Here is a 57,671-nt window from a genome sequence, read left to right on the forward strand (position 1 = left end):
GCTTCAGCATACTTTAAGTATGTTTCAACTGAAGCGACAACTACCCTTGCTTCGATGGACAACAACTCAATTCCAACCAGAGATACTTTGACCCAGGCGTCAATCACAATACCTTTGTCAAGAATCCGATCAACAACTTCTGCCAAACTTGAAGAATCAGTCGACTTTTGTACTTTTGCCATAACAATCTCCTTAAGTTAAAATAAACTTTTATGGTAGCCCATTATCTAATAATAAAATTCGATCACTACCTATACACTGCCAAGCAAAGTGTGTGCCAAACGACAAAAATACTAATTATCTGAGTCATATCAGTACTTTTGGCAATTCAGGTGTCCTGGATTGATTAAACAAACAAGAAACTATGGAAAATTTTCTATGGAAAATTTTCCATAGTTAGGTGAAACAGGTCATATTTCAGCAGCAGGAGAGGAGCTTTATAATTTCGTTATTATTGAAGGGCTTGGCGATAAAGGCTGAGATCGTACCATCTTTCAAGGCCTCTTTTACCTCATCTCCATCCTTATAAAAAAAACCGGAGATCATCACAATAGCTATATATGGATTATTTTTTCGGATCAACCTTGCCAGCTCAAGGCCTTCAATGTCAGGCAATTTGGCATCAACAAAAGCCATCTGGAATCGGAAACGATTTGTTTCCAGCAGGGCAAGCGCTTCACCAGCGTTGGATGCTGTCGAAGAAACAATGTCATTATGTTTCAGTATTTGTTCCAAGGCCCAACACATATCAGGCTCATCATCGATAATGAGAAATCGTTTTTCATCGTCTTTCATGTATTCTCCTGGTATATGCTTCTCCCATCCTTAGTGGGTAACCTTACAATAAAGGTACTACCGTTGCCTTTCTCACTTCTCACTTCAATGACACCGAAGTGCTGTTTTACAATGGAATACGAGAGGGCAAGGCCCAATCCTGTACTCATTCTGGTGGACATAGTCGTGTAAAATGGATCAAATATTTTACCGATTTCATCTTCAGCAATACCTACCCCTGTATCGGTTATATAAACGGAGACGGTTGTTGGTGTTTGTTTCATGGAAATAGTTAACGTTCCTCCCTTCGGCATTGCTTCTATAGCATTCAGAAAAAGATTCATGAATACCTGTTGGATAAGATTTCTTATCCCTTTAAACCTAATGGACGAATCCTGAATTTCTGAAATAATGTTAATTTTTTGGATTTTGGCCTGATTGCGAATCAATAACAATGTATCTTGCAGGAGAATTGAGAGAACCATCGGTTCCATATCAACATTCATTGATGGGCGGGCATATTTCAAGAGGTTCTCAATAATGCCCGAGGCCCTTTGAATACCTGAATATATCTTTTCAGCGCATTCCTTACGGAATTCTTCCGTGATATCACTTTCCATCAGGAACTGGGCCGATGACGAGCTGATAGCCAGGGGATTTCTGATCTCATGGGCAATGCCTCCTGCCATTACACCCAGGGCTGCAAATTTCTGAGAACGGACAAGATCCATCTGCAATTTTTGGTATTCACTGAGATCTCTGCCTATCGCTACGATTCCAATGACATTTTTTTGGTTATCAAACATCGGCGAGCAAACCCAGGAGGCCCTGATAGTTACACCCTGTTTTGTTATAATATCCCATTCACCAATTCTTTGTGAACTTCTACCAGCCAACTGGTCAGCAAGAACTTTCTGAATATCCAGGATAGACTCCTGGGAAAAAAAGTCGAGAAAATTCTTATTGATTGCCTCAGAGTATGAATAACCGATAATTCGTGTGGCAGATCGATTCCAGGTTAAAATATGACTCTGGATATCTAGAGATAACACCATGTCGCTGGCATAATTAACTACACTTGCCAGATGTCGTTCAACACGATTGAACTCCTCATTCAGTCGTACCTGTTCCGTAATATCGTCCATGAGAAAAATTACACCGTCAACAATCCCGTTGTGAGAATACGGTGAGATTCGATAATAATAATTTGTCAGGGGAACCCCGGGCGCCCGATACGTCATGCGGTGTCCCTTCGTGGGTTTATTACTCCTGAAAACCTGGCGTATTTGTTCGATAATATCCAGGTGTTCCAAGATGATTTGAGGGAACACATCAGGCAGGCTTCGACCGACAGTGTCTGATCTTTTGAGTCGATTTTTTTTCAGATAATTTCGATTGGCAGAAAGGATACGTAAATTCTTATCGAGAAATAAAACAGAGGAGGGAATGACATCCAGCAACATGAAATCAAGATCGTTATAGTTCTGCATGATGTTACTCCTGGAATTCGACAATACAATTATTTTAAAAAATACGAAAAGACAGCTGTTATCTCTTTTCTACAGCTTAATCACAGCTATAGTCCCTGGCTGGTGAAGCGATACTCTTTTGAATTTATAATTATCGATACATTGGTAAGTTAGCAGTATCTGATGGCTCAACTCAGCTGCTATGGTAACACAAAATTATAAGGCGGCCATGGACCGCTTAAGAGAAATTTATGTACCTGCCCGGAGCAAAGACCTTTAAAAGCTATGCGAAAGGACGCAACAGCGTCTCGAGGGACGAGAAAATAGAGAGAATAAATATCCTGAAATTCTGATTGTTGCCTGGCAGGACGATGAGGATATTCCTCTTTAAATTTCACAAAAAGACCTGAAAAGGTAACCTGACATTGCTTGACCAGCTGTGCCAATTCTTGAGTTACTCGTTCTCCCGAAGCATGCTTTACCTTGAGTGCAGCCAGGAAATCACGTCCGCTGGAAGGGCCTTTGGGCTTACAGTTTGCGGCTTGCAAATCTGGTGTTCTGGAATTCTCATTACGTGCACTACCGGAAATCAACACTCTGATCCCCATCTCCACATTATCCCCTATCTCTTCTAGAAGTAACCGGTATTCATTGCCACGTTCTTCCAACAGTCTGGCAATTTGCTGCTCGTTATCAAACAGACAACCATAGCGCATTGGTATAATTGAGTGGTCATGATGAAATGTCTCATTAACCTTCTCGTACGCCAGGATTTGTGAGATGGCAGGAATGCGCTCAGCAACATATTCAATCGTGGAAACTGCGGCACCAATTTTGTTTCTCACGATCAAAGAGACAGGCCGACCATCAACTCCCACAAAGTTTTCAACTGATTGCTGGTCAGAACAAGATACAATACAATACAATAAAAATTTCATTCAAGAGTTCCGTTGTGAACCTAAGTATCTACAAAATGGCAAAACTGCTTTCTATCGCATCTCTTGTAAAAGAGCATTCGCCTGTATTTTTAAGAGTACAATAAGCCGTTACTATCTGATAGGCTTCGTTTATCTCCTTGAATTTTTCTTCCCCACCAGAATTCACATCAGGGTGATACTCTCGAGAAAGTTTCTTGTAATTTATTTTCACATCATTAAGAGTGCATGTTTCCTTGAGCATCAGCAAAAGCCTCGCATTATTAATGAGCTCAAAACCACCCTTACTGAATTCTAAAGGTACAAAGTTGTAAGGAGGTAAAGGGCCTATGTAATGAAAGGCAAGAACATCATCACTTTTTTCGGCAATTGTATTGATAGCCTCGTCAAAGGCGTCTTCCTTCTCTCTTTCAATAAGATAACTATTGTTTATTATCTGTGTTTCATTGATTTTATTCGTTTCTACATAATCTACAACAAGAGGAGACAACCCGCTTTTTAGAGCCCCACTAACTTCAACTTTGTGTGTCTCCGCCAACTCAAAGAACGCCTTACCTACAGCCATAACATCAGTTATATCTACAAGTTGAGCAACTTTCTCTCTTGCCGCATTGAGATCGATTTTTATCTGGACTAAAAATTCAACTTTTCCTTTAACCTTTTCGATTAAGGCTTTGAGTTGGATATAGGTATTGGTTAAGAAAATTTTTATTTCATCTTCAGTTTCGACGATATTTCCAAACCTTAATGGAACCATAGTGTAATCAGAAAAATAACTTGAATTGATATGTTTATACCTTTCAATTGTTTTGTTTAACTCATCAGGGCTTTCCAGGCTTACACGATTTTCTATGTAATAACCGATCGCAGTAATGTCCTTTACTGCTATAGCTACGGTGCCCTCTTTCACTTCGCCTACACTGCCATCCACTATACTGCAAAGTAGTATCGCCAATTGTCACATCCCCATTATCAATAATTTAATCATCTTTTCGTAAGACTTTACACGCGTTTAAAGATACCTGTATTTATTACGTCTCAAGGGTTGGGCAGAAGCTATATGCGGGCCATGGCCCGGACAAAACAAATTTCAACCCGTGGCAATCATGTTTTTCATTGGCTTTCTCGACGAGGTTACGAAATGCTGCCACATCCTCACAAGGAACCAGTAAAGCCCAGTTCAGAATCATATCCATATCCATTCCCGTTGCCTCGCTGGAAAGTATCTGTCGCTCTGAAAAATTGGCCGCATAACTGTTCAAGTCACCGGCTATAGTATTACATAGTCCTTCCAGCCAAAGGGTAAACTCCTTGTCCACATTACTCCTGATTCGCTGTTCCTGAAAATAGCGTTTGCCTGGAGACAACAGGGAAAGAGTCTCATTTTGTCTGGAAAGTTCCAATGTAATACGTTCCTCCTTTGCTTTTTTTCGATCGAGAAAACCTTTAACAGACCATTCCTCTCGCTCCACCACTTGATCGAGAAACTGCGAAACTTTGTCATGATTATTCTTCAGGAACTGTTTCAGGCTGGCAAGCGACAAGAAAATAGTGCCGAATCTCGTTGGTAACACCGGCGAATGAGACATAACCTGCTCCACGACAGCTTCGTGCTGGTGTATTCGAGGACCCACCCAGGAAATATCTTTTAATCTTATCTCAGCACCTTCACCACAAAATTCTGCAAGAGAAACCTTGCTCCAGACAGCCACGATATCTCCCAGTCTCTGCAGCTTAAGACAATAATTTCCATCCACCCCGGTTCCTTCCAGCGTCGGTAGAGAATCAGTGTACCCCAAACAATAAAGATATACAGCCTCATCGGAATTGTTCATCTTCTCATCTTTCCCTTGCTCTTCAACCACAGTATTCTCCACGTCAGACATGTGCCCCATGTATCTTCATCCCAATCTTTGCCGCACTTCTTCCAGGGCGTTATTCATATCTTCGACCGTTATGCGGACCTCTACCCTGGCAGAGGAGAGTTCTTCTTGCCAGCTTCCGCTATTCACTACGCGCCGAACAGCTATAATAGCCGCAGTGTTACAAACAGAAGCTATCTCTGCACCACTCAATCCTTCAGTTTGGGCAGCAAGGTCATTGTTGTCAATTCCAGGGGCAAGCGGTTTGTCGCGCAGGTGCACACCAAATATTTCCCGACGATCTTTTTCATCTGCCATTGGAATTTTGATAATTTCATCAAACCGGCCTGGCCGAAGAATAGCCGGATCAAGCATATCTATTCTGTTGGTCGTACCAAGCACCAGGACACCTTTCAATTCTTCTATGCCGTCGAGCTCTGTCAAAAACTGACTGAGAACCCGTTCAGCAACTCCTGAATCCATGGAACCACCGCCCCGTATAGGAACTAAGGCATCAATTTCATCAAAGAAGACAATGCAGGGAGCAGCCTGCTTGGCCTTATGAAAAATTTCTCGCACCCCCTGCTCTGATTCTCCAACAAATTTTGAGAGAAGGGCGGGTCCTTTGACTGAAATAAAATTAACTTTGCTTTCATTGGCTATTGCTTTTGCCAACATTGTTTTGCCACATCCGGGCTCTCCTGCTATGAGAAGACCCTTTGGCGGTCGGCAACCGGCCTCTTCAAAAAGGTGCGGGTATTTCAGTGGCCATTCCACCGCTTCCCTTAAACGTTCCTTAATGATATTGTGACCGCCGACATCATCCCATTTGACATCTGGTACCTCAACAAACACCTCCCGGATAGCCGATGGTTCAACCTCGCGCAAGGCAACCGCAAAGTCGTCACGATGTACTTCCAACTTTGCGAGCTGATCATACGGAATACTGGTCTGGGCAAAATCTATATCTGGCATAATTCGCCGCAAACAACTCATGGCCGCTTCCCGGCAAAACGCCTCAAGATCAGCTCCGACATAGCCATGGGTAATCTCGGCGTTATAGTTCATATCAACATCTTTTCCGAGGGGCATGCCGCGACTGTAAATATCAAGAATTTCCAGTCTCCCGTTACGATCGGGAATAGGAATAGCTATCTCCCTGTCAAAGCGGCCGGGCCGACGCAGGGCCGGGTCGAGTGCGTTCGGAATATTGGTGGCGGCAATAACAATGATATTCTGCCGTTTATTCAGACCGTCCATAAGGGCTAAAAGCTGTGCCACCACCCGTTTTTCAACATCTCCAACCACTTTTTCACGTTTTGGCGCGATGGCATCAATTTCGTCTAAGAAAACGATACTTGGCCCCTTCTTTCCTGCCTCGTCAAATATCTTGCGTAAATGGGCCTCGCTTTCCCCATAAAATTTATGGATAATCTCGGGACCGCTGACCGAAAAGAAGTTTGCTTCCGTCTCCTGGGCAATTGCCCGAGCGATGAGTGTTTTGCCGCAGCCCGGAGGCCCGTGGAGAAGAACACCTTTAGGGGGATCAATCCCGAGGCGTTCAAAAACCTCGGGGTAACGGAGAGGCATTTCTATCATCTCCCTGATTCGCTGCATCTGGTGTTTGAGTCCGCCAATGTCTTCGTATGATATGGCGCCTCGTGTTACCGTCTCTTGTGCCCTGACCTTACTGATTATCAGTTCGGTGGTCGGATTGATAAATACAGGCCCTTTCGGTGTCGTATTGTTCACCATGAAGTCAGCGGAACGGCTGCCGAACAAGGTAGCCCGGATGCGGTCGCCTATTTGTACGGGCAGTCCGTCAAGCAGGCTGCCAATGTATTTCATGTCACGTTCTGCCGGGGCGATGTTTACCGGAGTGAGGGTTACCTGGTCTGCTGGCTGGCAGGAGATCTTGCGTGCCAGAACAAATTCGTCAATACCAGCCCCGGCATTCTCGCGGGTTATTCCATCCAATTGAATCCGAGATTGTCCCCGAAGTTCCCTGTATGCGGGCATAGCTTTGCAGACACTCTTTTTCTTGCCTGTTATCTCAATAAAATCGCCGACCAGAATATTCAACCTTTCAAGATCTTCTGGGCCCATTCGGGCCAACGAACGCCCCATATCTTTACTCAAAGCTTCAGTTACTTTAAGTTTCAACTGCTCACTATTTTTCACCATTTCCCCCAACTTTACCTTTAAAATTTGGTAACTATTCAGCAAATAAGCGAATATTTCGATACTTTTGTATGCTGGGCGGGCAGAATAATTACTCCAACGCAGTAAATCTGCCTTTTTACGAAATCAGCAATTATGGAATACACTTAATCTCCAAGATACCGTTGTTGCAACTGACCTGCATTTTTTCCTTTTGATACATCCTGGGCAATAATATTTCCTTGCTATATTTTTTTTCTCCCTTTTCAGCATAAATGGTCAACAAATCATCCTTGATATCGATTTGGACATCCTTTACGCCTATTCCGGGCATCTCAGCGACAACTAATGTATGATCCTTCTCTTCAAATATATCGACCAGCGGTTCTTGAATCTCATGGACCACCGAATCTCCGGTTTTTTCATCTCTCCGGATATTTCCAAAGGGTTCCACCTTAATCTCATTGTCTTTGTCTTTCCCTCCGAGACCGGTTTTAATGGAGAAGCCATACACCCCCTTCAAATCCTTATCTTTGCCTTGAAATGTACCGGATCTGGAGAGTTGTTCACCTTTCTCGGCCAAGTCTCCGAGTTTTTCCAGGATATCGGTAATTCCCCCAAGTACTCCTTCAAAGCCACCACTGCGACCTTTTTTTTCTTTGTCATCTTTTACCATTTTTCCTCTCCGACGTTTGAGATGCCTAATAATTTCAGTTTAGAATGAATCGTCTTATAATCTATCTTCAACATACGGGCAGCTTTAGCCTTGTTACCCTTTGCAAGGATTAATACCTGGGAAATGATTTTTCGTTCTATTACCTGGGTGTGTTGTCGCATAATTGTTTTAAATGAATAATTATCGTCCCATATAAATTCTTCATCAGGTATCAAATTAATGCTCTTTTTGGTGGACTGTGTATCTAACTGGGGCAACTCCTTCTCTGTAATCCTTTTGTCGGCAAGGAGCACTGCCCGGCGTATAGTTGAACGCAGCTGACGAACATTCCCGGGCCAATCATAAGCGAGGAGAACCTCCATGGCTGAAGAGGTAATTCCAGTTATTTCTTTGTTTAATTCAACGAAGGCACTCTTCATAAATCTATCAACGAGGCAGGGAATGTCTTCCTTTCGTTCGCGAAGTGGCGGAATTCGAATGACAAATTCGTTTAATCTGTAATAAAGATCACTACGGAACGTCCCATCGGCGATAGCGACCGTCAGATCCTGGTTGCTGGCGGCAAGAATACGGACATCTAATTTAATGGGTTCAGTACCGCCGACCCTGTACATTTCCTTTTCCTGGAGCACTCTCAGGAGTTTCGCCTGCGCATCTAATGGCATATTGGTAATCTCATCGAGCAAAATGGTTCCACCTTTTGCCTCCTCGAGCTTCCCAGGTTTCTCGTCCACGGCGCCAGTAAAAGCCCCTTTTTCGTGGCCAAAAAGTTCGCTCTCCAAAAGCGTCGGAACTATGGCCCCACAATCGATTGCATAAAAGGGGCCCGCTGACAGATGACTGGCATGGTGAATTGCATGAGAAACAAGTTCCTTGCCACTACCAGTTTCCCCAATAATTATTGTAGAAAAATTTGAATTAGCGACCTTGTTCACTTTGACAACAAGCTCTTGTACAGCCTCGCTTGATCCCATCATTTCTCTCAAGCAAAAAGACTCACCGAACTGGCAGGAGAGATTCCTGAATTTTTTCTTGAGATTACGTTCAGAAACTGCGCGTTGCACGATTCGGATTACATCATTATTATCAAAAGGCTTGGCCAGATAATCGTAAACTCCAGCCTTCACCATCTCCACCGCAGTTGAAATATCTGCATAGCCGGTTATCATGATGATTGGTAAATCCGGGTCAATATACTTCACTGCCTGCAGAACCTCCTTGCCATCCATCCCCGACATCCGAAAATCCAGCAGCATGACATCAGGCAATTCAGACAGAATTAACTGTAAGGCTGTCTCCCCACCTGAGGCTGTTACCACTTCAAAATTTATCTTAGTCATCAAACGAGTAAGGACGCCACGCATTCCTTCCTCGTCATCAACGATCAGCGCCTTGAATATTTTAGGTTTCATTTTAACACCGTAATATCGCCACGAGGTTGAATAAATGGATACTTCACTCGAATATCTTTGTTAAGTAGATTCTCTATTGAGTGTAGCATACCCAAAAATAAAATTCCTGTTTCTCCGCCTGCGAGGGTAGTATTAATTTGCCCGGCGATATATTGATCACGTTTCTTCAACAGGGTCTTAATTACTTTCTCTCGAGAAACCTCTGGAGTAGCAGCTTCCTCAACATTACCAGGAACCAGGGTATTTTTAACCAGGTTGTATTCTTCCAGCAATAAGTCTGCTGATTCCGTTCCCATGAGAGTTGCGCCACTTTTTATTAAACGAAGGAGAAGTTGGTGATTCAAACTTCCTGTCCTGGCCACGTCCGTTACAATTTCAAGCTCTCGACCACAAACCGGCAAACCATCCTGGTAAAGACGAACCTTTTTGTCCTTTAGATCCAAACTCGTGACTATCCGGTCAATCTCCCCCCAAATTTCATTTATTAACCACACTTTCTGATTCCAGGATTTTTCTCCATGCTCTTTAAGACTCGCCTCCCGAATCAGTTCACTGAAAGATCCCATATCTTCCTGGGTATGGATGATCGGAATATGTATCAGTGTTCTTTCTTGAGCTTGCGATCCAGAGTCCTTGTTTTTAGTTTTCATTAAATCCTACCTCATTACCCCACTTGGCCCCATGCAATCTTTGTGGAAAGATCCCTTGGAACATAAAGAAACGGTTAACCTCTTGATTCTAATCGGTGGAGTGGTCAAGAGTCTGCCGGAATTAGATATCCTATGGGATTAAAAAAAAACAGACAGTTTTTTTAAATTACAACAAGTAGAAATTGTATCCGTATTGGGTATGTTTTGGACCGACAAGAACTAAAACCGCTTATTTGTGCCGATCTTTTAAAAGAGTTACCTTTTTAAGACAAACATTCGCTTTAAGTTCCAAGCCATGGAAACAAGCGTCTATTCGCCGATAACGGATTCGACACCACGAAGAAAAAATTGCCGGAAGCCCATTACATGTTTGATAATACCGAATACTGGTTCCATTGCCCTCTTTCTTTTTGTATAAAGATTGCTCCCTTCATCAGTTCTCATTTTATATCACATTTTACAGACTGAATCTGCATCTTCTGACAAAGCGTTAACACCGCCCTGGGCATTGCACGCCTGCTCAAACCCTTTACCAGACGTGAGCATGATTCGAGAATCCTCGTCAGTTAAATTGACCTGGTCTTTCTTTCGGGGACCAGATTCAGGTGACCTGGGTTCAGGTCCGCGTGTTTTTTTACCAGTCTTCTTTGCTTTTTCTTTACGTGTGGCTACTTTTCCTTCATATTCCTGTTGGAGACATATCGTTCACCCGCACGTTGCTCAATCTTTTCTTTGGCTTTGGCAATAGCAATAGCAATAAGACGATCTTGACGCCGAGATAATTCTTCAGGGATATCCATTTCATCAGGAGTCTTTTCTGAATCAGATTTTTCGGCAAGCCGCATAAGATCCTGAACTTCAGCTTGCAATTTTTTTCAAGCTTACAGGCATGCCCCCCAGCTCAAAGCATGATTTTTGGAGGCGTTGGCTTTAACTTTGGTTCCATCAAGACTAACCTTACCACGTTTTATGATTTCCATTTCACGGGCAAGTGCCAAAATCTGAACAAAAAGAGGTTGAAGTTGGTTGAGAAAGCGTTTGCGGAATGTGGCTATGGTATCATGATCACTCACCATTTGCGTAAACTGAAAAACTATTCGGAATTACTCTCCAGACCGAAATAAATTTCTGGTCCCAGACCAGGGAATTCCAACATCCTTACTTGTAACGATGAAAGTGGCGTGACATGGTGAAAAACTTGCCCGGCTAACTCGATGATCGTCAGAGTGATATGGGAACAGGCCTTCAGGATTCTTTCCGCTGTTGGAGAAGCCGTTTCCTTCCTGGGATTTTCTGCGTGGAGGCCAGTCAGCAGGACAAAATCATCAATTCTTTCGGTTAAAACTTTTGGTTTAGTAGTCATCCCGGCAGTTAATCAAAAAAAAGAATAAATTGAAATAATTTTAGGAGAATGGTGAAAAATAATACTATTATTACAAGAAAAAATCAACTATTTTAACGTTAAAACAGTGAGTTAATCCTATTTTTTTGTAAATTAAGTTTTCGAAACCTGGTTTTAAGTCCGCCAGGCTCCTGGTGCGCTGTATAACTTAATTCCTCGCATTTGCAACGAAGTCTGCTATATCTTTCCCCCAACAAAGGAGAAAACATGGCACCTCGCTACAGAGTGACACTCACCGATGAAGAACGAAGCAAACTTGAGACTATTTCATCAAAGGGAAAAAGAGCAGCCCGCACAGTACTCTATGCCAGGGCATTGCTGTTACTCGATGTCGGGGAGCCGGGCCCCAGGTGGACCGTCGTCAAGGTGGCAGAATCCCTGGGAGTAACTACTCGAAGCCTTGAGCACCTGAAAAAACGTTTTGTTGAGGAAGGCTTCACAGCAGCCATTACTCGCAAAAAACGTGTCAAGCCACCGCGGAAGATTCAATTTGGTCGAGAGTTTGAAGTTCACTTGTTAGCATTGGCGTGTTCTCCAGCCCCTGAAGGTCACGAAAGATGGACGGTACGGCTTTTGGCTGAGAAAATGGTGGAACTCAAAATGGTTTCCAGTGTTTCTCTTATGACAGTTTGTAATACTTTAAAAAAAACGAACGTAAGCCTCACCTGAGTAAATACGAAAGATTCCACCAGATAAAAATGCAAGCTTTGTGGCGACAATGGAAGATGTGCTTGAGGTGTACGCACGTTTATATGACACTGAGTATCCAGTGATTTGCATGGACGAATCAAGCATCCAGCTCATCGGTGAGGTTCACGAACCAAGCCCTGCAGAGCATGGAGCAATTCGAGATAACCGCCAAATTCCAGTGAAATGGCGTTTTATGGCCAAAGACGCACGAATTAAACTGAAACGTCTACATCCGAATATTTAAGTTTTACTGTATATTAGATTATAAACAGGGTTAAAGATATACAGAATACCCTGTAGATAAAAAGAAAACTCGCCTTCCCGGAGAGTTACTCCAGAAAGGCGTGTTGTCTTTTTTAAATGGTGGAGGCGGGGGGAGTCGAACCCCCGTCCGAAAATGCTCCCCTCCCGTATCTACATGCTTAGTTCCAAATTTTAATCTCACTCCAGGAACTCAGTCGGAACATAGATTTCCTGGAGCCAGCCTGTAAAATCTCGCCGTTTGAAAGACAGACAACCGTCAAACAGCCAGCCCGTTGAGTCGACGCCCCGGTTCCAGACTTACGGACAAAGTCTGGTGGAGCGGCTATATGACTGCTTCTTAAGCAGCTACAGCGTAGTTATAATCGTCTGCGATTATATTAAAGTTCTACCATTTAACGAGAAGATAGAATCTCGGCATGCAACGATGAGCTTACACATCCCCGTCGAATCCGTTTCGCCCCCTTGATTATTTTGTTTGACTCAAGTGAAGATCACATATCGATTCCCGATACCCGATCTTTAATATTTCTGACGCATTTCGCGCTGCATATCACGAGTGCTTTGTTTTTCCTTCAGCGAAGCTCGTTTGTCGTAAAGCTTCTTCCCTCGGGCAAGGCCCAGTTCAACTTTGGCTTTACCACTCTCAATAAAATATATCTTCAATGGAATAAGCGCAAGGCCCTTCTCCCGTAATTTTCCGATTAATTTATTAATTTCGCGACGTTTCAACAGCAATTTGCGCACTCTCAGCGGTTCATTGGGGTTGTGGGTGGCGAAATCATATTGAGAAATGTGGACGTTATACATCATCATCTCACCGCGGGCATCGATGTTACAATAGCCATCCTTCAGGTTGGCTCTGCCAGCACGCAGAGATTTTACCTCTGGCCCGGAGAGCACCATTCCCGCCTCAATCTTTGTGTCAATCTGGTACTCATGCCAGGCTTTCTTGTTCTGTGCAACTACTTTAATTCCCATAACATCTCCTCCCCCGTGGACTCTTTCCACACGGGCTCTGCCGGCACAGGCCGGGTTTTGGGTTTTACTCTAAGGTTACCCGCAGGGCCTCCTGCCAGGTGGTGACACCGTGTTTGACCTTGTCCCAGGCGTCCTCTCGCAGGGTAGTCATCCCTTCACGGATGGCAACCTGTTTCATCTCCCTGGAATCGGCCCCGCCAGAGATCATCTTCTTCAAATGACTGGAGAATGGCAATACCTCAAAGACACCGCAGCGTCCACGATATCCGGTATTGCGACACTCACTGCATCCTTTACCCCGGGTCAGCTCCAGCTGTTGCCCCGGTTCTACAGGAAAACCAGCCCGCGCCAGTTCATCGCTCTGCATGGTGTATTTTTCGGTGCAGTGCGGGCAGACAGTTTTCACCAGTCGCTGCGCCATACAGCCTGTCAGTGAAGTAGATATCATAAACGGTGGAAGCCCGAGGTCAAGGAGGCGTACCACAGAAGAGACAGCATCGTTGGTATGCAGAGTGGAAAAAACAAGGTGACCGGTCATCGCTGCCTGTATCGCATGGACCGCAGTCTCCTTATCACGAATTTCACCAACCATGATAATATCCGGATCCTGTCTCAGGATATTCCGCAGGATGGTGGAAAACGTCACATCAATGGCCGGCTGCACGGCAATCTGATTAAACTCCTCGTACACCATCTCCACCGGATCTTCAATGGTGATGATATTCTTCTCCGGCGTGGCAACTTCTTTAAGGGTGGAATAGAGGGTGGTTGATTTTCCGCTGCCCGTAGGTCCCGTCACCAGCACGATGCCGTGGGATGCGTTCATGAAGCCTTTATAGACGCTGAAATCCCGCTCGCTGAAACCGAGGCCATCGAGATTCTGAAAAACTGTCGTCGAATCGAGCACCCGCAAGACTGCCTTCTCCCCGAAGGAGACCGGTACGGTAGAGACACGAATCTCCACATCCCTGCCGTCCATACCAACCTTGATGCGACCGTCCTGCGGGCGACGCTTCTCGGCGAGATCGAGACTGGCAAGGAATTTAATACGCGCCACTACCGCCGCATGCACCGCCTTGGGCAGAGTGTAAATGGTGTGCAGCAGGCCGTCAATGCGAAAGCGTACAAGGCAGACGTCCCGCTTTGGCTCAATATGGATATCACTCGCCCGCTGTTCCAGCGCATAATGAAAGAGGTGATTCACCGCCTTCTTAATGTGCTGATCGGAGGAGGTGAGCTCGTCCGCGTTTGAGATCTTGACGTAGCGTTCAAGGTTGCCAATATCCAGCGACGCACTTGAGCCAACGGAGGAGAACTGATCCTCAGCGGCAGAGATCGACTTCTGGAAACCAAAAAATTCCTTAATGATGCGCAGAATATCACTGCGGGTGGCGATCACCGGAGTGGTCTTCAGCTGACTGGTCTGCTCAATATCCGCCAGCACCGACTGTGAATCAGGGTTGTAAATCGCCATCTCCAGCAAACCATTTTCAATGCGGAGGGGCAGGATAGTGTGGTTGATGGCGAAGTTGCGCGGGATGGTACTGGTCGCGACACTCATGTCGAGTTCCAGCGGATCAAGTTTGCAGAAGGGAAGTTTCCGGGATTTGGCGACAGCCCGCATGATCAGCTCTTCGTCAATCTTCCGCCTGCCACCGGACACCGTGAGATTAAGCGAGGCAATAATATCGACCATATCGGGGTAGTTCTTGTCACGCTGCCCATTCTTTACCGCCTGCCGTGTAAGTTTCTGACGCTGTTTCGGTGCCTCAACTTCGATAAATTCCCTCTGACTCGCCGTCAGCACCTGCATTTGCTCCAACAGCTGCACAATTTTTCCACTCTGCAGAAATCTCATTTTCTTCCACCGATATTCTTCTCTTTTTACACGTTTCTCTTTACCGTTTTGTCTTCTTTCCCTTTAATTCTCTGGATAATTCGCCCGTATGTTGTACCGCTTCCTCATAAGTTTGTACACTGAATTTTTCACTCTGTTTTTGATAGTACGGGGTGCGCCCGGGGTCAATCCGCATCGCCTTCCGCTCCGCCTCAAGAGCCAGATCAGTCTTGCCGTTGGCCCAGTAGACCGAAGCAAGAGTATCGTAAAAAAAACCTGTCGGCTGCATCTCCACCGCCTGTAAAGCAAGAAGGAGCGCCCTTTGAGGATCGCGCAGGGCGAGGTCGTGGCTGGCGACCAGCATCCAGGCGAGGTTATTGACGGTCACGGGATTGGTGGGATCAAGCAACAGTGACTGTTCATAGGAGACAATACCCTCAGCCTCCCGCTGCCGTTCCACCAGCACATCACCGAGCTGCCGATACCAGGCGGCCGCTCTGACAAGAGAACGCTTCTGGTGTTCGACAAGAGCCTGATCTTCCAGAGTAAATCTGGGCATATTACCCCCTCCCGCGACGGAGAGATCCTGCTGCGGAGAGAAGATATTGCCGCCCACACTCACGGCCACGATGAGAAACCAGAAAGCAATAGTGCTATAAATCAGGCGGCTGTGTGCCTGTTGCAGCTGCGGATCAGCATCTACCCGATGGAGGAAATCAATGCGTTCGGCAAGACCGTAGTGGTGCCAGTTCTTCTCCTCGCGGGTGCCGGTGATCCGGGCAATCTTCTCAAAGGTGGAGATGAGCGGTGCGGCTGTACCCATTGCTTTGCAGCTGTAGAGGTCAGCCTGGCGCTCGAAGTTGCGGATAAACCAGCCGAAGATGAAGCGGAAGAAGAGTACCAGGGCGAGAAGTGCCGGAATTGAGGTAACAATGGTGGCAGAACTGGCCGGGGAAAAACCCAGGGCGAGAAAAATTGACCGGGGAAAACTCCACGACAGAAGCATGCTCGAGAGCGGATCAAGCAACACATCAATTATCCCGGAAAATCCGACGATAATCAGCAGGTAAAGGATGAGATGCCCTTTCTTTACGTGACCGATCTCATGGGCGAGTACCGCTTCCCGCTCTTCTACGGTGAGCAGATTGAGGAGGGCGGGGGTAAGGAGCACCGCGCGGAATCCAGGCAGGATTCCTACTACCGCCGCAGTGATCGCCCTGCCCTCATGCAGCGGCCAGAGAAAAAGATTGGCGGTGAAGTGCTGACTGCGACAGAAGGCCTCCAGCTGGTCACGGATCTCCCCCGGAGGCATTGGCGTACAGCCCCAGATGCGGCGGAGAAGTGTCGGCAGCAGTAACAGCACCATGAAGGCGAGGAGGATAAAACCGCCGATGCCGTCGAGAAAGGTTCGCAGGGGAGACTGCGGGAACAGCCCAACCAGATCATAGAGCAGCGAGATCAGCAGCCAGGGGAGCAATATCGGCAGGGTGTTCCTCAGGTTGGAGACCATCGTCTGTCTCACGGTGAAGTGTATCCCGGTAACCTGTGACATCGCCAGTCGGCCAGCGACCCAGACCACCGACAGCAAACCGAGAAAGAGCGCCAGCCCGCCAGCACCCTGCACTGCGGTAAACGTTTGAGCCAGCGGCAGCCGGGCGAGATACCAGCCGGGTTCACACAGGAAGAGAATCAACTCGAAAACACCCAGTGCCACCCAGGAGAGTACCGTTTCTGTGCGGCAGGGGTTGTCGCCACACCGCATCCGCCAGGCAAAGATTGCCCTGGCAGCGCGTTTCCAGCAGTAAAAAATCGCCACGAGCAAGGGCAGAGCGAGGAAAAACGGCAGCAGGGGCTGGTCGCTGGCTCCCCTCGCATTGAAAAGAAAAATAGCGACGATGAAAAGAATTATATTGTTGTACATAAGAGCAGTCCCCAGGGCTGCAGGTACCCGGTATTCAGAATGGAAGATCCTCATTGGAGGTGAGAAAATGTAACTCCCTTCTCCATCCTTCCCTGTTTAATTTAAAAAATCTTTATTCTCAAATGCTTTTACCTTCCTTCGTGTTCCTTTGCGTTCTTCAATATTTTTTTGTTGTCCACGGGTTTTTGAGAAGACAGTCTCTGTGGCAGCTGATGTCAAAGGGAAAGCCGCCTGCCACTGTCGTTTGATTTTTCGTCAGATATTTAGATTTCGGTTGACTTTTTTTCCCCACTGCATTTTATTGGTAAGTTTATCATTTTATGATACGGGCGCATAGCTCAGTTGGTAGAGCCATCGGCTCATAACCGATCGGTCGCAGGTTCGACCCCTGCTGCGCCCACCACTTTTTTCAGCAGGCATGAGTGCATGAAGCCTCTTCGTTTGACCATACCGCCGTCAGTTAAGGCGGGACAAACAGCATTGTCCTCCGCCTCCCAGGCAAACAAAACCCACGGGATCAAGGCGGAAACAGCAGGGACGCAGAGGCCAACAAGGTGAAAGGTACATTCCAACTGGAGTGTACCTTTTTTCATTTTATTTGCAGTCTGTCCACGGACACTACAGCAGAACATCAGCCATGAGCCTTACCGCCGGAAAACTTCTTGAAATAATTGATAAAATTACCCCGTTCCGCCTCGCAGAAAGCTGGGACAACGTCGGCATGATGACGGGCAGCTCCACCTGCGAAGTTCGCGGGGTGCTGACCGCACTTGATGTCTCGCCTCCGGTGCTTAAAGAAGCTGTGGAACGCGGCTGTAACGTTATTCTCTCCCACCATCCGCTGATATTCCATCCGCTGAAGCAGCTTCTTACTGACAGCGCCGAGGGCCGGATGCTGCAGGAGATTCTACGCGGCGACATCGTCGTCATCTCCAGCCACACCAGTTTTGATAACGCTGCCGACGGTGTCAGTGACTGGCTCGGTGAATGTCTCGGCCTTGTTCACCGGCAACCATTGCTGCCAGGAGAATCCGCTGACACGGGCACCGGCACCGTCGGAAATTTTGCCTCCCCGATTACCGGCCATGCCTTCCTCAGCCGTCTGCTTGAGGTTATCAACCTTCCCGGCGTACTGGTGGCAGGCGAACTTCCGGAACAGGTGCAGCGCGTGGCGATCTGCGGGGGCAGCGGATCCGGCTTTGCCCGCGAGGCAAAAGACACGGGCGCAGATCTCTACCTCAGCGCCGAGATAAAACACGACACCGCCCTGTGGGCGGCAGCAAACCGGTTCTGCATCATTGACGGCGGGCACTATCCCACCGAGAAACCGGCCATGAAACTCCTCGCGAAGCATGTTTCCGAGGCGCTCGCCAGCCTCGGTGAAAATCTTCAGGTGGTGGAGTCGGCAGCGGAGCAAAATCCTCTGCAATACATGGAAAAACTATAAAGAAAAAACAGGCACAGACGTGCCCTAACCAGACCCGCTACAGGAGAGAAACTTTGATTCGAGAAAAACTGCATAACCTGACCACCCTGCAAAAGATGGACCTTGAGCTGGACGAAATTGACAAAGCCGTGAAAGAACAGCAGGTGGTCCTCGAAAAGCGCGTCGCGGCCCTTGCCACCCGCGAAGAGCATATCACCACTACGGAAGAGAGAATCGAAGCACAGAAACGTGAGAGCCGTATCCTTGAAGGTGAAATGAGCGATAAAATGGCGCATATTCGCGAGCGCCAGGCGAAAATGATGCAGGTGCAGACCGGCCGTGAACAGACCGCTCTGCTCAAAGAAATTGAAGACGCGAAGAAAGTGGCCAAAGAGAGTGAGGAGAAAATTATCTCTCTTATGGAGTCAGTGGAAAAAATAACCAACGATATCGCAGAAGAAAAAAATCTGCTCAAGGGTGAGAAAAAACTGGTCACCGAAGAGACTGCGACCGTACGGACAAAGATTGAAAGCATCAACAGAAAGCGCAGGACCAGGGACAAGGCGCGTGCAGCGCAGGCCGCACTGCTTGATGCCGAGACACTGAAAAAATATACCACCCTCCGCGCACGGCGCAATGGCCTTGCCATCACCAACGTTGTCGGTGGTGTCTGTCAGGGCTGCTACATGATGATGCCGCCTCAGCGCTTCAACATGTTGATGAAGGGCGACCAGCTCTTCGACTGCCCCACCTGCCAGCGGATGATTTATTATAAGCCGGTTGTTGAAGATTGATTTGTCCTGGTTGAAAAAAGGGACGGTTCGCATTAGTGTGGCTGAGTTGTATGACTGAATTACTGTTCAGCAGCATGACAGTTTGATTTTTGGAGCGGGTGCATGATCGCTCCGACCCTTGCGGTCGGGGAGGAAAGTCCGAACTCCACAGGGCAGGATGGTTCGTAACACGAACGCCGGGCGATCGGCGGACAGTGCCACAGAGAACAGACCGCCTCCAGTTTTTTCGGAGGTAAGGGTGAAACGGCGAGGTAAGAGCTCACCGCGCTGCGTGGTAACACGCACGGCATGGTAAACCCCATCCGGAGCAAGACCAAATAGGGAGATGTTTGAGGGCTGCCCGTCCGAAATCTCCGGGTAGGTCGCTGGAGGCGTCGAGTAATCGACGTCCAAGTTAAATGATCATGGCCCCGCAAGGGGTACAGAATTCGGCTTATAACCCGCTCCATTTTTTTTTCAGGATCCCCCATGACTCAAACTTCTTCCACCAGCGACGATTCAGCTGGCAGGATCGCCGTCGTTATTGCCGCAGCAGGCATGGGAAGACGCATGGGGGGGGCTGTCCCCAAGCAGTTCCACACGATTGCCGGTGGTCCGCTTTTTCTCCACACCATACGTGCCTTTCTTGCAAGTCGGCATATTTTCGAAGTAATTATTGTTACGGCGGCTGATCACCTGGAGACAACACGAACCCTCTGCGAGAAGTATTTCGGGGAAGATTCGCGGTTAAAATTTGTCGTCGGAGGCACACGCCGACAGGATTCCGTTTTTAACGGACTGAAGGCGACTTCCGCCCCTTTCACCCTTGTTCACGATGCGGCACGGCCGCTGGTCAGTGAAAGAATCATTGCCGACTGCTGTCACGCCCTGCGCCTCGGCAAGGCCGTACTCACGGCAATTCCGGTAGTTGATACAATCAAGCGCGTGGCTGATGGCATGGTCACCGCCACCATTGACCGCACCGGCCTCTATCGCGCCCAGACTCCACAGGGCGCAGCCACCATGGTCTTGATCGGTGCCTTTCAGCGCTTTGGCCAGAAGAATATCACCGACGAATCCTCACTCCTTGAGCTGGCCGGGATACCGGTGGAGATCATCCCCGGAGACGAGAAAAATTTCAAGGTAACCCTTCCGGAAGACCTCGCAAGAGCAGAAGAGCGGCTGCGGGACAATCCTCTCGAAATAAAGCTCCGCCCGTCCACATCTTTCAACACCACCCTGCCCCGTATCGGCCACGGCTTTGATGCCCACCGATTCGCCAGGGGCCGTGACCTCATTCTTGGCGGAGTAAAAATCCCCTGGCCTCTCGGCCTCGACGGCCACAGCGATGCCGATGTGATCACCCACGCCGTCTGCGACGCCCTGCTCGGCGCCAGCGCACAGGGTGATATCGGCAGGGCCTTCCCCGACAGCGACAACCAGTATAGAGGAATCAACTCCCTGATTCTGCTTGAGAGGGTGATGCAGAGCCTTGCTCCCCTGCTGATCGGCAATATTGATATCACCGTCATCTGTCAGGCGCCGAAACTCTCGCCCTTTCTTGTCGAGATGCGGCAGAACCTGCTGATTGACACACGCTTCTTCGCCGACCAGATCCACACCGCTGAATGCATCAACATTAAAGCGACAACCGAAGAAAAGATGGGCTACACCGGCAGAGGCGAGGGCATAAGCTGCCACGCGGTTGCTTTGCTTGTCCCTGCCCCCCAACAACCACGAGATTGAGATCCATGAATATTCCTGTAAACAGCGAGCGTCTCGCCCGTAATTTCATTGAACTCTGTGAGATTGAAAGCCCTTCTCGCGAGGAAGGCCGCATCGCCGCCCGCTTGAAGGAAATCTTCACCAGACTCGGTGCCGAATCCATCTATGAGGATAACTCTGCCGCAGCAACCGGCTCAGAGAGCGGCAACCTCATCATCCACTTTCCAGGCCGCGGATCCAAAGCAGAAGAGAAGGGTTTTTTCCTTTCCTCGCACATGGATACTGTCCGTCCCTGCGCCGGAGTAAAGGTGGTGCGTAAAGACGACCGCTTCACCTCCCTCGGCAACACCATCCTCGGTGGTGATGATAAATCAGGTCTGGCAGCGATAATCGAACTGCTGGAGATTCTCCGGGAAAATGAACTGGAGCATCCGCCGCTGGAACTGCTCATTACCACCTGTGAAGAGCTGGGACTCCTTGGAGCAACCGCCCTTGAATATGACAAGATACGCTCCCCGTACGGCTACGTCCTCGACGCCAACGGTATCAATACCGTTATTGTCCAGGCCCCTGCTGCCTGTAAATTTGAAATAACCGTTCATGGCCGGGCTGCTCACGCCGGCATGGCTCCGGAGAAAGGAGTCAACGCTCTGATGCTGGCGGCAAAGGCCCTCGCCCCCTTGTCCACCGGACGTATTGGCAACAATTCAACCCGTAACTTCGGGCATATTGAGGGCGGCGTCGCTTTCAACATCATTCCCGACGAGGTGAAGATTCTCGGTGAGGTCCGCAGCCTCAATAATGACATGCTTCCCGTCTATCTTGATGAAATAACAACCTCCTTCCAATCCGTCATAAATGCCTGGCTGCCGACGAAAGAAACAGTAGGATTTCATCCCTCCTTCACCTTCAAACAGCCTGGCCACTACCCCGCCCTCAAGCTCTCCGGCGAAAGTGAGGTGCTTGAAAGGGTGCGCACTGCGGAGCGGATGCTCGACCGAACTATCACCGAAACAATCGGCGGTGGAGGAAGCGATGCCAACATCCTTTCCCACAACGGCCTGCCCACGGCGGTACTCTCCACCGGCATGGCGGCGGTACATACTGTAGAAGAAAACATCACGCTGAAAGACATGGTTGCCGTCACTGAGATTCTGGTGGCGCTGGCAACAGCTGAACAACATTGTCCCCGGACTACTTGAATTTCCCTGATTGATAGTATAGTTTTGCTAATTTACCGTTCCTTTCTCCCTCAAATCCAGCCTGTGGGAAGTAAGAGCAGAGCACAATATTTGGCCCTGTTGCACATTCCCTGAAGAGAGCGTACATGCAGACTCAGATTCCCTCCATTGATGAGCCCGAGTTTTACAAACCACGCCACGAATGTGGCGTCTGCGGCATTTTCAACCATCCGGATGCAGCCAAACTTGCCTACTTTGCTCTTTACGCCCTGCAGCACCGAGGCCAGGAAAGTGCCGGCATCGCGGCTTCCGACGGCAGTCACGTCAACATCTACAAGGCAATGGGACTGGTCCCCGATGTTTTTTCCGAAGAGCATCTGCAGGAGCTGAAAGGTCATATCTCCATTGGCCACGTCCGCTACTCCACCACCGGAGCCAGCAGCGTCGTTAACACCCAGCCGCTGCTGGTCCGCCACCGCGGCCACACCCTTGCCGTCGCACACAACGGCAACCTCGTCAACGCCAGAGAGCTCCGCCATAAACTTGAGGAGCAGGGCTCCATCTTCCAGACCACCATGGACAGTGAAGTCGTGCTGCACCTCATGGCCCGCTCCGCCTGGCAGGGACTGGACACCGCTCTGCAGTATGCTTTCTCCTCAATCAAGGGTGCTTTTTCCATGATCCTGATGACAGAGGACTGTCTCGTTGCCGTGCGTGACCCGGACGGCTTCCGTCCACTCTGCCTCGGCCGTATTCTCAACGATGATGGCAGTGAGGGCTGGGTGGTTGCCTCTGAGACCTGCGCCCTCGACCTGATCAACGCCGAATATGTGCGCGATGTGGAGCCCGGCGAGATGCTGATCGTTTGCAATGAAGGATTGCGCTCCATTTTTCCCTGGCCGAAGCAGACGCCCCATCACTGTATCTTCGAGCATGTCTATTTCGCCCGCCCTGACTCGGAAGTTTTTGGCATTAACGTCTATCGGGCACGCAAGGAGATGGGTAAACTTCTCGCCCGCGAGGCAAATATTGACGCCGATCTGGTGATGCCTTTCCCTGATTCCGGCAACTACGCCGCCCTTGGCTACGCCCAGGAGTCAGGTATTCCACTGGAGTTCGGTGTCATCCGCAACCACTACGTGGGGCGGACCTTCATTCAGCCGACACAGTCCATGCGCGATTTCAGCGTACGGGTAAAGCTCAACCCGGTACGTTCCCTGCTCAAAGGCAAACGCATTATAATTGTGGAAGATTCCATCATCCGCGGAACCACCGGGAAATCACGGGTGGCCGCACTGCGCCGGGCGGGGGCAAAAGAGGTACACATGGTGGTAAGCTGCCCTCCCACCCGCCACGCCTGCTATTACGGTATCGACTTTCCTTCCACCAGTCAGCTTGTGGCCTGCGGAAGAAATGAGGAAGAGATTGCCGAATATCTCGGACTGGACTCCCTGCACTACCTCAGCCTTGAGAAACTTGTCGAGGCCACAGGACTCTCCCGCGATAAGTTTTGCCTCGCCTGCTTCGACGGCATCTATCCGGTGAAACCGGATACCAGTTTCTGCAAGGAGGCTCTCGAGAAGTAATACTCTTTATCTTTTGTATTGGCGAATTCAACGACAGCTCGGGGGCAGTCAATGTATAGAACAGGTTCCAGCCATGTTCTTATTACAGACAGCAGGGTACCCGGCAGAGATGCCCAAATTGGCAGGACAGACGACCACTTTGGGTGTCTCTGCAATGAGATCAATTTTATCATCCTGTACATGTTTACGTTTTTTTGTGCAAATGGTAAAAACAGGCAATGTTCCGAATGTAATTCCATTTCCACTTTGTATTGGCAACCCGGGGAGCAGTCAATGTAAAAGCAGATTCCAGCGGCGTTTTTTGGTCAGTAAAAAATATAAATGGCAGTATATTTCCAGGCACAGGAATCATGGCCTTTATCAAAAATGCCAGAGACTACCCGTCACATTTTTTTGACGCAGGCAACGGAACTGACCCCATTGGGGAAATTCTTCACCTTGCAAGAGAAATGACAGGTTCAGACGTTCTTGCTTCGATCAAGCGTCTGCATTACGATATTGTTGCCATGTTCTCCGGAAAAAATCCGGAGTTCAAGCGCAACACCATGCCCTACCACACCCTCCGTCACACCCTGATGGTGGCACTCGCGGTAATACGTTTTTTCTACGGTCTGCATTTCAGCGGTCACCGCATCTCCGGGCATACCCTCTTTCAAGGGATGCTCTGCGCCTATTTTCACGACAGCGGCATGCTGCTCAAGAGTGATGACCCCGCTACCTCCGGTGTGGGTTATATCTCCATCCACGAAAAGCGCTCGGCGCAGTTCCTCACCGAATATGTGAAGAAAAAAGAACTCCTCCCCTCTCTCTCCGACGGTGTCGATATCATTATTGCCTACACCTGGCTGGGCCATAATCCAGCCACCTTCCCGCTGCATTCAAAACGGCAACAGATGCTGGGGCATGTGGTGGGTGCCGCCGACCTTCTCGCGCAGATGGCCGATTGCTACTATCTTGAGAATCTGCCGCTGCTCTTTGATGAATTGGAAAGGGGAAAGCTGAATACCAGCAGGAATGTGAGAGAATTCATGGAGCAGACAGAAACCTTTTATCGGGACGTGGTTCTACCACGTTTCACCTCCAAATATTCCGAGGTGTTCGACGCCATGGTGAAGCACTTTGTGTTGCGTTACGGCATCAACCGCAACCTTTATATGGAATCAATCAACAAAAATCTCAAATATCTGCAGATCATTCTTGATCAGTGCAAAGATCTCGACTGTATATACGCTCGTCTGCGCCGCAGGCCACCGAGAATAGAGTAAAAAGGGAGACGGGAGAAGCAAAAAGCGGTAAGACAATTTTTTTACCGCGAAGAACACTAAGAAACGCGAAGAAAAGCGGAAAAGACAGGGAAAGGCAAAAGCCGGGACAACAGATTTTTTTGCCAACGAATAAAAGCTCGAATAATGCGAATAGGGCAAAAGACAATTTTTTACCGCGAAGAACACTAAGAAACGCGAAGAAAAGCGGAAAAGACAGGGAAAGGCAAAAGCCGGGACAACAGATTTTTTTGCCAACGAATAAAAGCTCGAATAATGTGAATAGGGCAAAAGACAATTTTTTACCGCGAAGAACACTAAGGAACGCGAAGAAAAGCGGAAAAGAATTTAAGAATAAAGATTTTGTAATTTACAAGCGGGAAGGACGGGAAAAGTAAAAGGTCTTTGTAGAGACGACCAGTCTGGGTGTCTCCGGCACAACAGGCGTTTCAGACTTTTCAGCGACTGCGCGGATCTTTGCCGGTCTCAAACATCTCAAAAAGATCGTAGAAAAGTTTGGTGATAGTACTGAAGTTGGTGGCCGAACCCGAAGCCGCGTATGCTTTCGTCAACTCTATTGCCCGCGCAAAACTCTCCTGCGACTCCACAGCATCCCGGTTATTGACCGCCGCCACCAGGCGGGCGCCGATATCATCTTCCGCTTTCATTTTCCTTCCTCCTGCTTCTTACCGCGAACACTAACCACAGCACCGGTAACTTTCTCCAGAAGGGCATTCAAGCGGTGTTCCGCCTTGCGCACCACGCTGGCCACTTTCACATCATCCAGTACACCCACAACCGTGCCACAGGCGACACACTGCACGAGGCAGAATTTCTGCCCGGACTTCGTTACAACAGGAACCGCCTCAAATTCATGACACTCACAGCAGGGACATTTTGATCTTGCCATATCAACCTCTACAATTGATCTCAGTTACCACTCCGGGGAAGGAATATTCGCTTTCCTGACATGGATATTGTAACGTGTAACTCTTTGAAAAGATAGATGCAACAGGAAACCCATGAAAATCCTTCACCTCATCAGTCAGTATTCCGAAAGCACCGGTTCAGGATACCGCCTTCAGAATATTCTCCGTCAGGCACACACCGCCGGACATGAAAATTTTCTTGTTACCGGAATTTCCGCAGGTATTATCCCGTCACTGAAGGGAATCGACGCCGGACAGTGCCGCTTTGTTCACTTTGGCGAACCGCCGCTCATGTTCCCCCTCCCCGGGATGAGCGATGTAATGCCCGGTAAAAGCAACCGCTTCGAGGACCTCTCCGACGATCAGCTCAACCTTTATGAAGAGGCATGGAGTACCGCTATTGCCGACGCCCTGCAAACCTTTCAACCGGACATCATCCACAGTCACCATCTGTGGATCGTCAGCGCCATCGCCCGTCGACTCAGTACCGGGACAAACATCCCGCAGGTCATCTCCTGCCACTCCAGCGACCTGCATCAATACCGCAGCCACCCGCAATTGAGGAAACGGGTTGAGACATGCCGCGAGGCGGATCAGATCTTTGCCCTCAGTGAAGAACAGAAGAGAGAAATCATCAAGTATTTCGCCATCGCCGAAGAAAAAATTACCATCGCCGGTGAAGGAATCAACACTGAGATATTTTATTCACATAAGGAAAAGCCCGCTCCGCCGCCGGTACAGATCGTCTACGCTGGTAAACTGAGCCGGGCCAAAGGAGTCAACCGGCTGCTTGAGACCATGACCGGCTTCACCCCGGAAGAGGCTCATCTGCACCTTGTCGGTTCCGGCACCGGCGAAGAGGCCGTCCAGTGTCTGCAGCGGGGGAAACAGCTTGAGGAATGCAATCTGGTAACGGTTCACGGCACTCTGCCCCAGCCGGAACTGGCCCGGCTGATGCGGCAAAGTCACATTTTTGTGCTGCCATCCTTTCATGAAGACCTGCCACTGGTACTGCTGGAGGCACTGGCCTGCGGCTGCCGTCTCGCCTGCACCGATCTCCCCGGCTGCGTGGAGTTGCCCGGCAGGGCCGAAAGCAACCCTGCAGAGATTGTCGCCCTGCCCGATCCAGCCAGCCCTGGCATGCCGAAAAAGAGTGACCAGAAAGTGCTGCAGAGCAGGTTGTACAAAACTCTCCGCACCCTGGTGGACAAGATCACACAATCGCCGCAGCTGAGCATGAAGGAAAAACTGGAGAGTCAGTCCATCATCGCGCACAGCAGCTGGCACCACGTATTCACCCGTATAAGTAAAGTCTATACTGAAATGACAAATCAAACCTTTGACCAGATAAACAGCCCCATGCACTATACATCTATCTCCTTTCAGGGCATCGCCGGAGCCTATTCCGACCTCGCCTGCCGTACCGCCCGCCCCGATCTGGAAACTGTTCCCTGCAAATCCTTTGATGACGCCTTCCACGCCGTCCGGGAAAAGCAGGCCGACCTCGCCATGATTCCAGTGGACAACACCATTGCCGGACGGGTAGCCGACGTTCATCACCTGCTGCCGGAGAGTCGGCTGCATATCGTTGGTGAACACTTTCAACCCATCAGCCACTGCCTTGTCGGACTGCCGGGAGCAAAGCTTGAAGAGATCACCGATATCCACAGCCACATTCACGCCCTGCCCCAGTGTCGCAACTATATCCACGACCACAATTTCACCACCCATGTCGCTGCCGACACCGCCAGCGGTGCCGCCAATCTGAAAAAGGACAACGACCCCACCCAGGGGGCCATTGCCTCGGAACTGGCCGCGAAACTCTACGGGCTGGACATCCTGGATCGAGATATTCAGGACAACAACCTCAACACCACCCGTTTTCTCATCCTCTCCCGCGATAACTTCGTGCCAATGTATGAGGAAAATATCCGCTTCCTTACCACCTTTCTCTTCGAGGTACGCAATATCCCCGCTGCGCTCTACAAGGCACTCGGTGGTTTTGCCACCAACAACATCCAGATGGTCAAGCTGGAAAGTTATGTGGACGACCACTTCAACGTTGCCCGTTTCTATGTGGACGTTGAGGGCCATATTGAAAGCCGCTCGCTGCAGATGGCCCTTGAGGAACTGCATTTCTTCGCGAAAAACCTCACCGTAATGGGTACCTACCCTGCCCATCCCTTCCGCATCTCCCTGTAGGGAACGAAGAATATGGGCGAAAAAAACAAAGACAAAAAGGGAAAAAGGAGACAGGAGACAGGAGAAAGGAGGCAGGAAAAAGCAGGGCGACAAAACTTGATGACGTTCTTTGTGGGATGAGGCTGTTTCAAGGTACTCTTGTGAAAGACGGAACAGCAAAAAGATTTTTTTGCCAACGCAAAAATACTCTAAACATGCAAAAAAAGGATTTTATACCATTTTCATTTTTTACTGACCCCAACAAACGACAGGACAAACAGTGTGATACATTAATTCATTGCAGAAACGTCTGTTGTGAGATGAGCCACCTGTTGTGCTGAAGACGCCCAAATTGGGCGTCTCTACAAAAACCTTTTGCTTTTGCTTGTTCCTGTCTCCTGTCTCCTGTCTCCCTTTTCCCTTCCCCCTGCCTTTGAATCCGCCAATACAAAATGTAATTGTTATTACACAAGAGACCCATAAGAAAGGCCCCGTTTCCAGATGGAAACGGGGCCTTTCTTTTTCACAGACAGAAAAACGGATTCTCAGTCTTTTCCACCGCTGAGGAGACGAAGCATGAGCAAAAAGAGGTTGATAAAATCAAGGTAAAGGGTCAACGCGCCCATGATGGCACCCTTGCGGATCGCCTCATCACCGGCTTCCATAATTCCGGTTTCACCAATTCTTTTGATCTTCTGAGCATCCCAGGCGGTGAGGCCGAGGAAAATGATCACTCCGAGATAGTTCAATGCCCAGGCCAGAGCAGAGCTGGCAAGAAAGATATTAACCACACTGGCGATAATGAAACCGATCAGCCCCATCACCATGAAAGAGCCCATGCCTGTGAGGTCACGCTTTGTCACAAGACCATAGACAGCCATGGCCGCGAACATGCCGGAAGCGGTAAAAAAGGCACTGGCAATAGTTCCAGTACTGTAGAGCATCAGGATGATTGACAGGGTGATACCATTCAATGCCGAGTAGCCAAGAAAAGCCCCCGTCGCGACGGCAGCACTCATCTTTTCAACCCTGAACGAAAGCCACATGACGAGGCCAAGCTCAGCAAACATCAGGCCGAAAAAAATCGGCTGGGATATATAAGAGACCAGCCCGCTCGCTGCGGTCATCATGGCAACAACACCGGTGAGAGCAAGACCGGCTGTCATCCACACAAAGCATTTTGACATGAATACCGATGCAGCCCGTCTGGTGACTTCAGCGGGAACAGCAACATACGATAATTCTTTTGTCCTTCCAAACATGGGATACTCCTTTCAAGGTGATTAAGTCCGCCGTGTACGAAGCGGGATTGAAATTTCGGCACATTTTCGCCGACTCAGAAGTACTATAATATTCATTGAATCAAATTATCGCAACTGTCGCAACACCATCTCACAACGCTGGCAGTCAAACTCCAGCTCCTTCTCCCCGGTCTGATCCGCGAGGATGAGTCGGCTGTCCTCAATTGCCCTGCCGCCTTTTTCATGGGGACAGAGACCGAGCTGATACTTCACACAATATTTTGTCTGCATCAGCGGCATGCCCTCAACCTGTTTCGCGTCAAGCTCTCCGCTCACCTCCGCACAATGCCGCCGATAAAAGGCGACCGCACGGCTGTTGCGGATATTGTCCAGCACCGAAACAACAGGTGAGAGCCACGGCGTCTCACTGCGTACCACTGTTGCCTCTTCCCGGGGATGCGCCCTCCGGCGCAGCTCTTCATGAGCGGCAACCGCCTTCCGGCGCAGGTTGTTGAGCAGGGCAGCGGAAAGAAAGGGATTACCCTCAAGTTCAACAGAGAGATTTTTCAGACGGAAAAAACTGTCACCGAGTCGCGCGAGCTGTTTCTTCGCCGACCGCTCTCCCTGCCCCTGCTGCCTGGCCAGCTCAAAATCCATTGTCAGCACACTCTCACTGCACAAACCATCTTCATCGACCAGTTCCAGCAGCACCCCGTCCACACCCTGGCGCAGGGTCATGGAGAGGCCGATGGTCCGTGGTGTCTCACTCCCTTCCAGTTCCCGGTTGAACTGCACATCCCTGTTACGGAAAAGCTCTGTGCCGGGAGTAAACTTCACCTGCTCCTTGAGAGATATCCACTCACTGTCCACCCGGTTGATGCGCATCCCCTGCAGATCGCCATAGCGGTCAAAACAACAGAGTCCGTCACCGTTGGCCAGCACCACAGGATTCTTCAGGCGAAAAGCGTTTCCACGCACCTCCGCAACCACCCCGATAGCTTCACCGGTAGCCTTTGGGGTATGAATCTCTGCTGCACGATTACGCCTTTTTTCAATGTAGTAGTCTGTTCCGCCACGGTGAAAGGACTTATCGAGATTCGGTTCAAAAGTAAAGAGGCAACGGCCGGATGAGGCCGCACCTCCCCCACCCTGTTCGAGCAGAGCATCCAGCTCCCGCCGATAACTGGCGGTCACATTCTTCACATAGTTTTCGTCCTTGAGCCGCCCCTCAATCTTAAAGGAGGAGATACCCGCACCGGCCAGCGCAGCAAGGCGGCCACTGAGATTCAGATCCTGCATGCTGAGCAGATAACCGTCCGCGAGCTGTTCCCCGTTCTCCCGCCGCAGGGTATAGCGGTGGCGGCAAAACTGGGCACATTCCCCGCGGTTGGCGCTGCGTCCCTGCAGGACCTCACTGATATAGCACTGACCGCTGTAACTCACGCAGAGCGCCCCGTGGATAAAGAACTCCAGTGGCACAGTCGTTGCCGCGCGAATCCTGTCTATCTGCTGCAGGTTCAATTCACGGGCGAGAACGATCTGGCGAAAACCAACCGCCTCAAGAAAGGCAGCCTTCTCCGGCGTTCGGGTATCGCACTGGGTAGAGGCGTGCAGCGGAATGGGCGGCAGATCACACTCCAGCAGTCCCATATCCTGAATAATAAGGGCATCGGCACCGATATTCCAGAAATCGCGGGCGAGGGCGGCGGCGCGTTCCAGCTCCTTTTCCTCAAACAGGGTATTGAGAGCGATATAGACCCGGGCATGGAAGAGACGGGCGTGGTGCACCAGTCGTTCCAGCTCCGCCAGGGAGTTGCCCGCCGCCGAGCGGGCACCAAAGGCGGGGCCACCGATATAGACGGCGTCGGCACCGTGGTTGATGGCCGCGATGCCGATCTCTGCGTTCTTTGCCGGAGCAAGCAGTTCCAGTTTTCTGCCGTTGGCCTGCTCAGATTTCAAGACATTGCCCTCGACGGGGGATCACGGTGTTAAATCCCTCACTGTTCAAGTATTTGGCGAAAGCGGTGCTCTGTTCCTCCTCACCATGGACGATGGCGATACGTTTCACCTCGAGACCGGAATCCTTCAACAGGCGCATCAGGTCGTTGCGGTCACCGTGCGCACTGAAGCCGCGCAGGTTCGCGACATGGGCACGCAGGGGATACTCTTTGTTGTAGAAACGAACCGTCGGCGGCTCTCCCTTGCGGCCATTCTTTTCATAGGCCTCTCCCTTCTCCTGCAGCAGGCGGCCAAAGGTCCCCTGCCCCATATAACCGACAATAAGCACGGTATTACGCTCGTTGTGGATCTTGTGACGCAGGTGGTGCAGGACACGTCCGCCCTCACACATGCCAGAACCGGCGATAACAATATGGGGCCGCTCGTCACGGTTAAGTTCCATTGATTCCTGCACCGACTGCACAAAATTAAGCTGTGAAAATTCGAAGGGATTAATACCCTTTTCTAGGAAGATATCGTGGGTCTCCTGGTCATAATTTTCCGGATGTTCCCCAAAAACGCGAGTGATTTTAGTCGCCAGCGGGCTGTCCACCCATATCGGCATCGGCGGAAGCGCATCCTCCAGCACCAGCTCGTGGAGGAAGTAGATCAACTCCTGGGTCCGTCCATAGGAGAATGCAGGAATGATTACGGAACCGCCCCGCTCCCAGGTCTCCTGTACCACTTCTCTCAGCTTCTCCTTCATATCCCGCACCGGCTCATGGAAGCGGTCACCATAGGTCGATTCAAGAATCATCAGGTCTATTTTACGATGTTCAGGCGGGAAATCAAGAGTTGGATTATTGATGATCGGCTTGTTAAAACGGCCGACATCACCACTGTAAAAGACATTTATTCGCTCACCGTCACGCACCCGGGAGAGTACGGTAAAGGCCGAACCAAGGATGTGACCGGCGGGGTAGAAGGTTGCCTCGATATCACGCCCAACGGTCATCGGTTCCTCGAAGGGAACACCAGAGAAATATGCCAGTGACTTTGTGGCATCCTGCGTACTGTAGAGCGGCTGAATGACCTCCAGATGCTGTTCTTGAAGCAGGTTCAGGACAACCTCGTCGCGCACCTCATAGTCGTTTGATTTGAGGACGCTGCGAATCTCCTGAGCCTGCGCCTGGGTAAGCTCCTCCGTGCCACGGCTTTTCACCTTGGCGAGAAAGTGCTTGGCATTGCGGTAGTTGAGAAAGGAGGCATCCCCTTCCTGGATCTTGGCGGAATCAAGCAGCAGATATTTACAGGCATCGGCCGTGGGGGGCGTGCAGTAGATTCGGCCGTGAAAGGTCCCCTCTCGGGTCAGCAGCGGGAGACGTCCGGAATGGTCAATATGGGCATGGGAGAGAACTACGTTGGTAATGGTCTGCGGGTCGATGGGAAGCACCCTGTTCTTCATCTCTGTCTCCTTCCTCTTCCCCTGAAACATACCGCAGTCGAGCAGGATATGATCTTCACCGCTGACCAGACAGTGACAGGAACCGGTGACTTCGCGCGCCGCGCCATAAAATGTAACATTCATACGTTTTCTCCTGGTTGAATCGACAGACGTTTCCTCTGCCTCAAATAGGGATGGTATGGCTGATTATCCAACATCTCTTTATTTCTTTAAATGTACCGCACCCTGTCAGGGAAACAAAGCTGGAAGGTGGTGAAAGGGGGAAAAGGGTTGACGCAATTCATCGCAGGAGTTACTTTGTCCGCCTGTTATACTATATAAGGATATATACATATAGACATTTTATGCAGATAAACACCTTCAGCAAGGCTCTCGCCGATCCTACCCGCGCCAGACTTCTCGCCATCCTGCTCAAGCACGAGTTGAGCGTGGGCGAAGTTGTGCGGGCAATCGGCATTTCCCAGCCGCGGGTATCACGTCATTTGAAAATCCTCCACGAAAGCGGCCTGCTCCGCTCGCGCCGGGAGGGACTGTGGAACTTCTACCGCATCGGCGATGAGGGTACAGCCGGCGAGTACGTCAAAGCAATTTCCTTTCTCCTGGAAAGTAAAGAGTTTGCCGCCGACCGGGAGGGTGTGCGCAAAGTGCTGGCTGAACGCAGCCGCGAGGTACGTACGTTCTTTGATGAAATTGCCGAAGATTGGGAACGCCTGCAGCGAGATATTTTCGGAGACTTTGACCTGAACCGCGAGGTACTCGCCAGTCTCTCCCACTGTACCTGCGGAGTCGACCTCGGCTGCGGCACCGGCGAACTGCTGGAGCGAATGGCCAGCTGCTGCGACAAGGTAATCGGAGTGGACAGTTCACCCGGCATGCTGCAACAGGCCAGAGGACGGCTCGGCGATCGTGCCAGTCTGCGCATTGGAGCACTTGAACATCTGCCACTGGCGAATGCGGAGGCGGATTTCGCCGCCATCTCCATGGTGTTGCACCACCTGTCCGACCCCGAAAAGGCGGTGGCCGAAGCAATTCGGGTACTGCGCCCGGGCGGTCGCCTCGTGGTCGCCGATTTTACCGCCCACAATAATGAGAGGATGCGGACGCTTTATGGCGACCGCCGCCTCGGTTTCACCAAAGAGCAGCTTGTCAGCTGGCTGCAGACTGCCGGAATGCAAATGGAAGGAATACATTCCTTTCCTGTTAATAAAGGTCTGACTGTACTGGTCAGCACAGCACGTAAGGGCAACATGCCCGCAAATGGAGGAAAAAATGCTTCAAGTTGATCCCATCCTTAACCACAAAATTGCCGACATGAACCTCGCAGAGTGGGGCTCCATGGAAATGCAGCTCTCTGAACGGGAAGTTCCCGGCCTGATGTCTTTGATCGAAAGATACCGCGATGAAAAACCCCTCAAGGGTTTGAAGATTACCGGCAGTCTCCACATGACCATCCAGACCGCCATGCTCATTCAAACCCTCTACGAACTCGGTGCCGACATCCGCTGGGCATCCTGCAATATCTTTTCCACCCAGGATCACGCCGCAGCCGCTATTGTGAAAAAAGGCTACGCCAAAGTTTTCGCATGGAAAGGAGAAAAACTTGATGAGTACTGGTGGTGCACCGAGCAGGCGCTGACCTGGCCTGATGGTTCCGGTCCCGACCTCATTGTTGATGACGGCGGCGACGCCACCCTGCTCATCCACCAGGGCGTCAAGGTGGAAAAAGACCCCTCTCTTCTCGACAAGAAATATGATGTGAAAGAATTTCAGATCATTATGGACCGCCTGAAAGAGTCAGTGCACAATAATCCGCAGAAATGGCAGAAGATTGCCAAAAAGGTTCGCGGCGTCTCCGAAGAGACCACCACCGGTGTCCATCGTCTCTACCAGATGGCCAGAGACGGTGAACTGCTCTTCCCGGCATATAACGTCAACGACTCGGTCACAAAATCCAAATTCGACAACCTCTACGGCTGCCGTGAATCCCTCGCAGACGGGATCAAACGTGCCACCGATATCATGCTCGCCGGAAAAGTTGTTGTGATTGTCGGCTACGGCGACGTCGGCAAGGGCTGTGCCCAGTCCATGCGCGGCTTCGGCGCCCGGGTAATCGTCACTGAGATTGACCCCATCTGCGCCCTGCAGGCGGCCATGGAAGGCTATGAAGTCACCACTTTTGAGAAAGCAGCTCCCCGGGGGGATGTTTTCGTCACCTGTACAGGCAACTACCACGTCATCCGCAGCGAGCACATGGAAGTCATGAAGGATGAGGCGATTATCTGTAATATCGGCCACTTCGACAGTGAAATTGAGATGACCTATCTCGAAGAAACATCCGGTGCGAAACGGGTGGAGATCAAACCGCAGGTAGACAAGTGGATACTCTCCTCCGGGAAATCACTGATCGTGCTCGCAGAAGGACGCCTCGTTAATCTCGGCTGTGCCACCGGCCACGCCAGCTTTGTCATGAGCAACAGCTTCACCAACCAGGTGCTGGCACAGCTCGACCTTGCCAAAAACAATTACGAACCGAAGGTTATGGTTCTGCCGAAAGATCTTGATGAAGAGGTGGCCCGACTGCATCTCGGCCGTCTCGGTGTTGAGCTGGATGTGCTCAGCAAGGCACAGGCGGATTATATCGGCGTGAAAATTGAAGGTCCGTATAAAGAAGATATGTATCGCTATTAAGACCGTCTGAATGTCTGTTTGCAGACAGAAATAAAAAGCCGTCCCGGAAACGGGACGGCTTTTTATTTTTCCTCATCCCCGAGGGCGTGGTAGAAACACCCCACGGTGAGCTCAGCACAGTGGAAGTGGGTCGCCGGCAGGGTTTCCAGAAGCTCTGCCACGGCATCCGGGGTAATTTTCCACGCCTCCTCCACACTCCGCCCTTCGGCAAGTTCCGCGAGAGCGTTGCAGCAGGCGTTGGTATTACGACACCCCCGCACCTCAAACTGCATCCGCGCAATTTCTTCTTTTTCGCCGTCCAGTTTAAGGTAAATCTTCACCGAATCGCCACAGTCACCGGTCTGATCGGCAACGCAGTCGGCATCCCCCATCACCCCGTGGCGTTCATAGTCATAAGCCGCCGCCAGAAAGACGCGGGAGTGATCGTTCCAAAAGTTGAACTCTTTACTCTTTTCCATCATCACTGCTCCTCCAATTCCACCGGCCCCCGCAGAGGTCAACTTTTTACCAGAATCGTGAAAAATATTGAGAAATTCGCCCCTTCGTACCACAATGAGAGCACACTTTCTACGAGACGTAACACCATTTACATTTTATATTGACCAGAGAACGTAACTGCGTAGACATCTTTTTTAGCGATTACAAATGAGTAATAATTCGTGTTTATCCGTGTCCATTCGTGATTCCTTTTGCAGTTTGTAACCACGAATGGACACGAATTTTCACGAACAGGGATAACGCATTAAACGAAAACGTTTGTATCCGAAGTTAAGCCGTACAGTGCACCAGAATTATGAATCAACTTTGGGAGTCATCCGAAAGTCGGGGTTGAGCGTTTTACGCTCTCATATTCCGTGTTTTCCGTGGTTTACAAGGACATTCTCTTATGGTTTTTTCAGTAATAATTCGTGTTTATTCGTGCCCATTCGTGGTTCCTTTTGTCGTTTGTAACCACGAATGGATAAACAGGATACAAAACGGGGCATAACTTAATAGGAATGATATTAAATGTTTTTGCCTTCCTTCGTGTTCCTTCGCGGTGAAAAAAGCCTTACCGTCTTTTGCTTTTCCCTGTCTCCTGTCTCCCTTCTCCTGTCCCTCAAAAGCCGTCTGACCATGACGGTCAGGCGGCTCAATATTTCACCAGCATAACCGGCGGACTGATACTCAGCCCTGCTCGGCCTTGATCTCTGCAAGCATTCTTTTTCCACCGGAGGTCAGCACCTGCTCGCCAAGGCGGGTTCCCAGTGCTGCCGCCTCCGCAAGTTTTGCACCACTCAACGCAATCGTCTCCTCCCGGTGAATCATCTCTGCGCCGTCGAGGCTCGACAGCCCCACCCGCAGCAGCAGTTTCCCGTCGTTCAGTGTGGCATAGCCGAAGGCGGGGATGGAACAGCCACCCTCCAGCTTCTTGAGAAAAGCACGCTCCGCCACCAGACAGACCTCGCTCTCCTCATTATTTACTGCCGCACGTACTGCCGCACGCTTCTCCGCGTCCAGCCCCACCGCTGATTCCACGGCAATGCAGCCCTGCCCCACCGGCGGGATGAACTCAGCGGGATCAAACTGGTGCACAATCATTGACTCATAGCCCATACGCAGTACCCCTGCGTAGGCAAGAATCAGCGCATCACAGTCTCCGGCGTCCATCTTGGCTATACGGGTCTGCAGGTTGCCACGCATATCCACCAGTTTGACATTGGGAAAATGGTGTCGCAGAAAAGCCCGGCGGCGTACTGAAGAGGTGCCGATTACCAGTGGTTTTGTGGCGTCGTTGAGATCAACCTCTCCTCGGGAAAGGAGTACATCGGACACCCTTTCGCGCTCGGTGAAGGCAATCAATTCAAAACTCTCCGACAACACCGACTGCAGGTCCTTGGCGGAGTGAACAGCAATATCCGCCTCCCCGGAGGCGAGCTGCTGTTCAAGCTCCTCGGTGAAGACTCCCTTACTGCCGATTTTGGCAATGGAGGTATTGAGCACCTTGTCGCCAAGGGTCTCCATGGAAAGAATCTCACTCTCAAGTCCAGCCTTCTTCAACATCGCGGCAACGCTCTCCGTCTGCCACATGGCAAGTTTGCTTTTACGAGTACTGATGGTTATCATAGAAAAGTATTTCCGTGGTTAATTTTGGGATGCTACGGGCGGGTGGATCCCGTCGCAGACAACAAGCTCAAGACACTCTACGGAGGTTCAATTTATCACAAAGATGCCCTGAAGAACAGCGGATTTACAGGAAGCCGCCCAATTCGGGGCGTGTAACTCCCTCTTCTAAAAGGTTAGAGAATGAGACTCCTGCTCTACAACATCCGTTACGGCACCGGACACGGCAGCAGGTACCATCTTCCCCTTCCCTTCGCCGGCTTCTTCAAACATACTGACAACAACGTCGAGAAAATCATTAAATTCACCCAGAACATTAACCCGGATATTGCCGCGCTGGTGGAGGTGGATACCGGCTCCTACCGCTCCCGCTACAGTTGCCAGGCGGAAACCATTGCCGATCGACTCGGTTACTACTACATTGCCGAAAACAAATACGACAACAAATCCCTCATTCAGCATGTGCCGGTTATGAACCTGCAGGCCAATGCCCTGCTCAGCCGCACTCCGCTCTCCAACGTACAGTATCACTATTTCGAGCAGGGAAGCAAGCGGCTGGTCATTCAGGTGGATGTTGAGGATGTGAGCATCTTCATCGTCCACCTCAGTCTCAAGTTCAACCACCGTCAGTTTCAGCTTGAGCAGCTGCGGCAGCTGATGGAGAAGAGTCAGAAAGAGATCATCATCGCTGGCGACTTCAATACCTTCCAGGGGAATCGCGAACTGGATCTTTTCCTCGCCGCCTCCGGCCTGCGAAGTGCCAACAGCAAAAACCTCTCCTCCTGGCCCAGCCACTCTCCCCATCGCCAGCTCGACTTCATCCTGTACAGTGCAGGGCTGCACATTGACAACTTCTTCATCCCTGATATAACCCTCTCCGACCACGCGCCGCTGGTCTGCGACTTCTCCTGCGTCATGGAAATAAACCATCCCTGAGCCCTGCTTCAGCCAGGCAGCATCACCTCAAAGACCGCCCCCTTCTTCAACTCACTCTGCACGGTGATATTGCCACCGTGGGCCTCCACCACCGCCTTTACATAGCTCAAGCCCAGTCCCAGTCCCTTCTCGGTGCGACTGCGGTCGCCGCGATAGAGTCGCTCAAAGATACGCCCCTGCTCACTCTCAGAGATCCCCATGCCGTCATCAATAAAACGCACCCGCACACCGTTTTCCACCCATCCCTCAATGCGTACGGAGCCTCCGCGACAGCCGTACTTTAAGGCATTGTCAAGCAGATTGGCCCACACCTGCACCATCCTTGTCTCATCCACCACCGCCGGCAGTGCCTCCGGTGCCACAAGCTTCAGGGTAATTTCCTTTTCCTCCGCCACATACTCGTAGAGGATCAGTGCCCGGGAAAGGCTGTCACGCAAATCAACCTGCTGCTTCTCAAGGCGCATGGTGCCGGACTCCGCCTCCGCCACGCTCATCATCACCCGCAGCATCGCCTGTACCTGCTCGGCCTCCTCAAGGCAGTCCGACAACGCCGCCCGCAGCCGCTCCGGATCCTCCTCCTGAAGGCCATATTCAGCCACCGAGCGCAGACGGGTCATGGGGGTACGCAGATCATGGGCGACGTTGTCGAGGGACTGCTGCATCTCCATCACCAGCTGACGATTGCGACGCAGCAACCCGTTTATTTCACAGTAGAGCTGATCAAATTCCGGACCGTTCCCCTTTTCAGGAAGGCAGCCCGGATCACTGCCCGCAGCCAGTTCCGCCACTCTCCTCCGGGTCGCCAGCAGCGCGGAGATTGACACCTTCACGAGATAGAGACTGAGGAACCACAGCAACACCGCCGAGAAAACCAGCACCAGCAGGGTGTTGCCGCAGATATTGTGGTAAAGGTGGAGACTCTTCACCGCCACCCTGCCCGCCTGGACCTGCACACCGTCGGTGAACCGGCGGGTGACAATTGTCATAACCGGCAGGGAACCGACTTTAAGCCACACCCCGCTGCTCGACTCAGGAAGCGGGGCAAGTTCGTTGAATCCGAGATCAACACTGCCGTCAACCAGCAGCATCTGCTCCCGCCCCCTGACAATACGCACAAAGGTGAGTCCCTGGCCAGGTCCGGGAAGGCTTTGCAGGCCGGCGGAGACATTTGAACCAGTCATCCGTTCCACGCCAATGCTTTTGAGCGCCCTGCCAAGTAGATTTTCTGTCTCACTTTTTTCGATGGTCTGAAGGTGAAAACGAAGGGAGAAGAGGCAGATCAGCACCATAACCACCGCGCCACCTTCGAGGAGGAGGAAGAGCGGCAGTGCCTTTTTTGCCCGAGCGAGGGTGAAATCACCCCGGCCAAACCTATTTTTCTTTGAGAACATAACCGGCACCCCGCACGGTATGAATCATCTTCGGCTCATACTCTTTGTCGATACGGTTGCGCAGGCGGCAGACAAGAACGTCCACCACGTTGGTCTGCGGGTCAAAGGAGTAGTCATACACCCGTTCAAGGATTGAGGTCTTGGAGATGACGATACCGGGATTACGCATGAGATGCTCCAGCAGGGCATATTCCCGCGTCGGCAACTCCACCTTCTCGCCGTTGCGGAATACCTCGTGCCTGAGCAAATCCATTTCGACAGCACCGACGGCAAGCTGCATCGGCGTCGCGCTTTTGTGTACCCGGCGGATAAGAGTCTGCACCCGCACCAGCAGTTCAGAAAAAGAGAAGGGCTTGACCATGTAATCATCACCGCCCTGCTGCAGGCCACGGATACGGTCATCAACACTCTGTTTCGCTGAGAGAATGATCACCGGAGAATCAACGTGGTGCTCCCGCATCTGCGAGATAACCGAAAGGCCGTCGAGACCGGGAAGCATCAAGTCGATCACCGCAGCATCGTAATTCACCGAAAGGGCATGCTCCAGGCCACTCTCGCCATCGTGACAAACGTCTACCGAAAATCCCGCCTCTTTCATCCCGCGTTCAATGAACGCAGCAATCTTGACGTCATCCTCAATGAGAAGCAGCTTCATTTCTCGTCTCCGTCCAGAAAAATCACGCTGCAGTTGCGGCCGGTGGTTTTGCCTCCTTCCCGCACCGTCCGCCGCCAGGAAAAGTAGTTTTCATCGCAGGAGGTACAGATATTCAGGGAACGGATATTCTCTTTTTGCAGACCGGCTTTGGTGAGCTGCATGGTAGAGATGGCAGGGAAATCAAAGAAGTTTTTCCCAGAGCGAAAGGGGAGAAAACTCTCCGGCAGTTCCTCGTGATAGTGAACAAACTCGGCACAACAGGCACCGAGGGCCGGGGAGATAACGGCATGGATATCGTCCGGATTACTGTCGAAATCCTGCACCATGCGGGAAACAACAGCTGGCAGGATACCACGCACACTGCCACGCCAGCCACAGTGTGCAGCAGCGATAACCGAATGGACCGGATCATGCAGCAGCACCGCCTGGCAGTCGGCGGTCTGGATGGCGAGACCAACGTGCGTCAGTGCGGTAATCATACCGTCACAACCGTCACCAGGATCAATATCCCCGTAGAGACTTCCGCCCTGCAGATTACCTATGGTAAGAAGAGTGGTGCCGTGAGTCTGGTGAACAAAGAGCAGAGTGTTCAGGTTGAGGGCCTGGCTGATACGGTGACGGTTCTCCACCACCTTCGGATACTGGTCATCCACCTGAAGCCCGACGTTGAGCGAGTCGTAGATGCCCTCGCTGCAGCCGCCGTGTCTGTTGGTGCAGACCCAGACAGCCCTGTTTTTTTTGACGCGTTCTCCCGCATCGTCGACTTCTTTGTCGACGGAGGGAAAGACACCACCCTGCCATCTGTGTTCGTTATCGTGTTCTGTCAGGTTCAAAGATTTCTCCTTCATCTGAGGTTGATCTTATACCATTCCTATTAAGTTATACCCCGTTTTGTCTCCTGTTTATCCATTCATGGTTACAAACGACAAAAGGAACCACGAATGGACACGAATAAACACGAATTATTACTGAAAAAACCATAAGAGAATGCCCTTGTAGTTGAATTCGGTCTGTTATTTGCTTTGAGGTAATTGATACATGAGAGCGTAAAACGCTCAACCCCGACTTTCAAATCGACATCCTCCGGCCGCAGCTCCCCGAGGGAAAAGCGCGGCGGAGGCAGGGTGCCGACAATCAACAGTCTCGTCCCCGGCGGAATAAAAGGGCTGACAGGGGTGGAAACAGATCACCGAACGTCATCACACCATTTGCGGGCATTCTGGAACATCCGCAGCCACGGGCTGACCTCCAGCTCCTTCATCTCTTCGGGGAGATAGTGACACTGCCAGGGGAGGAAACAACGTTCCGGGTGAGGCATCAGCGCGAGGTGACGGCCATCCGCCGAACAGAGTCCAGCCAGCCCTTCCACTGAACCGTTGGGATTAAAGGGATAGGCCTCAGTAGCCACGCCACTGTCATCCACAAAGACCATCGGCGTCTGTCCGCCTGTCTTTACCATATCGAGAATAGTGGTATCAGGGAAATGAAGCAGCCCCTCACCGTGATCCACATGGATACCGAAGGTGAGTCCCTCCATGCCCTGCAGCATCATCGCCCTGGAGTTCTGCACCTTCACCGTCGCCCAGCGGGACTCGAAACGACCGGAAAGGTTGTGGATAAAGCGCGGCTGACGCTCCGCCGGAAGCCCCGCCTGCGGTACCCAGCCGAGCAGACCGAAAAGCTGGCAGCCGTTGCAGATGCCGAGGGTAAAGGTGTCCGACCGCTCATAGAAAGCGGTGAACATCTCCCGCATGGTATCGTTGAACAGAATAGTTGCCGCCCAGCCTTTGGCTGATTCCGGCACATCGGCGTAGGAAAAACCACCAACAGCGGCAAGACCTCGGAACTGCGACAGATCAATGGCACCGGAGAGCAGGTCGTTCATGCAGATATCCCACGCCTCAAATCCCGCGAGGGTAAAGGCTGCAGCCATTTCACGCTCAGAATTCGATCCTTCATCGCGCAGAATGGCCACCTTCGGTTTTTCCGCTGTCTGCAGCAGGGCGGGATCACTGACATCCGGGGTATACGGCAGGTGATACTGCGGCCCTCTGCGGTCGCGAATGTTATGCCGCTCTTCATCAGCATATTCAGCATTCATCTGCAACCGCTCCAGCTGCCAGCTGGTCTCTTCCCACATCTCCCTCAATTCCGGCATGGCGCGGTCAAGGACGACTTCGCCGTTACAGCGTACGACGATCTGCTGCTCCGCTTTCGTGTCACCAATTTTTAACAGCGGCACACCGGCTTCGCGGAAGATCTTCTCTACCGCGAGGCAATTCTCTTCACGACATTCCAGCACCAGACCAAGCTCCTCGCCAAAGAGTGCGGAAAGAGATGACCCTTCATGGGCAAGCTCAACCTCCAGCCCGCAGTTACCGGCAAAAGCCATCTCCAGAAGAGTGGTAATCAGGCCGCCGTCGCTGCGATCATGACCGGCAGACAGCAGTTCCTCTTTGATGCAGCTCTGCACGGCAAGGAAAGCATTTTTCAACAGAGAACCCTTCTCCACATCCGGACTCTCATCTCCCACCTGTCCGTAAACCTGGGCCAGCGCGGAACCACCGAGACGATTTTTACCCTCACCGAGATCGACAAACAACAGCGCAGAACCGAGCTGTTTGATATCCGGAGTTACTTTGCAGCGGACATCGGGCATCGCCGCATAGTTGGAGATGACCAGTTCACGCGGCGATTTCACCATCTCATTTTCCACCATGGTGGCCATGGAGAGGCTGTCCTTGCCACCGTCCACTGCAACGCCGACCTCCTTCATCAGCGTACTCATTGCCTCACAGGCGTCGTAAAGCGCAGCACCCTCGCCAGGGAGTTTCGGGGCCCACATCCAGTTGGCCGAGCATTTGATCTGTTCCATATCAGCAATGCGTGCCCAGACAAGATTGGTCAAACTCTCTCCCACCGCCATACGTGCCCCGGCAGCCGGATTGACCAGCATTTTAATCGACTGCTCACCAATGGAACTGGCAATGCCGCTGAGGCTGAAATGACTCTGTGCCAACACCTGGGTATTCCCGACGGTGAGCTGCAGCGGCCCGCAGCATTGCTGCTGGGCAACCAGACCAGTAACAGCACGATCCACCTTATTGGTCAGGAAGCGCTTGGAGCCCACGGAGACGAGGCGCAATACCCGCCCGAGAGCCTCATCCACACTCACCTGCGGGAGCTGCAGCGGTGTGGCGGCGAGACTGCGCCGGTTGTCGCTGAAGGTTTTCTGCGGCATTTCACCGAGCAGCGCGGGGATATCAATATCCACCGGCGTAGTATTGTCATTTGCATCATGGACAAGAAAACGCAGATCGCCGGTGACCTCCCCGAGGATCTCACACCCAACCTTCTCACGAATGCAGATCGCCTCAAACTGTTGTACCTTTTCCGGTCGAATGAGAAAACCTGTGCGCTCCTGATATTCAGCGACATAGATCTCCAGCACTGACATGGTAGGATCTCCTACATGAATATTACGAATCTCCACCCGGCCGCCGCTGTGCTCCACCAGCTCTTTGAGCACGTTGGCGGGGCCCCCCGCACCCTGATCGTGGATCACATCAACGATATTATGTGCGCCCATTTCAATACAGGCACGCACCACGCGGCTCATCTTTTGTTCCATCTCGGCGTCACCGCGCTGCACGGCGTTGAAATCGAGACTGGATTCATTCTCCCCCTGCATCATTGAAGAGGCCGCGCCGCCACCGAAGCCGACGCGATAGGCGGGACCGCCCACCTGGATAATGATCATTCCCTTCTCTTCTGCAGCCTTCTTAATGTGGCGTTCGTCAATTTGTCCGATGCCGCTGGTAAACATAATCGGTTTGAGAAAAGCCCAGCGTTCGTCGCCCACCCGCATATCAAAGCTGCGGGTAAATCCGCCGATGAGCGGTTCGCCGAATTTATTCCCGTAGTCGGAGGCACCGTTAGAGGCGGAAATCTCAATTTCCAGCGCCCCCGCAAGGGTGTCGGGACAGGGGTAGTCCTGTTCCCAGGCCATTTTATAGCCGGGGATGTGCAGACTCCCAACACAGTACCCGGCGGTTCCAGCCATGACAAAGGCACCTTGTCCGGTGCCAAGGACGTCACGAATACGGCCGCCGGAGCCGGTCTCCGCTCCTGGAAAAGGAGCAACGCCGGTAGGAAAGTTGTGCGTCTCGGCGGTAAGGAGCGGATCCATTTCGACAGTTTCCAGCTGAAAGGCCGAGGGATGACCGGGCCGTCCAGGGCGCAGCACCTCCACCTCACAGCCGGCGATGGCCGAAGAGTTGTCTTTAAAGGCGATACGGCTTCCTTTGGGGCTGGCGACAAGGGTCTCCTTGACCAGGTCAAAAAGCGTGGCTGATTTCTCTTCCCCGTCAATCACCTGCCTGCCGCGGAAAAAACCGTGGCGGGAATGCTCGGAATTGGCGTTGTTGAGGTCCATGAGCTCCACGATAGTGGGATTGCGGTCATTCTTTTTTACAAAGTAATCGTAATAGAGGTTGCGATCCCACTCGTCCATGGAGATTCCGGGAAGCGCATCAAAGGCGGCGAGTCCCTCTTCCTTGAGAGGCACCTCGTAAACAGCCTCCGGTTTCACGCCAGTCTCAAAGGTGGTCAGCGGCTGAGGATAGAGACACTCGGTCATGCGGTCGTGACTGCGGGCGACAAAAGGCTCGACATCTTCCCCTTGAGGTACCACGAGGCGGCGCGAACGCTCCACCCGGATAATACTCTTCAGCCCCGCCGCATGGCAGATGGAGACCATATTCGAGGACCAGGCGGTGGCGAAGTTCATCCGCGGTCCGACTTCCACCACCCGCTCACCGGTGAGCACCGGCTGCAGCTGTACCGTTTCGGCAAGCAGACCATCGGCAAGGATCAGACGCAGGGCATGCCCCTCCTCCTTCTTCAGCGGGCGACTGCTCGCAACGTTAAAACACCAGGCCTTGCTATCGTTGACTTTACGGTAAAGCTGGAACAGGGTAGACATAAAAGTCTCCTTCTTGAATAATTATGATGTTAAAAGGATAAAAAATATTAATTATTACTTTTTTTTGTAATCGGAAACAGATCAGCATTTTTTTCTTATGGGTAGAGCATTTTATCCACAATCGGCCCGATCTTCTTCCAGTTGACGCAGGGACGTTTAAAACCCAGCGGCTGGATAAGCGGACAGCCGGCAGCGGAGTCATCCACATAGACATCGGCGTACGCCTTGGGACTGGAGGTCCATTCGGCCTGTCCGGGATTCTCGTTGATCCCGCTGAGAACAACACCATTCTCTTCAAGGTACTGCACCGCATTACTGAGCAGGGAAGCCTCCTCACTGTCAGAACGCATCGTCCACAGGATAAGAAGGGCACCACGATCCTGCAGCCGGAGCAGCCAGTCAATTGCCTTCGGTACAGGCTTGCCAATTTCGGGATATTCGTGATCCACGATTGTTCCGTCAAAATCTATACAGACATACATACACTTCTCTCCTTACTGGAATTTTCCCTAAAGAATACGGAAACCATCCCCGACGCAAACATCAGGGTATCTTGAATAATCGCCCATCTTCTTTATTACAGTAAAAAAATGATCTTCGGAGGTAAACGCCAGACTCCGATATCAATCATAGCTGTAATAAATGTCCTCCTGTGCCTCGAATATGAACGAATGCAGGCTGTTTCAAGGTATTCATCAGTTAAAGGGCAGTACCACTTTGTCCAGCCCGGCCAGTGCCACAAAGATAAAGCTGTAGAGCGAGGTGATAAAGAGCAGGCCGGAAAGACTCACCGTGACAATATTGCTGAGGGACGCACGCAGGCGGTAAAGAACCACCGAAAAAATTCCCAGCATGGGCAGAAAATAGCGGCCCTGGGCCTGGAAGTCAGCAGTCCAGGATCGGTAAAAAGCCATGGCGATGAGAATTATGCAGCATGTTGTTGCCAGTGCCGCAAGACTGATCCCCTTGAAACCACCACTGAGGCAGATTGAAACCACAATTGTTCCCCCCAGTGCCAGCATCAGCGCACGCACCAGGTCGTAGTAGTTAAAAGAACCCGGTACCGAGGTAAAGCCATATTCCCCGACAGAAGTACGGAAAGAAAGCTCCCCCCAGCACATCTCAATAAGTGTGCTGAAAGGCACTCCCCGATCCTTCATTTGCAGACGACAGAATTTTTTATCCAGCGGAGTAGAAGGTTTAAAGGCAGGTTCAGCGTACTGCTCACGGGCGGCCAGCATCTTCTCACTTTTATGAAAATCATTGTTCCAGGCATCAAAGAACTTCGCTCCGCCGAAAATGGCAAGAGCGAAAACAGCCACGGTGACAATGCGCAGGACCATATCCCGCCTGAGCGGTATTTCTCCCAAAAAGAAACGCCAGCAGATAAAGAGCCCAACGAAAAGCAGGAAGACGAAGAAGTTGAGCTTACAGAGCAGCAGCATGCCGAGCAACAGCCCCAGGCCGAACAGACGCAGCAGAGAAAAGGGAATCTTCTCCCCTGCGAGGAGACGGTTCAACGCCGAGTGCTCCTCCACCAGCTGCGCGGCTGCAATCATGGTAAGAAAAAGGGCAAAGGCTTCAGAGTTCCAGTAACTGAAGATATACCAGATCTGCGGTGAAAGCAGCAGCGGCAGAAGAACAATACGATAGACCTGTCGGACGACGGCAAGGCTGAGCAGGATCAGCAGCAACACAGCGTTGAAAAACCGGAAAGCCATATAGTCAGGCAGATCCAGCGGTGCCAGAAGACGGGCAAACTTGCCAGCAAAGAGGTAGGCGATCTCACCGTTATAGAGGCGGGAAACCCCGTAGCAACTGTAGGTGTCTTCCACTCGCAGATCGCCCACCGGGGGAGGCAATGTATATTTTGTATAGTATTTTGCCGCCGCTGCATGCACTGCCTCATCGGGGTGAACGTTAAACCTGCTCACACCGGCCATTACACAGACAAGAGTAAGCACCACCAGCAGACCTCCGGGAACGAAGAGCCAGCGCGGCAGGAGCTTCTGCGCGAAGAGAACCAGCAGGAAGGAAAGCAGCAGCAGAACGGCAATGCGGGCGACAACCCAGGGAAAGTTCTCTACCGGAGACAGCTGTGGGATTGTCCAGGTGAGGGCAGGATCGTTGCCAGTACTGGTGATGGAGAACCCTCCCCCCCCGTCCAGCGTTATCTCTCCGATATCCCTTTCCTGCACCAGCCGCTTCATCTGCTCCGGCGAGGTGAGGACGAGCGGGGCAAAACCATCCTGGTGGAGAACCAGAGAAATGACCCTGATCACCCCTTTCCTCGCCAGCGGATCAAGACGCAGCTCACTGATATGCCGCAGGTCAGCAAGGCGAAACTCAAACTCAGATTTTCCGCGCCCGAGGGAGACAATTTTCACCCGATACTCAGACCAGCCTTCGTCGGCGTTGCGGTAGTAGATTTTGAAATGAGACCGCTGGTTCGTATCAACATGCAGAAGAACCTCAGCTCTGTCGGCGAAGAGAAACTGCCAGAGACCAATCAGCAGCAGCGCCACAAACCCCACCCTGCTCCAGAAACGCAATTCACCCATGTTATCACCTTGAAAAGGTTGTTTCTTCTACCGGCATTGCCCGCCGACGGCACCGAAAGTACTACCATATCGCTGCACTTCCGTCAATTCTGCCCATTTTCCTGTGGATGGGTAACAGCACTTCAGCCAACCTGCCTGAGACCTGCTGTCGATGATTATGTTCAAAACCTGGTCATGGATTCAGAGCGAGTTGAAACGGTGTGACATTCATCTCACCGTGAGCTGCATGGGACCTTGAAAAACTGATTATACCATTTCCACTTTGTATTGGCGAATTCAAAGAGATCTCGGGAAAGTCAATGTAGAAACGGATTCCAGCCGCGTTATTTCGTCAGCAAAAAATATAAATGGTATAAGGGTACCTTGAAACAGCCTGTATTCGTTCATATTTAAGGAACAGGAGAAAGGAGACAGGAGACAGGAGACGGGAGACAGGAGACAGGGAAAAGCAAAAGACGGAACAGCGAAAAACTTTTTGCCAAAGGAAAGCTCTAAACATGCGAATAAAGGCAAAAAAACTTTAAAAAAGATTTTAAAATTAAACAGAGAATTGCTGTTGTTCTATCTTTACTTGCATTCTCTGGTTAATACAAAATGTAAATGGTATTATATTCCCCTTCAAAAGAGTCACGATGAATTTCACGTTAAATTGGACTCTTAGAACGATTTATCACATCAGCAGGATCAATCTGAAAACTTCCTGTTTGAAGAAAGGGCATGATCTGGTACTTTTCTCAAAAAGTACATTGCTGACAGTGTGCTGACAGTGATTGTCTGTATATGTATGCATGGTAACTTCCGGTCAGGTTATGGTGACGTAACCATATTGGCAGCGCACTCTTTTTTTTATCACTGTGTCGCACGTATTGTACTCATCCAGTGCTCCTCCTCGACCTGCCGGAATATATGAATATTTAATTATTTTTCCAAATACCTCTGCATTGCTGATAATTTTAGAAATGAACATCACATATAATACATATTAAAAATGTAATTAAGGTTTTACACATGAGATTCTCTTCAAAGCTGTCCCTGACTATTTTTTTCACAGGTTTACTCCTCGTTCTTGTCATTTCATATATCGATTACAGATACGATAAAGAATCTGAAATTACATTCAATATCTATTACACGTCAATATTAACAGATACGATATCTGAAAATATTGAACAGTTATTGATAGAAAAAACGAAAACAGCATTGATACTGGCAAATACGCCACTGATAAAAAAATCATTGGAAGAAAGTAATCTTTTTTACTCAGAGATAAAAGAATCAAAAAGAAAAGATGTGATCAAAGCACTCGATATGAAATGGAAAAATTCGAGTACGGTTAAAGATCCTTTTATTCTCCAATATACTGACAACCACGTTTCCAACTATTTTAAAGAACAACAGGAAATCCTCCCGGATGAATATGGTGAAATTTTCCTGACCAATAAATTCGGGGCTCTTGTCGCCTCTACCACCAGACTCTCCACATTTGCCCACGCACATAAATATTGGTGGCAGGGTGCATACAACAACGGATTGGGAAGTGTCTTCTTTGACGATCGTGGTTATGATGACAGTGTAGATGGATATGTCCTGGGAATTGTTGTCCCCATCAGAAATGCACAGGGAATAGCCGGGATTTTAAAATGTAATGTCAATATTATGGGTGCTATAGATAAATTTATATCACCTTTGCAAAACAACGTATTTGGGAAGTTCAAACTGGTCCGTTCTGGAGGGTTAATCGTTTTCGAAAAAGACGCCAGGCCGTTAAGCACCAAGGTGAGTGATGCCGTCCTCGAAAAGCTGAAAAAGCACGATAACGGCTCAGCAATTGTCACCATCGCCGGGGAAAAATGGATAGTCGGATTTTCGGAAATTAAACTGACCACAACCAGGCCAGGCTACCAATTTGGTGGAAGTGCTCAATCTATTGATCACAAACAGGGCAACACGGGTGAGTCCTGGTATGTACTGAATTTTCGAGACATGAAAACTCTTTTACTTCCAACAATTACGTCCATAAAAAAGATGGCGGTAACCATCATTTTTATACTTTTTATTCTTGCAATTATTGCGTTCATACTTGGACACCGATTTTTCAGTCCTGCGTCCCTCTTAATACAAAGATTTGGAAAGGTTGCAAAAGGGGATTTTAAGGCCAAAATAAATCTTCATAAAAAAGATGAATTTGGTATTCTTGCTCAAAGCTTCAACGATATGACTAAAAAACTTGAGCATACGACAACATCCATCACAGCACTTGAGAATGAAATTCTATTCAGAAAAAAAACCGAGACTGAAAATAAGGATTTGATACAAAAACTTTTGCTCCGTGAAAAACGTCTCAAGAAGCAGGAAAACGAACTGCAAGCGTACAAAAACATGGTTTCCTTTTCCAATGACATTATGTTTCTGATCGATACAAATTATAAATATCAGATAGTTAACGGAAAGTACGCGACGTACAGGAAGCAACCTGTGGAATATTTCATAGGAATTGATATCTCCGACAAAGAAACCAGAAATCACATTGGGACCGAAAGAAAGGATATCGACAGATGTTTGCAGGGTGAAATATTCAGGGTTCAAAAATGGATAGAATATCCTGAACAGGGTAACAGATATATGGATATATCCTATTCGCCGTACAGGGATCAGGAAACCATAAAAGGCGTAATCGTAGAATGCAGAGATATCACCGATATTATACAAGGAAGGGAAGAGAGAGAGGAATTACGCAAGCAACTTTTTCAATCACAAAAAATGGAATCCATTGGTACACTTGCTGGAGGTATTGCCCATGATTTCAATAACATTCTTTCCTCTGTATTGGGATATAGCGAATTGGCGTTGCTGGATGTCGAGCCGGGTTCAACCCTGGAAGAAAGATTAAAGACGATCTATGCTGGCGGAATTCGAGCCAGAGATCTGGTCAAACAGATTCTACTTTTTGCCCGTCAGTCCGACGATAAATTGCGGCCCGTCCACGTAGCGAATCTGGCAAGAGAAGTGTTCAAACTGATACGCTCTTCGGTTCCTGCAACAATCGACATAAAATTGAATAGTACCACTGATTCCATAATCATGGGCAACCCAACCCGGATACACCAGGTCCTTATGAATCTGCTCACCAATGCTTCTCAGGCTATGGAAGAGGATGGCGGTATTATGGAGTTGACTCTGTGCGACGTTCGGATCGAAAGCGATGAAGCAGCTCCAACCATGGGCATGAAACCCGGAGACTATATCCGGATCACGGTATCAGATACGGGTCAGGGCATGCCGCCGGAAATCATGAGCTCCATCTTTGAGCCCTATTTTACCACAAAAAAAGGGGGATCCGGAACGGGCCTTGGTCTGGCCCTTACCCACGGCATTGTCGAAAACCATGGCGGGACGATTCAGGTCCAAAGTACGCCAGGACAAGGAACCATCTTCACCCTGTTCCTGCCGATAATAGAAGAGCAGAGCACGACGGAGTCTCATCAAATGGCATCTCATCCCGCACCTCTGAAGAGGAGCACGGAACGAATTCTTGTTGTGGATGACGAACCTTCCATTACAGGTATGATTCACGATTTTCTGGAAAAGCTCGGATACACCGTCACTGTCAAAAACTCCAGCCTTGAGGCTTTAGATCTGTTCACCACAAACCCACAGGCCTTTGATCTGGTTATATCTGATATGACCATGCCCGATATGACCGGGGATAAACTCAGCATTCAACTCCTTGAAATCCGGGCGGATATCCCCATCATCCTGTGCACCGGATACAGCAGTAAAACGCTTGGGCGAACGGCTTCTGAAATCGGAGTCAGGGCATTGCTGGATAAACCGATTGTAAACGCCAGTCTGGCTGCAATAATGAGAAATATTCTGGATAAAATATAATATTGAGAGCCTGGAGAAAACTGGAAGAAGAAAAGGCGGGAAAGCATTTTTTCACCGCGAAGAACACGAAGGAACGCGAAGAAAAGTAAAAAAGATTTGAGAATAAGGATTTTTTAAATTAAAATCTGGAAGAAGAGAAAAAGGCAGGAAAATTCTTCATCTCTCATGGGAGATTGAAGAACCTTGTATTTCGTTCATACTCGAGGAACAGGAGGGAATTTATCGCAGGAATAAAATTGGGCTTTGGAATCTGCCATTTATATTGATCACTATGGGATCTGTGTCCTGCCTGCGGATAATTAAATATTTCTGAGGGGATATGATGAAAAGAGGATTTACACTCATTGAACTGGTAATTGTAATAGCAATAATCGGGATATTAGCAGCAATCGCGATACCACTATATACTGGGTACATAAGTAGAACGAAAATTGTAGCCTGCAATGAAAGTATAAACAGGATAAAAAAAGAATACGATAGCGATAATGCCCTCAATAAGAAGGAGAAACTAACAGGCGATTATCTTTTAAGTGATTTTACAGCTGAGCTAACAGGTACATATAATTATACTGAAGTTTCTGACAATACGTATCAAGGCCCTCAGAGTAATAGTGCGTATGTTTCAGTTTCATTGAGTACTGATGATACTAATCTGGAAACAGAATGTTTTACTGATGGAGTGGCAACGGCAAGTACTGTTTATGCAAGTACAACAGCTGCTCTTGAGGGTTTTAGCGCAGCCTTAGAGGCTCTGCAAGCTATGCAAGAAGGTTATAAAGGCGGCACAGAGTTGATAGAAGGGTATGAAAAAAATGAAGGAGAGTTACAGACAGTAGATAATTCCTTAATCGAAGCAGTTAACGACTTAATTGGAGAGGCGTATACTCTTCCAGACACTTTATATTGGAAAGCTAATACTACTTGGACTCTTCAAAATAAAGAGAAAGTCGATATTGAAAACCAGTACGTTATGTTTGCGACAGAAATAGATTCGAGTGGCTGGAATGGTTATTTAGCCTATTATAATGGCACATACTATTACAGTGATAATGATAGTGGGAGTTCAGTAATTACAGGATCTACAACTTCGTCTGGGATGGCAACCTGGTTAACAACCAATGGGTGGACAGCAATTGAATAAATCGAAAACACTAAGTTTACTGACCACAGAACGCAACTGCGTGGACATCTTTTTTGGCGATTACGAAGGGCTAAAAGACAAAAAGGGAGAAAGGAGACGGGAGGCAGGAGACAGGGAAAAGCAAACAGCGGAAAAACAGTTTTTACCGCGAAGGACACGAAGAACGCGAAGAGTAAAGATATATCATTAACCCGGTGGATAAATAGATCCACGCCGGATAAGTCTAACTTACTGATAGCAGGTCACTAAACGCTGTGTGAAACTTGTAATTTTAAACTTAAATGCCCACAGGGTTAATAACAACAGCAAAGCCCTGTTTAGTTTTAAAATCTTTTCGCTGTTCCGTCTTTTGCTTTTCCCTGTCTCCCGTCTCCCGTCTCCCGTCTCCCGTCTCCCGTCTCCCCTTTCCCATCCCCCCACCAGCCACCTCATCTGCTCCGGTGAGGTAAGAACGAGCGGGGCAGGCTGAGAGAAACATAACCCGTCCTGCTCTTTTATTTGTGAAAAAATTAGTATCCCTGTAATATATTTTATTTGGGTTCGGGCAGATTGGCCTGACATGTACTTTTTCTATCTGATTCAATGTGAGCAGAAAGCAGTGAACGTCCATCAGAAATATCTCGGCAACATTGGTATATTTGCCATGCTGGCACTCATCAGTGCCTTTCCGCCACTCTCCACTGACCTGTATCTGCCAGCCCTGCCGGAGATGGTTCACGCTCTCAACGCCAGCGAGGCCGCAGTTAATTTAACCCTTGCCGTCTTCTTTATTGTTTATGCCGGATCACTGCTTTTCTGGGGCCCTTTGAGTGAAAAATACGGCCGCCGGCCGATGCTCCTCTCCGGAACATTTATTTATGCCCTCGCCTCTGTCGGCTGCTCTTTCGCTTCCAATATAGATACACTGATCTTCATGCGCATCGTCCAGGCCTTCGGCGGAGGCGCATCCACCGCTATCGGCACAGCCATCGTCAAGGACATCTACACCGGGAGAGAGCGCGAACGGGCGATGGCTCTGGTCATGTCCCTGGTAACCATAGCCCCGGTCGTTGCCCCTCTCCTCGGGGCGATACTGCTCAAGTATTTTTCGTGGCGGGCGAGCTTCATGCTCCTTGCCGGCGTTGGCACACTCGCGTTCTTTGTCACCCTCTTCTTTATAGAGACACTGAAGAAGGAAGATCTTTACCAGGGGTCTCTGCTGCAGTCGTGGGGGAGACTTTTTGTCGTACTGGGCAACAGGGGTTTTCGACTTCTTCTGCTTCCCTTTACACTCACCCAGGCGGTAATTCTCGGTTTCATCGGTTCAGCCTCCTATATTTATATAGGTCAGTTTCATCTCAGTAAGCAGGCCTTCAGCATTATTTTTTCCTTCAATGCCCTCTGTGCTGTGGCTGGCCCAATGCTCTATGTGTGGGCCTCAAAGCGGATAAGCTGGCAGAGTATAGTCAGCGCAAGTTATGGCATGATTATCCTCTGCGCCCTCATGCTCGCCACCCTTGCTCCTCTTTCACCATATCTTTTTGCACTGTCAATGATTCCCGGAACCCTCGCGGTCACGGTTACCAGAGTACCGAACACCAATCTGATGCTGGAGCAAATGGATACCGACACAGGCTCCCTCTCCGCTCTGATCAGTTTTTTCACCCTTGCCCTCGGCACTGTGGGGATGATAATCACCTCCCACTTCCCGGGTCACCAGATTCAAGCCATGGCGGGATCCAACCTGATCATCGGCACAGTCTGCGGGCTCCTCTGGCTTTATGCCCGCAGGCAGCCAGCTGTAAAAATGCTGCCAGACCACGTCTGCAACGTCCCTCCCGATAAATAAAGAATAAAGAGAAAAAGAAAATCTACGCTGATACAAAAAAGCTGAACCCTCAACAAAAAAGGAGAACCATGAAAGATCAGTCTTATCCCGCAAGTTTCCTGAAGCTCTTCCTCGGGAACACTGTCCTGTGGTACAAGTTGGTGATTCTCGCCTTCCTTGTAGCCAACCCGTTTCTGTTTATCTATGGCAGCCATTTTGTCGCTGGCTGGGTACTCATTGGTGAGTTCATTTTTACCCTCGCCATGGCGCTGAAATGCTACCCGCTGCCAGCGGGTGGTCTGCTCGCCATTGAGGCGGTAGTCATCGGCATGGCACCTGCAAAGACCATTTATGAAGAGGCATTGATCAACTTCCCGGTCATACTGCTGCTGATCTTCATGGTTGCCGGTATCTACTTCATGAAGGATTTCCTGCAGTTTACCTTCACCCGTCTACTCGTGCGGGTGCAGTCGAAGAAGAAGATATCTCTGCTCTTCTGTGTAGCCGGGGCCTTCCTTTCCGCTTTCCTTGACGCCCTTACTGTCACTGCGGTTATCATCGCCGTGGCCTACAGCTTCTACGAAGTCTATCACAAATACGCCTCAAGTGCCGCCTCCCGCCCGGCGAAAAATCTCGTGGACGATGAGGCCTTCACCAGCGCCGTTCGTGCTGACCTTCTGCAGTTTCGTGGTTTTCTGCGCAACCTGATGATGCACGGAGCTGTAGGAACCGCTCTCGGTGGCGTCTGCACCATGGTTGGTGAGCCGCAGAACCTGCTCATCGCCGAAACTATGGGATGGCACTTTATCCCCTTCCTGAAAGAGGTCTCCGTAGTCTCCATGCCGGTACTCGTTGTCGGTCTGCTCACCTGTCTGGGCGTAGAGCATTTCAAGATCTTCACCTATGGCTTTACCATGCCTGGCAACATCCGCTCCCATCTGCTTGAAACCGAGGTAAAGATGGAGGCACAACGCGGCACCGCAGGAAGACTGAAACTTGTCATCCAGGCACTTGTCGGTATTTTCCTCATCGTTGCCCTGGCTCTGCATCTCGCCGAGGTTGGTATTATCGGTCTGGCAGTCATTATTCTGCTCACCGCTTTTACCGGTGTGACTCAGGAAAATCAGATAGGGCATGCCTTTGAGGAAGCCCTTCCTTTTACCGCCCTGCTGGTGGTCTTTTTCTCCATCGTCGCGGTAATCCATGAACAGGAACTCTTTGTCCCGATCATTGACTACGTCCTCTCCCTCAAGGGACAGATGCAGTTACTGGCCTATTATGTGGCCAACGGCATACTCTCAGCCATCTCCGACAACGTCTTCGTCGCCACAGTCTATGTGAGCCAGACCAAGATGCACATTGCCGAAAATCTCGGCATGCTGCCGGATATTCTTACCATTGGTCAACATCTTGGTGCCGTCACCTCCAATCAGATTGCTTCTCTCTCTGACCTCAATTCCCAGGCGCTGATCGCGCAACTCAGCGATCCTTCTCTCAACCGCACCGAGTTTGTGAATTCCCTCGTTCCGGAAATGGCAGAGAAGGCAAAAGATATCATTGCGATCATGCACAACATTGGCGCTGAGCTGATGTCTGAACTGACTGATCCCGAGATGGAACGGTCCACGGTCTTTGCCAATCTGACACCGGAATCGGCAAAAATTGCGGAAGGAATCATGCTCCATTTCGATAAACTCGCGGTTGCCATCAACACCGGGACCAATATTCCAAGTGTAGCCACCCCGAACGGCCAGGCGGCGTTTCTTTTCCTCCTGACCTCCGCGCTGGCTCCGGTTATCCGCCTCTCTTACGGTCGGATGGTCGTGCTCGCCATGCCCTACACCATCACCATGTCAATCACCGGTGCTTTTGCCGTCTACTACTTCCTGTAAGAAGCTGAGGACAGAAGATGAAAAAGGACCTTTTTCCATTGGGAAAAGGTCCTTTTTTTGCGCAACGAAAAAATACGCTAAACATGCGAAAAAAGGATTTTATACCATTTATATTTTGTATTGATTCATCACCATTGATGGAAAATCGGCACGGCGGTGGTTTCCCGCGATGTTGTTCTGTAGACAAGGCATGCCTTGTCTACACTGTGACGGGAAACGTAACGATAACAGTGGAATTATACCAATCACATTTTTTACTGACCCAAAAAAACGACAGGACAAACAGGGTGATACATTAATTTCACTGCAGAAACGTCTGTTGTGAGATGAGCCACCTGTTGTGCTGAAGACGCCCAAATTGGGCGTCTCTACAAAAACCTTTTGCTTTTGCTTTTTCCTGTCTCCCGTCTCCTTTCTCCTGTCTCCCATCCCCCTGCCTTTGAATTCGCCAATAGAAAGTGAAAATGGCATTTCGTACGGTCACAACTTAATAGGAATGGGATTATACCTGCAAAGGCTGTCAGAAACTGCTGTATGCAGATCGTGCAGAGAAGAAATAAATGATCGGAATTTCACCAGATATCTGCCAAAAAGAGTGAATTCCGCAGATTCCATGGTATCATCAAGGTAACGGACGGGGTTCTTCAACCCTGATAATATATCATGCCTGCAAGGGAGACCACGATGAAACGTTCTATTACGGGGCTGGCACTTTGTTCCTCCATCCTGCTTCTTTTTTTATTCATATCCACCGGCGTGTCTGCAAAGACAACCAATATAAAATTCTCCACCTGGCACCCGGCGGTGAGCAGAGAAGTGCAGACCGTCTGGCAACCGCTGATGGAGAAGATAAAGACAGAGAGCGGCGGACAGCTTGACTACACCATG

At 50.1% G+C, this 57,671-nt stretch carries 44 protein-coding genes, 1 tRNA gene, 2 other RNA genes and 4 pseudogenes (1 of these 51 running past the window's edge); 20 read left to right on the forward strand and 31 right to left on the reverse strand.

Annotated elements, in window-relative coordinates; all coding sequences use genetic code 11:
* The 13 genes and pseudogenes from gvpJ to JWG39_RS10680 all read right to left on the reverse strand — a co-directional run.
* Window positions 1-182 (reverse strand): gas vesicle protein GvpJ (gene gvpJ, locus JWG39_RS10615; RefSeq protein WP_205219374.1); only part of this gene is annotated, 182 nt, incomplete at its 3' end.
* 235 nt (window positions 183-417) lie between these two features.
* On the reverse strand, window positions 418-795 hold the full coding sequence (locus JWG39_RS10620; protein WP_205219375.1) for a response regulator: 378 nt from the start codon (window positions 793-795) through the stop codon (window positions 418-420).
* Window positions 792-2,264 (reverse strand): PAS domain S-box protein, encoded by a 1,473-nt coding sequence (locus JWG39_RS10625; RefSeq protein WP_205219376.1) that lies wholly within the window; start codon window positions 2,262-2,264, stop codon window positions 792-794. Before JWG39_RS10625 ends, JWG39_RS10620 begins: the two co-directional genes overlap by 4 nt.
* 179 nt (window positions 2,265-2,443) lie before the next feature.
* Window positions 2,444-3,181 carry a GvpL/GvpF family gas vesicle protein gene (locus JWG39_RS10630; RefSeq protein WP_205219377.1) on the reverse strand — a complete coding sequence of 246 codons (738 nt, stop codon included), beginning with the start codon at window positions 3,179-3,181 and terminating at the stop codon, window positions 2,444-2,446.
* Between the two features lie 28 nt (window positions 3,182-3,209).
* On the reverse strand, window positions 3,210-4,133 hold the full coding sequence (locus tag JWG39_RS16820; protein ID WP_205219378.1) for a GvpL/GvpF family gas vesicle protein: 924 nt from the start codon (window positions 4,131-4,133) through the stop codon (window positions 3,210-3,212).
* A 76-nt stretch (window positions 4,134-4,209) separates the two neighbouring features.
* A complete protein-coding gene (locus JWG39_RS10640; protein WP_205219379.1) occupies window positions 4,210-5,043 on the reverse strand; it encodes a GvpL/GvpF family gas vesicle protein in 834 nt (277 codons plus the stop codon).
* A 36-nt stretch (window positions 5,044-5,079) separates the two neighbouring features.
* A complete protein-coding gene (locus JWG39_RS10645) occupies window positions 5,080-7,224 on the reverse strand; it encodes a CDC48 family AAA ATPase (protein ID WP_205219380.1) in 2,145 nt (714 codons plus the stop codon).
* 130 nt (window positions 7,225-7,354) lie between these two features.
* A complete protein-coding gene (locus JWG39_RS10650; RefSeq protein WP_205219381.1) occupies window positions 7,355-7,876 on the reverse strand; it encodes an Hsp20/alpha crystallin family protein in 522 nt (173 codons plus the stop codon).
* Window positions 7,870-9,288, reverse strand: a complete 1,419-nt coding sequence (locus tag JWG39_RS10655) for a sigma-54-dependent transcriptional regulator (protein ID WP_205219382.1) — start codon at window positions 9,286-9,288, stop codon at window positions 7,870-7,872. The genes JWG39_RS10650 and JWG39_RS10655 overlap by 7 nt, the downstream gene beginning before the upstream one ends.
* Window positions 9,285-9,938 carry a hypothetical protein gene (locus JWG39_RS10660; RefSeq protein ID WP_205219383.1) on the reverse strand — a complete coding sequence of 218 codons (654 nt, stop codon included), beginning with the start codon at window positions 9,936-9,938 and terminating at the stop codon, window positions 9,285-9,287. The genes JWG39_RS10655 and JWG39_RS10660 overlap by 4 nt, the downstream gene beginning before the upstream one ends.
* 309 nt (window positions 9,939-10,247) lie before the next feature.
* Window positions 10,248-10,382, reverse strand: a complete 135-nt coding sequence (locus JWG39_RS17085; RefSeq protein ID WP_205219384.1) for a transposase — start codon at window positions 10,380-10,382, stop codon at window positions 10,248-10,250.
* A 63-nt stretch (window positions 10,383-10,445) separates the two neighbouring features.
* Window positions 10,446-11,005 (reverse strand): annotated as a pseudogene (locus JWG39_RS17405) (transposase); the annotation flags it as partial.
* A 26-nt stretch (window positions 11,006-11,031) separates the two neighbouring features.
* Window positions 11,032-11,301, reverse strand: a complete 270-nt coding sequence (locus JWG39_RS10680; protein ID WP_205219387.1) for a hypothetical protein — start codon at window positions 11,299-11,301, stop codon at window positions 11,032-11,034.
* Window positions 11,302-11,547: 246 nt separating this feature from the next.
* Here JWG39_RS10680 and JWG39_RS10685 point away from each other — a divergent pair, with 246 nt between their 5' ends.
* Together JWG39_RS10685 and JWG39_RS10690 are read left to right on the forward strand one after the other, a co-directional pair.
* The gene (locus JWG39_RS10685) at window positions 11,548-12,009 is read left to right on the forward strand and encodes a helix-turn-helix domain-containing protein (protein ID WP_205219388.1); all 462 of its coding nucleotides are present in this window, start codon (window positions 11,548-11,550) and stop codon (window positions 12,007-12,009) included.
* 49 nt (window positions 12,010-12,058) lie between these two features.
* Window positions 12,059-12,274, forward strand: coding sequence for a hypothetical protein (locus JWG39_RS10690; protein ID WP_205219389.1), 216 nt, complete (start codon window positions 12,059-12,061; stop codon window positions 12,272-12,274).
* A 117-nt stretch (window positions 12,275-12,391) separates the two neighbouring features.
* Here the strand turns inward: JWG39_RS10690 and ssrA are convergent.
* The 4 genes from ssrA to JWG39_RS10710 all read right to left on the reverse strand — a co-directional run bounded on the left by ssrA (window position 12,392) and on the right by JWG39_RS10710 (window position 17,030).
* Window positions 12,392-12,756: a transfer-messenger RNA gene (ssrA, locus tag JWG39_RS10695) on the reverse strand.
* Window positions 12,757-12,813: 57 nt separating this feature from the next.
* Complete coding sequence (gene smpB, locus JWG39_RS10700; RefSeq protein WP_205219390.1) at window positions 12,814-13,272, reverse strand: SsrA-binding protein SmpB; 459 nt, start codon at window positions 13,270-13,272, stop codon at window positions 12,814-12,816.
* Window positions 13,273-13,336: 64 nt separating this feature from the next.
* Complete coding sequence (locus JWG39_RS10705) at window positions 13,337-15,130, reverse strand: GspE/PulE family protein (RefSeq protein WP_205219391.1); 1,794 nt, start codon at window positions 15,128-15,130, stop codon at window positions 13,337-13,339.
* A 40-nt stretch (window positions 15,131-15,170) separates the two neighbouring features.
* On the reverse strand, window positions 15,171-17,030 hold the full coding sequence (locus tag JWG39_RS10710) for a M48 family metallopeptidase (protein WP_205219392.1): 1,860 nt from the start codon (window positions 17,028-17,030) through the stop codon (window positions 15,171-15,173).
* Between the two features lie 327 nt (window positions 17,031-17,357).
* Between JWG39_RS10710 and JWG39_RS10715 the strand changes: the two genes are divergently transcribed.
* From JWG39_RS10715 to JWG39_RS10750, 8 genes are all read left to right on the forward strand, one after another.
* Window positions 17,358-17,433 (forward strand) — tRNA-Ile (locus JWG39_RS10715).
* Between the two features lie 234 nt (window positions 17,434-17,667).
* Complete coding sequence (locus tag JWG39_RS10720; protein ID WP_205219393.1) at window positions 17,668-18,477, forward strand: Nif3-like dinuclear metal center hexameric protein; 810 nt, start codon at window positions 17,668-17,670, stop codon at window positions 18,475-18,477.
* Window positions 18,478-18,530: 53 nt separating this feature from the next.
* A complete protein-coding gene (locus JWG39_RS10725) occupies window positions 18,531-19,250 on the forward strand; it encodes a zinc ribbon domain-containing protein (protein WP_240192095.1) in 720 nt (239 codons plus the stop codon).
* Window positions 19,251-19,340: 90 nt separating this feature from the next.
* Window positions 19,341-19,702: RNase P RNA component class A (gene rnpB / locus JWG39_RS10730), an RNA gene on the forward strand.
* Window positions 19,703-19,718: 16 nt separating this feature from the next.
* Window positions 19,719-20,975, forward strand: coding sequence for a 2-C-methyl-D-erythritol 4-phosphate cytidylyltransferase (gene ispD / locus JWG39_RS10735; protein WP_205219394.1), 1,257 nt, complete (start codon window positions 19,719-19,721; stop codon window positions 20,973-20,975).
* A 5-nt stretch (window positions 20,976-20,980) separates the two neighbouring features.
* Complete coding sequence (locus tag JWG39_RS10740; protein WP_240192096.1) at window positions 20,981-22,156, forward strand: M20/M25/M40 family metallo-hydrolase; 1,176 nt, start codon at window positions 20,981-20,983, stop codon at window positions 22,154-22,156.
* 125 nt (window positions 22,157-22,281) lie between these two features.
* Complete coding sequence (gene purF / locus JWG39_RS10745; protein WP_205219395.1) at window positions 22,282-23,721, forward strand: amidophosphoribosyltransferase; 1,440 nt, start codon at window positions 22,282-22,284, stop codon at window positions 23,719-23,721.
* Window positions 23,722-24,071: 350 nt separating this feature from the next.
* On the forward strand, window positions 24,072-24,986 hold the full coding sequence (locus JWG39_RS10750) for a hypothetical protein (protein WP_205219396.1): 915 nt from the start codon (window positions 24,072-24,074) through the stop codon (window positions 24,984-24,986).
* A gap of 455 nt (window positions 24,987-25,441) precedes the next feature.
* On the opposite strand, the gene JWG39_RS10755 is transcribed toward JWG39_RS10750, so the two are convergent.
* Both JWG39_RS10755 and JWG39_RS10760 read right to left on the reverse strand, forming a co-directional pair.
* Window positions 25,442-25,651, reverse strand: coding sequence for a hypothetical protein (locus JWG39_RS10755; protein WP_205219397.1), 210 nt, complete (start codon window positions 25,649-25,651; stop codon window positions 25,442-25,444).
* Window positions 25,648-25,893 (reverse strand): hypothetical protein, encoded by a 246-nt coding sequence (locus JWG39_RS10760; protein WP_205219398.1) that lies wholly within the window; start codon window positions 25,891-25,893, stop codon window positions 25,648-25,650. Before JWG39_RS10760 ends, JWG39_RS10755 begins: the two co-directional genes overlap by 4 nt.
* A 112-nt stretch (window positions 25,894-26,005) precedes the next feature.
* On the opposite strand from JWG39_RS10760, the pseudogene JWG39_RS17090 reads away from it, so the two are divergent.
* Window positions 26,006-26,980, forward strand: a pseudogene (locus JWG39_RS17090) (glycosyltransferase family 4 protein); the annotation flags it as partial.
* Between the two features lie 291 nt (window positions 26,981-27,271).
* Window positions 27,272-28,114, forward strand: a complete 843-nt coding sequence (locus JWG39_RS17095; RefSeq protein ID WP_369130610.1) for a prephenate dehydratase — start codon at window positions 27,272-27,274, stop codon at window positions 28,112-28,114.
* A gap of 524 nt (window positions 28,115-28,638) precedes the next feature.
* Here the strand turns inward: JWG39_RS17095 and JWG39_RS10770 are convergent.
* The 3 genes from JWG39_RS10770 to JWG39_RS10780 form a co-directional block, all read right to left on the reverse strand.
* Entirely contained in the window at window positions 28,639-29,355 is a 717-nt protein-coding gene (locus JWG39_RS10770; protein WP_205219400.1) for a Bax inhibitor-1/YccA family protein, read from the reverse strand.
* A gap of 105 nt (window positions 29,356-29,460) precedes the next feature.
* Window positions 29,461-31,293, reverse strand: a complete 1,833-nt coding sequence (locus tag JWG39_RS10775) for a peptidase U32 family protein (RefSeq protein WP_205219401.1) — start codon at window positions 31,291-31,293, stop codon at window positions 29,461-29,463.
* A complete protein-coding gene (locus tag JWG39_RS10780; RefSeq protein WP_205219402.1) occupies window positions 31,283-32,860 on the reverse strand; it encodes an MBL fold metallo-hydrolase RNA specificity domain-containing protein in 1,578 nt (525 codons plus the stop codon). Before JWG39_RS10780 ends, JWG39_RS10775 begins: the two co-directional genes overlap by 11 nt.
* 221 nt (window positions 32,861-33,081) lie before the next feature.
* On the opposite strand from JWG39_RS10780, the gene JWG39_RS10785 reads away from it, so the two are divergent.
* Both JWG39_RS10785 and ahcY read left to right on the forward strand, forming a co-directional pair.
* Window positions 33,082-34,020 carry an ArsR/SmtB family transcription factor gene (locus JWG39_RS10785; protein WP_205219403.1) on the forward strand — a complete coding sequence of 313 codons (939 nt, stop codon included), beginning with the start codon at window positions 33,082-33,084 and terminating at the stop codon, window positions 34,018-34,020.
* Window positions 34,007-35,425, forward strand: coding sequence for an adenosylhomocysteinase (gene ahcY, locus JWG39_RS10790; protein WP_240192097.1), 1,419 nt, complete (start codon window positions 34,007-34,009; stop codon window positions 35,423-35,425). Before JWG39_RS10785 ends, ahcY begins: the two co-directional genes overlap by 14 nt.
* Before the next feature lie 62 nt (window positions 35,426-35,487).
* On the opposite strand, the gene JWG39_RS10795 is transcribed toward ahcY, so the two are convergent.
* Window positions 35,488-35,886, reverse strand: coding sequence for an iron-sulfur cluster assembly scaffold protein (locus JWG39_RS10795; RefSeq protein ID WP_205219406.1), 399 nt, complete (start codon window positions 35,884-35,886; stop codon window positions 35,488-35,490).
* A gap of 706 nt (window positions 35,887-36,592) precedes the next feature.
* Entirely contained in the window at window positions 36,593-37,531 is a 939-nt protein-coding gene (gene hemC / locus JWG39_RS10800; protein WP_205219407.1) for a hydroxymethylbilane synthase, read from the reverse strand.
* 180 nt (window positions 37,532-37,711) lie between these two features.
* Between hemC and JWG39_RS10805 the strand changes: the two genes are divergently transcribed.
* Window positions 37,712-38,464: an endonuclease/exonuclease/phosphatase family protein gene (locus JWG39_RS10805; RefSeq protein ID WP_205219408.1), complete on the forward strand. Its 753-nt coding sequence runs from the start codon at window positions 37,712-37,714 to the stop codon at window positions 38,462-38,464.
* An 8-nt stretch (window positions 38,465-38,472) separates the two neighbouring features.
* Here the strand turns inward: JWG39_RS10805 and JWG39_RS10810 are convergent, their stop codons facing one another.
* The 6 genes and pseudogenes from JWG39_RS10810 to JWG39_RS10835 form a co-directional block, all read right to left on the reverse strand.
* On the reverse strand, window positions 38,473-39,855 hold the full coding sequence (locus tag JWG39_RS10810) for a sensor histidine kinase (protein WP_205219411.1): 1,383 nt from the start codon (window positions 39,853-39,855) through the stop codon (window positions 38,473-38,475).
* Complete coding sequence (locus JWG39_RS10815; protein WP_205219412.1) at window positions 39,836-40,510, reverse strand: winged helix-turn-helix domain-containing protein; 675 nt, start codon at window positions 40,508-40,510, stop codon at window positions 39,836-39,838. Before JWG39_RS10815 ends, JWG39_RS10810 begins: the two co-directional genes overlap by 20 nt.
* Complete coding sequence (pgeF, locus tag JWG39_RS10820; protein ID WP_205219413.1) at window positions 40,507-41,343, reverse strand: peptidoglycan editing factor PgeF; 837 nt, start codon at window positions 41,341-41,343, stop codon at window positions 40,507-40,509. The genes JWG39_RS10815 and pgeF overlap by 4 nt, the downstream gene beginning before the upstream one ends.
* A 353-nt stretch (window positions 41,344-41,696) precedes the next feature.
* A pseudogene (gene purL, locus JWG39_RS10825) lies at window positions 41,697-45,500 on the reverse strand (phosphoribosylformylglycinamidine synthase); the annotation flags it as partial.
* Window positions 45,501-45,589: 89 nt separating this feature from the next.
* The gene (locus tag JWG39_RS10830) at window positions 45,590-45,976 is read right to left on the reverse strand and encodes a hypothetical protein (RefSeq protein WP_205219415.1); all 387 of its coding nucleotides are present in this window, start codon (window positions 45,974-45,976) and stop codon (window positions 45,590-45,592) included.
* A gap of 213 nt (window positions 45,977-46,189) precedes the next feature.
* Entirely contained in the window at window positions 46,190-48,055 is a 1,866-nt protein-coding gene (locus JWG39_RS10835) for a hypothetical protein (protein ID WP_205219416.1), read from the reverse strand.
* 1,290 nt (window positions 48,056-49,345) lie between these two features.
* Between JWG39_RS10835 and JWG39_RS16555 the strand changes: the two genes are divergently transcribed.
* Together JWG39_RS16555 and JWG39_RS17410 are read left to right on the forward strand one after the other, a co-directional pair.
* A complete protein-coding gene (locus tag JWG39_RS16555) occupies window positions 49,346-51,943 on the forward strand; it encodes an ATP-binding protein (protein WP_338032207.1) in 2,598 nt (865 codons plus the stop codon).
* A gap of 319 nt (window positions 51,944-52,262) precedes the next feature.
* A pseudogene (locus JWG39_RS17410) lies at window positions 52,263-52,359 on the forward strand (prepilin-type N-terminal cleavage/methylation domain-containing protein); the annotation flags it as partial.
* A gap of 1,002 nt (window positions 52,360-53,361) precedes the next feature.
* Here the strand turns inward: JWG39_RS17410 and JWG39_RS10850 are convergent.
* On the reverse strand, window positions 53,362-53,562 hold the full coding sequence (locus JWG39_RS10850) for a hypothetical protein (RefSeq protein ID WP_205219419.1): 201 nt from the start codon (window positions 53,560-53,562) through the stop codon (window positions 53,362-53,364).
* Between the two features lie 120 nt (window positions 53,563-53,682).
* Here JWG39_RS10850 and JWG39_RS10855 point away from each other — a divergent pair, with 120 nt between their 5' ends.
* The 3 genes from JWG39_RS10855 to JWG39_RS10870 all read left to right on the forward strand — a co-directional run.
* Window positions 53,683-54,912 carry a Bcr/CflA family efflux MFS transporter gene (locus tag JWG39_RS10855; RefSeq protein WP_205219420.1) on the forward strand — a complete coding sequence of 410 codons (1,230 nt, stop codon included), beginning with the start codon at window positions 53,683-53,685 and terminating at the stop codon, window positions 54,910-54,912.
* Between the two features lie 68 nt (window positions 54,913-54,980).
* A complete protein-coding gene (nhaB, locus tag JWG39_RS10860) occupies window positions 54,981-56,783 on the forward strand; it encodes a sodium/proton antiporter NhaB (protein WP_240192098.1) in 1,803 nt (600 codons plus the stop codon).
* A 684-nt stretch (window positions 56,784-57,467) separates the two neighbouring features.
* Window positions 57,468-57,671 carry the 5' portion of a TRAP transporter substrate-binding protein gene (locus tag JWG39_RS10870; protein WP_205219421.1) on the forward strand. It continues 867 nt past the right edge of the window, so only the first 204 of its 1,071 coding nucleotides appear in the window; the start codon lies at window positions 57,468-57,470; its stop codon lies off the right edge, out of view.

Source organism: Desulforhopalus vacuolatus (assembly GCF_016918505.1).
GTDB lineage: Bacteria > Desulfobacterota > Desulfobulbia > Desulfobulbales > Desulfocapsaceae > Desulforhopalus > Desulforhopalus vacuolatus.

Bases quoted from the DNA above. Each gene is read 5' to 3' on its own strand.
- JWG39_RS10690 (WP_205219389.1), top strand. From the start codon at position 12,059: ATGGAAGATGTGCTTGAGGTGTACGCACGTTTATATGACACTGAGTAT.
- JWG39_RS10770 (WP_205219400.1), bottom strand. From the start codon at position 29,355: ATGTTTGGAAGGACAAAAGAATTATCGTATGTTGCTGTTCCCGCTGAA.
- purF (WP_205219395.1), top strand. From the start codon at position 22,282: ATGCAGACTCAGATTCCCTCCATTGATGAGCCCGAGTTTTACAAACCA.
- JWG39_RS10625 (WP_205219376.1), bottom strand. From the start codon at position 2,264: ATGCAGAACTATAACGATCTTGATTTCATGTTGCTGGATGTCATTCCC.
- nhaB (WP_240192098.1), top strand. From the start codon at position 54,981: ATGAAAGATCAGTCTTATCCCGCAAGTTTCCTGAAGCTCTTCCTCGGG.
- JWG39_RS10680 (WP_205219387.1), bottom strand. From the start codon at position 11,301: ATGACTACTAAACCAAAAGTTTTAACCGAAAGAATTGATGATTTTGTC.
- JWG39_RS10660 (WP_205219383.1), bottom strand. From the start codon at position 9,938: ATGAAAACTAAAAACAAGGACTCTGGATCGCAAGCTCAAGAAAGAACA.
- JWG39_RS10810 (WP_205219411.1), bottom strand. From the start codon at position 39,855: ATGTTCTCAAAGAAAAATAGGTTTGGCCGGGGTGATTTCACCCTCGCT.
- JWG39_RS17095 (WP_369130610.1), top strand. From the start codon at position 27,272: ATGCACTATACATCTATCTCCTTTCAGGGCATCGCCGGAGCCTATTCC.
- JWG39_RS10705 (WP_205219391.1), bottom strand. From the start codon at position 15,130: ATGAGATTTCTGCAGAGTGGAAAAATTGTGCAGCTGTTGGAGCAAATG.
- JWG39_RS10740 (WP_240192096.1), top strand. From the start codon at position 20,981: ATGAATATTCCTGTAAACAGCGAGCGTCTCGCCCGTAATTTCATTGAA.
- JWG39_RS10750 (WP_205219396.1), top strand. From the start codon at position 24,072: ATGGCCTTTATCAAAAATGCCAGAGACTACCCGTCACATTTTTTTGAC.
- JWG39_RS10755 (WP_205219397.1), bottom strand. From the start codon at position 25,651: ATGAAAGCGGAAGATGATATCGGCGCCCGCCTGGTGGCGGCGGTCAAT.
- JWG39_RS10720 (WP_205219393.1), top strand. From the start codon at position 17,668: ATGAGCCTTACCGCCGGAAAACTTCTTGAAATAATTGATAAAATTACC.
- JWG39_RS10830 (WP_205219415.1), bottom strand. From the start codon at position 45,976: ATGTATGTCTGTATAGATTTTGACGGAACAATCGTGGATCACGAATAT.
- JWG39_RS10795 (WP_205219406.1), bottom strand. From the start codon at position 35,886: ATGATGGAAAAGAGTAAAGAGTTCAACTTTTGGAACGATCACTCCCGC.
- JWG39_RS10645 (WP_205219380.1), bottom strand. From the start codon at position 7,224: ATGGTGAAAAATAGTGAGCAGTTGAAACTTAAAGTAACTGAAGCTTTG.
- JWG39_RS10850 (WP_205219419.1), bottom strand. From the start codon at position 53,562: ATGTTTCTCTCAGCCTGCCCCGCTCGTTCTTACCTCACCGGAGCAGAT.
- JWG39_RS10805 (WP_205219408.1), top strand. From the start codon at position 37,712: ATGAGACTCCTGCTCTACAACATCCGTTACGGCACCGGACACGGCAGC.
- JWG39_RS10710 (WP_205219392.1), bottom strand. From the start codon at position 17,030: ATGTACAACAATATAATTCTTTTCATCGTCGCTATTTTTCTTTTCAAT.
- JWG39_RS17085 (WP_205219384.1), bottom strand. From the start codon at position 10,382: ATGAGAACTGATGAAGGGAGCAATCTTTATACAAAAAGAAAGAGGGCA.
- JWG39_RS10630 (WP_205219377.1), bottom strand. From the start codon at position 3,181: ATGAAATTTTTATTGTATTGTATTGTATCTTGTTCTGACCAGCAATCA.
- JWG39_RS10760 (WP_205219398.1), bottom strand. From the start codon at position 25,893: ATGGCAAGATCAAAATGTCCCTGCTGTGAGTGTCATGAATTTGAGGCG.
- JWG39_RS10780 (WP_205219402.1), bottom strand. From the start codon at position 32,860: ATGAATGTTACATTTTATGGCGCGGCGCGCGAAGTCACCGGTTCCTGT.
- JWG39_RS10655 (WP_205219382.1), bottom strand. From the start codon at position 9,288: ATGAAACCTAAAATATTCAAGGCGCTGATCGTTGATGACGAGGAAGGA.
- hemC (WP_205219407.1), bottom strand. From the start codon at position 37,531: ATGATAACCATCAGTACTCGTAAAAGCAAACTTGCCATGTGGCAGACG.
- JWG39_RS10785 (WP_205219403.1), top strand. From the start codon at position 33,082: ATGCAGATAAACACCTTCAGCAAGGCTCTCGCCGATCCTACCCGCGCC.
- JWG39_RS10835 (WP_205219416.1), bottom strand. From the start codon at position 48,055: ATGGGTGAATTGCGTTTCTGGAGCAGGGTGGGGTTTGTGGCGCTGCTG.
- JWG39_RS10685 (WP_205219388.1), top strand. From the start codon at position 11,548: ATGGCACCTCGCTACAGAGTGACACTCACCGATGAAGAACGAAGCAAA.
- JWG39_RS10815 (WP_205219412.1), bottom strand. From the start codon at position 40,510: ATGAAGCTGCTTCTCATTGAGGATGACGTCAAGATTGCTGCGTTCATT.
- ispD (WP_205219394.1), top strand. From the start codon at position 19,719: ATGACTCAAACTTCTTCCACCAGCGACGATTCAGCTGGCAGGATCGCC.
- smpB (WP_205219390.1), bottom strand. From the start codon at position 13,272: ATGGGAATTAAAGTAGTTGCACAGAACAAGAAAGCCTGGCATGAGTAC.
- JWG39_RS10650 (WP_205219381.1), bottom strand. From the start codon at position 7,876: ATGGTAAAAGATGACAAAGAAAAAAAAGGTCGCAGTGGTGGCTTTGAA.
- ahcY (WP_240192097.1), top strand. From the start codon at position 34,007: ATGCTTCAAGTTGATCCCATCCTTAACCACAAAATTGCCGACATGAAC.
- JWG39_RS10620 (WP_205219375.1), bottom strand. From the start codon at position 795: ATGAAAGACGATGAAAAACGATTTCTCATTATCGATGATGAGCCTGAT.